The sequence below is a fragment of the Candidatus Acidiferrales bacterium genome (assembly GCA_035934015.1).
Taxonomy (GTDB): domain Bacteria; phylum Acidobacteriota; class Terriglobia; order Acidiferrales; family UBA7541; genus DAHUXN01.
In genome coordinates this window covers 230,687-288,357 of the sequence record DASYYH010000016.1, presented here as the reverse complement: position 1 = coordinate 288,357, position 57,671 = coordinate 230,687, and the positions used below count along the sequence as shown (strand labels likewise).

Annotated in this window: 50 protein-coding genes and 1 tRNA gene (2 of these 51 running past the window's edge); 24 read left to right on the top strand and 27 right to left on the bottom strand. The window is 57.3% G+C overall.

Annotated elements, in window-relative coordinates; genetic code table 11:
* The 6 genes from VGR81_08515 to VGR81_08490 form a co-directional block, all read left to right on the top strand.
* Nucleotides 1–293, top strand: partial view of a 3-hydroxyacyl-CoA dehydrogenase/enoyl-CoA hydratase family protein gene (locus VGR81_08515; protein ID HEV2288980.1) — the end only. The gene continues 2,131 nt to the left of window position 1, outside the view; only the last 293 of its 2,424 coding nucleotides appear in the window; the start codon falls outside the window, past its left edge; its stop codon occupies nucleotides 291–293.
* A gap of 452 nt (nucleotides 294–745) precedes the next feature.
* Nucleotides 746–1,930, top strand: coding sequence for an acetyl-CoA C-acyltransferase (locus tag VGR81_08510; protein ID HEV2288979.1), 1,185 nt, complete (start codon nucleotides 746–748; stop codon nucleotides 1,928–1,930).
* A 196-nt stretch (nucleotides 1,931–2,126) separates the two neighbouring features.
* Complete coding sequence (locus VGR81_08505; protein HEV2288978.1) at nucleotides 2,127–2,579, top strand: gamma-glutamylcyclotransferase family protein; 453 nt, start codon at nucleotides 2,127–2,129, stop codon at nucleotides 2,577–2,579.
* Between the two features lie 71 nt (nucleotides 2,580–2,650).
* The gene (locus VGR81_08500) at nucleotides 2,651–4,450 is read left to right on the top strand and encodes an acyl-CoA dehydrogenase family protein (GenBank protein HEV2288977.1); all 1,800 of its coding nucleotides are present in this window, start codon (nucleotides 2,651–2,653) and stop codon (nucleotides 4,448–4,450) included.
* The gene (locus VGR81_08495; GenBank protein ID HEV2288976.1) at nucleotides 4,447–5,067 is read left to right on the top strand and encodes a hypothetical protein; all 621 of its coding nucleotides are present in this window, start codon (nucleotides 4,447–4,449) and stop codon (nucleotides 5,065–5,067) included. Before VGR81_08500 ends, VGR81_08495 begins: the two co-directional genes overlap by 4 nt.
* Before the next feature lie 160 nt (nucleotides 5,068–5,227).
* Nucleotides 5,228–5,524: a hypothetical protein gene (locus VGR81_08490; protein HEV2288975.1), complete on the top strand. Its 297-nt coding sequence runs from the start codon at nucleotides 5,228–5,230 to the stop codon at nucleotides 5,522–5,524.
* Here VGR81_08490 and VGR81_08485 read toward each other — a convergent pair.
* Nucleotides 5,478–6,260, bottom strand: coding sequence for a glucose 1-dehydrogenase (locus tag VGR81_08485; protein ID HEV2288974.1), 783 nt, complete (start codon nucleotides 6,258–6,260; stop codon nucleotides 5,478–5,480). The genes VGR81_08490 and VGR81_08485 overlap by 47 nt on opposite strands.
* A 133-nt stretch (nucleotides 6,261–6,393) precedes the next feature.
* Here VGR81_08485 and ispH point away from each other — a divergent pair, with 133 nt between their 5' ends.
* From ispH to VGR81_08460, 5 genes are all read left to right on the top strand, one after another.
* Nucleotides 6,394–7,383, top strand: coding sequence for a 4-hydroxy-3-methylbut-2-enyl diphosphate reductase (gene ispH / locus VGR81_08480; GenBank protein ID HEV2288973.1), 990 nt, complete (start codon nucleotides 6,394–6,396; stop codon nucleotides 7,381–7,383).
* 37 nt (nucleotides 7,384–7,420) lie between these two features.
* Nucleotides 7,421–8,458, top strand: a complete 1,038-nt coding sequence (locus VGR81_08475) for an arginase family protein (GenBank protein HEV2288972.1) — start codon at nucleotides 7,421–7,423, stop codon at nucleotides 8,456–8,458.
* Between the two features lie 171 nt (nucleotides 8,459–8,629).
* The gene (hisC, locus tag VGR81_08470) at nucleotides 8,630–9,628 is read left to right on the top strand and encodes a histidinol-phosphate transaminase (protein HEV2288971.1); all 999 of its coding nucleotides are present in this window, start codon (nucleotides 8,630–8,632) and stop codon (nucleotides 9,626–9,628) included.
* A complete protein-coding gene (locus VGR81_08465) occupies nucleotides 9,625–10,320 on the top strand; it encodes an HAD hydrolase-like protein (protein HEV2288970.1) in 696 nt (231 codons plus the stop codon). Before hisC ends, VGR81_08465 begins: the two co-directional genes overlap by 4 nt.
* Nucleotides 10,321–10,473: 153 nt before the next feature.
* Entirely contained in the window at nucleotides 10,474–11,175 is a 702-nt protein-coding gene (locus VGR81_08460) for a GntR family transcriptional regulator (GenBank protein HEV2288969.1), read from the top strand.
* Between the two features lie 100 nt (nucleotides 11,176–11,275).
* Here VGR81_08460 and VGR81_08455 read toward each other — a convergent pair whose 3' ends face one another.
* Nucleotides 11,276–14,515 (bottom strand): hypothetical protein, encoded by a 3,240-nt coding sequence (locus VGR81_08455; GenBank protein ID HEV2288968.1) that lies wholly within the window; start codon nucleotides 14,513–14,515, stop codon nucleotides 11,276–11,278.
* 545 nt (nucleotides 14,516–15,060) lie between these two features.
* Nucleotides 15,061–15,759 carry a DUF1223 domain-containing protein gene (locus VGR81_08450; GenBank protein HEV2288967.1) on the bottom strand — a complete coding sequence of 233 codons (699 nt, stop codon included), beginning with the start codon at nucleotides 15,757–15,759 and terminating at the stop codon, nucleotides 15,061–15,063.
* 791 nt (nucleotides 15,760–16,550) lie between these two features.
* Here VGR81_08450 and VGR81_08445 point away from each other — a divergent pair.
* From VGR81_08445 to VGR81_08430, 4 genes are all read left to right on the top strand, one after another.
* On the top strand, nucleotides 16,551–17,423 hold the full coding sequence (locus VGR81_08445) for an AraC family transcriptional regulator (GenBank protein HEV2288966.1): 873 nt from the start codon (nucleotides 16,551–16,553) through the stop codon (nucleotides 17,421–17,423).
* 149 nt (nucleotides 17,424–17,572) lie between these two features.
* On the top strand, nucleotides 17,573–18,004 hold the full coding sequence (locus tag VGR81_08440; GenBank protein ID HEV2288965.1) for a hypothetical protein: 432 nt from the start codon (nucleotides 17,573–17,575) through the stop codon (nucleotides 18,002–18,004).
* A gap of 173 nt (nucleotides 18,005–18,177) precedes the next feature.
* Complete coding sequence (locus tag VGR81_08435; protein ID HEV2288964.1) at nucleotides 18,178–18,669, top strand: DinB family protein; 492 nt, start codon at nucleotides 18,178–18,180, stop codon at nucleotides 18,667–18,669.
* 115 nt (nucleotides 18,670–18,784) lie between these two features.
* A tRNA-Leu gene (locus tag VGR81_08430) sits at nucleotides 18,785–18,873 on the top strand.
* Between the two features lie 206 nt (nucleotides 18,874–19,079).
* Here the strand turns inward: VGR81_08430 and VGR81_08425 are convergent.
* Entirely contained in the window at nucleotides 19,080–20,024 is a 945-nt protein-coding gene (locus VGR81_08425) for a ferritin family protein (GenBank protein HEV2288963.1), read from the bottom strand.
* Nucleotides 20,025–20,396: 372 nt separating this feature from the next.
* Here VGR81_08425 and VGR81_08420 point away from each other — a divergent pair, with 372 nt between their 5' ends.
* Nucleotides 20,397–23,576 carry a hypothetical protein gene (locus VGR81_08420; protein ID HEV2288962.1) on the top strand — a complete coding sequence of 1,060 codons (3,180 nt, stop codon included), beginning with the start codon at nucleotides 20,397–20,399 and terminating at the stop codon, nucleotides 23,574–23,576.
* A gap of 114 nt (nucleotides 23,577–23,690) precedes the next feature.
* Entirely contained in the window at nucleotides 23,691–24,332 is a 642-nt protein-coding gene (locus VGR81_08415) for a CDP-alcohol phosphatidyltransferase family protein (GenBank protein HEV2288961.1), read from the top strand.
* Between the two features lie 40 nt (nucleotides 24,333–24,372).
* On the opposite strand, the gene VGR81_08410 is transcribed toward VGR81_08415, so the two are convergent.
* From VGR81_08410 to VGR81_08355, 12 genes are all read right to left on the bottom strand, one after another.
* The gene (locus tag VGR81_08410; protein ID HEV2288960.1) at nucleotides 24,373–25,128 is read right to left on the bottom strand and encodes a lysophospholipid acyltransferase family protein; all 756 of its coding nucleotides are present in this window, start codon (nucleotides 25,126–25,128) and stop codon (nucleotides 24,373–24,375) included.
* Complete coding sequence (locus tag VGR81_08405; GenBank protein HEV2288959.1) at nucleotides 25,125–26,045, bottom strand: diacylglycerol kinase family protein; 921 nt, start codon at nucleotides 26,043–26,045, stop codon at nucleotides 25,125–25,127. Before VGR81_08405 ends, VGR81_08410 begins: the two co-directional genes overlap by 4 nt.
* 10 nt (nucleotides 26,046–26,055) lie before the next feature.
* A complete protein-coding gene (locus VGR81_08400; protein HEV2288958.1) occupies nucleotides 26,056–27,765 on the bottom strand; it encodes an AMP-binding protein in 1,710 nt (569 codons plus the stop codon).
* The gene (locus VGR81_08395; protein ID HEV2288957.1) at nucleotides 27,765–28,007 is read right to left on the bottom strand and encodes an acyl carrier protein; all 243 of its coding nucleotides are present in this window, start codon (nucleotides 28,005–28,007) and stop codon (nucleotides 27,765–27,767) included. The genes VGR81_08400 and VGR81_08395 overlap by 1 nt, the downstream gene beginning before the upstream one ends.
* 99 nt (nucleotides 28,008–28,106) lie before the next feature.
* On the bottom strand, nucleotides 28,107–30,182 hold the full coding sequence (locus VGR81_08390; protein HEV2288956.1) for a S9 family peptidase: 2,076 nt from the start codon (nucleotides 30,180–30,182) through the stop codon (nucleotides 28,107–28,109).
* Between the two features lie 25 nt (nucleotides 30,183–30,207).
* Nucleotides 30,208–31,011, bottom strand: coding sequence for an enoyl-CoA hydratase/isomerase family protein (locus VGR81_08385; GenBank protein HEV2288955.1), 804 nt, complete (start codon nucleotides 31,009–31,011; stop codon nucleotides 30,208–30,210).
* Nucleotides 31,008–32,675: an AMP-binding protein gene (locus tag VGR81_08380; GenBank protein ID HEV2288954.1), complete on the bottom strand. Its 1,668-nt coding sequence runs from the start codon at nucleotides 32,673–32,675 to the stop codon at nucleotides 31,008–31,010. The genes VGR81_08385 and VGR81_08380 overlap by 4 nt, the downstream gene beginning before the upstream one ends.
* Nucleotides 32,672–34,084 (bottom strand): polysaccharide pyruvyl transferase family protein, encoded by a 1,413-nt coding sequence (locus VGR81_08375; protein HEV2288953.1) that lies wholly within the window; start codon nucleotides 34,082–34,084, stop codon nucleotides 32,672–32,674. Before VGR81_08375 ends, VGR81_08380 begins: the two co-directional genes overlap by 4 nt.
* Nucleotides 34,081–35,217: an SDR family oxidoreductase gene (locus VGR81_08370; GenBank protein ID HEV2288952.1), complete on the bottom strand. Its 1,137-nt coding sequence runs from the start codon at nucleotides 35,215–35,217 to the stop codon at nucleotides 34,081–34,083. The genes VGR81_08375 and VGR81_08370 overlap by 4 nt, the downstream gene beginning before the upstream one ends.
* A 12-nt stretch (nucleotides 35,218–35,229) precedes the next feature.
* Nucleotides 35,230–37,626, bottom strand: a complete 2,397-nt coding sequence (locus tag VGR81_08365; GenBank protein ID HEV2288951.1) for an SDR family oxidoreductase — start codon at nucleotides 37,624–37,626, stop codon at nucleotides 35,230–35,232.
* A gap of 115 nt (nucleotides 37,627–37,741) precedes the next feature.
* Nucleotides 37,742–38,722 (bottom strand): hypothetical protein, encoded by a 981-nt coding sequence (locus tag VGR81_08360; GenBank protein HEV2288950.1) that lies wholly within the window; start codon nucleotides 38,720–38,722, stop codon nucleotides 37,742–37,744.
* A gap of 18 nt (nucleotides 38,723–38,740) precedes the next feature.
* Complete coding sequence (locus VGR81_08355) at nucleotides 38,741–39,712, bottom strand: carbohydrate kinase family protein (GenBank protein ID HEV2288949.1); 972 nt, start codon at nucleotides 39,710–39,712, stop codon at nucleotides 38,741–38,743.
* Nucleotides 39,713–40,347: 635 nt separating this feature from the next.
* Here VGR81_08355 and VGR81_08350 point away from each other — a divergent pair.
* The 4 genes from VGR81_08350 (at nucleotide 40,348) to VGR81_08335 (ending at nucleotide 43,317) form a co-directional block, all read left to right on the top strand.
* Nucleotides 40,348–41,367 carry a site-specific DNA-methyltransferase gene (locus VGR81_08350; protein HEV2288948.1) on the top strand — a complete coding sequence of 340 codons (1,020 nt, stop codon included), beginning with the start codon at nucleotides 40,348–40,350 and terminating at the stop codon, nucleotides 41,365–41,367.
* On the top strand, nucleotides 41,364–42,095 hold the full coding sequence (locus VGR81_08345) for a PaeR7I family type II restriction endonuclease (GenBank protein ID HEV2288947.1): 732 nt from the start codon (nucleotides 41,364–41,366) through the stop codon (nucleotides 42,093–42,095). Before VGR81_08350 ends, VGR81_08345 begins: the two co-directional genes overlap by 4 nt.
* A 341-nt stretch (nucleotides 42,096–42,436) precedes the next feature.
* Entirely contained in the window at nucleotides 42,437–42,754 is a 318-nt protein-coding gene (locus tag VGR81_08340) for a hypothetical protein (protein ID HEV2288946.1), read from the top strand.
* A 104-nt stretch (nucleotides 42,755–42,858) separates the two neighbouring features.
* Nucleotides 42,859–43,317: a hypothetical protein gene (locus tag VGR81_08335; GenBank protein HEV2288945.1), complete on the top strand. Its 459-nt coding sequence runs from the start codon at nucleotides 42,859–42,861 to the stop codon at nucleotides 43,315–43,317.
* A gap of 40 nt (nucleotides 43,318–43,357) precedes the next feature.
* Here the strand turns inward: VGR81_08335 and VGR81_08330 are convergent, their stop codons facing one another.
* From VGR81_08330 to VGR81_08280, 11 genes are all read right to left on the bottom strand, one after another.
* The gene (locus tag VGR81_08330) at nucleotides 43,358–44,260 is read right to left on the bottom strand and encodes a hypothetical protein (GenBank protein HEV2288944.1); all 903 of its coding nucleotides are present in this window, start codon (nucleotides 44,258–44,260) and stop codon (nucleotides 43,358–43,360) included.
* 82 nt (nucleotides 44,261–44,342) lie between these two features.
* Nucleotides 44,343–44,663, bottom strand: coding sequence for a hypothetical protein (locus VGR81_08325; GenBank protein HEV2288943.1), 321 nt, complete (start codon nucleotides 44,661–44,663; stop codon nucleotides 44,343–44,345).
* Nucleotides 44,656–45,000, bottom strand: coding sequence for a hypothetical protein (locus VGR81_08320; protein HEV2288942.1), 345 nt, complete (start codon nucleotides 44,998–45,000; stop codon nucleotides 44,656–44,658). Before VGR81_08320 ends, VGR81_08325 begins: the two co-directional genes overlap by 8 nt.
* Before the next feature lie 71 nt (nucleotides 45,001–45,071).
* Nucleotides 45,072–46,223, bottom strand: coding sequence for a nucleoside hydrolase (locus tag VGR81_08315; protein HEV2288941.1), 1,152 nt, complete (start codon nucleotides 46,221–46,223; stop codon nucleotides 45,072–45,074).
* A gap of 38 nt (nucleotides 46,224–46,261) precedes the next feature.
* Nucleotides 46,262–46,717, bottom strand: coding sequence for a hypothetical protein (locus VGR81_08310; GenBank protein HEV2288940.1), 456 nt, complete (start codon nucleotides 46,715–46,717; stop codon nucleotides 46,262–46,264).
* A 140-nt stretch (nucleotides 46,718–46,857) separates the two neighbouring features.
* Nucleotides 46,858–49,893, bottom strand: coding sequence for an efflux RND transporter permease subunit (locus VGR81_08305; GenBank protein HEV2288939.1), 3,036 nt, complete (start codon nucleotides 49,891–49,893; stop codon nucleotides 46,858–46,860).
* On the bottom strand, nucleotides 49,890–51,029 hold the full coding sequence (locus tag VGR81_08300; GenBank protein HEV2288938.1) for an efflux RND transporter periplasmic adaptor subunit: 1,140 nt from the start codon (nucleotides 51,027–51,029) through the stop codon (nucleotides 49,890–49,892). Before VGR81_08300 ends, VGR81_08305 begins: the two co-directional genes overlap by 4 nt.
* A gap of 40 nt (nucleotides 51,030–51,069) precedes the next feature.
* On the bottom strand, nucleotides 51,070–52,317 hold the full coding sequence (locus VGR81_08295) for a TolC family protein (protein ID HEV2288937.1): 1,248 nt from the start codon (nucleotides 52,315–52,317) through the stop codon (nucleotides 51,070–51,072).
* 139 nt (nucleotides 52,318–52,456) lie between these two features.
* Nucleotides 52,457–53,872, bottom strand: coding sequence for a HAMP domain-containing sensor histidine kinase (locus VGR81_08290; GenBank protein ID HEV2288936.1), 1,416 nt, complete (start codon nucleotides 53,870–53,872; stop codon nucleotides 52,457–52,459).
* Nucleotides 53,869–54,543 (bottom strand): response regulator transcription factor, encoded by a 675-nt coding sequence (locus tag VGR81_08285; protein HEV2288935.1) that lies wholly within the window; start codon nucleotides 54,541–54,543, stop codon nucleotides 53,869–53,871. The genes VGR81_08290 and VGR81_08285 overlap by 4 nt, the downstream gene beginning before the upstream one ends.
* Nucleotides 54,544–54,633: 90 nt before the next feature.
* Entirely contained in the window at nucleotides 54,634–55,773 is a 1,140-nt protein-coding gene (locus VGR81_08280; GenBank protein HEV2288934.1) for a site-2 protease family protein, read from the bottom strand.
* Between the two features lie 231 nt (nucleotides 55,774–56,004).
* Between VGR81_08280 and VGR81_08275 the strand changes: the two genes are divergently transcribed.
* The 3 genes in view from VGR81_08275 to VGR81_08265 are tightly spaced (at most 35 nt apart) and all read left to right on the top strand, a layout consistent with a single transcriptional unit that may run on beyond the window.
* Nucleotides 56,005–56,703, top strand: coding sequence for a L,D-transpeptidase (locus VGR81_08275; GenBank protein ID HEV2288933.1), 699 nt, complete (start codon nucleotides 56,005–56,007; stop codon nucleotides 56,701–56,703).
* A 25-nt stretch (nucleotides 56,704–56,728) separates the two neighbouring features.
* The gene (locus VGR81_08270) at nucleotides 56,729–56,908 is read left to right on the top strand and encodes a hypothetical protein (GenBank protein HEV2288932.1); all 180 of its coding nucleotides are present in this window, start codon (nucleotides 56,729–56,731) and stop codon (nucleotides 56,906–56,908) included.
* Between the two features lie 35 nt (nucleotides 56,909–56,943).
* Nucleotides 56,944–57,671, top strand: partial view of an SPFH domain-containing protein gene (locus VGR81_08265; protein ID HEV2288931.1) — the 5' portion only. 613 nt of this gene lie beyond the right edge of the window; the window shows 728 of its 1,341 coding nt (coding positions 1–728); it begins with the start codon at nucleotides 56,944–56,946; its stop codon lies beyond the right edge, outside the window.

Here is a 57,671-nt window from a genome sequence, read left to right as displayed (position 1 = left end):
ATCATCCGCCTGCACCGGCGCAGATTCGCGTTCTTGGCGAGGAACTCATCGCCGCTGCGAAGCTGGCAATTCATCAAATGCTGCGCGGCGAATACATCTCCGAATACGATGCGCTCGTGGGACGAAAGCTGGCGCACGTTCTCGGCGGGGGTGCGCTTTCCGCTCCGCAGATGGTTTCCGAACAGTATGTCCTCGATCTGGAGCGCGAAGCGTTTGTGTCCCTCTGCGGCGAACGCAAGACCCAGGACCGCATCGCCCATACCCTGAAAACCGGCAAGCCCCTGCGCAACTAACAACGCATGTCCCGGAATGCGTTCGAGCAATTTGACTTTGAGTGACTTGCTGCCGTGTCTGGATTTCCTCGAAATTTGGCAGCGATCATCACTTTTCCCTTGAAATTATCTTAACTCTATGGTATACATGCACTTGTAGCTTAGGGTTCTCGTTTGTAGCTTGGATCGAGGCTGCAGATAACAAAATGGAAGGCGGGCCGCGGAGACGCGGCCTTTTCGCTTTTTATGCGCTTTCAAATTTCTAATCGAGTTTCTATTGGAAATTAGAACCTCATGCAACTCATTGAAAACAGACGAACGAGGTCATTTCTAATCGAGTTTTTTCGCAGTTTTTTTCGAGCGCGCGTCCGCTTCCGGACACCGCTCTTTGAGGCGCTGTTGCTTCGCGCCGCAGTTGCTTTTTTGGATGCTTCGGCGTCCAATGATGAAAAGCTGGAGATGCGAGGTGCGGCATGAGGGAAGCAGTAATTGTCAGTTCGCTGCGAACAGCAGTAGGGAAAGCGTTCAAGGGCACGCTGCGCGCGGAGCGCCCGGATGATTTGGCGGCCGCGGCGATGCGCGAAGCAATCGCGCGCGTGCCCGGGCTCGACGCCAGGGAAATCGACGATGTGATTCTCGGCTGCGCGATGCCAGAGGCCGAGCAGGGAATGAATGTGGCGCGCATTGCCGCGCTGCGCGCAGGGTTGCCTGTCGAAGCCTCGGCAATGACCATCAACAGATTCTGCTCTTCGGGATTGCAAGCGATTGCTATCGCCGCGGAACGCGTGGCGGCCGGCGGCGCGGATGTGATTCTCGCCGGTGGAACGGAATCGATGAGCTTGATTCCCATGGGCGGCAATAAAATTTCACCAAATCCCTGGCTGATGGATCATTATCCCGATGCGTACCTGGGCATGGGGCTGACTGCGGAAAATCTTGCGAAAAAATACGGTATAACGCGCGAGCAGGCCGACGAATTTTCGTATCAGAGCCACCAAAAAGCCCTTGCGGCAATTGCGGAGGGAAAATTCAAAGACGAAATCGTTCCGGTCGAAGTGGATTTCACTTCTGTGGACAATTCGAATGGGAATCGCGCGAAAACCGCGAAAGTCAAATTCGACACGGACGAAGGCCCGCGCGCGGACACGTCGATGGAAGCGCTCGCGAAACTGAAGTCGGCGTTTCATGCGCGGGGAGTTGTAACCGCAGGAAACAGTTCGCAGATGAGCGACGGGGCGGCCGCGGCGATTGTGATGTCGGCGGAGCACGCACGATCGCTGGCGGCGAAACCGCTAGCTCGCTTTGTGGCGTTCGCGACGGCAGGCTGCCCGCCGGAGGAGATGGGCGTCGGGCCCGTGTTCGCGATACCGAAAGCGCTGAAGCTTGCAGGACTTGCTCTCGACCAGATCGACGTAATCGAATTGAACGAAGCGTTCGCGGCGCAATCGCTGACGGTAATCAAGCTGGCGAAGCTTGATCCAGCGCGCGTGAACCCGAATGGCGGCGCCGTCGCGCTGGGGCATCCGCTGGGATGCACAGGAGCGAAGTTGACAGCGACAATTCTGCGCGAACTCGAGCGGCGCAAGGCGCGTTACGGTCTGGTGACCATGTGCGTCGGCGGCGGCATGGGCGCAGCAGGAATTTTCGAGCGCATGTAAACGCCTGTGCGCAGACGGCTCGAAGACTTGATGCAAGAACAAGAAATGGTGATGTGGAAGACACTAACCAGGAGAAATGGTTCCTAAGTCTATGAATCGTGCATGCCGGGCCACGAGGGGATTTACGCGCGACGCGAATTCTGGCTAAGATAGTAAAGCACTGGACGCGAACTTCAATTCAGTTCCGTAGGAAACGATGCCCGCACCAGCAGCCTGGTATTTCGCTTACGCCAGTAACATGAGCAAGAAGCAGATGAGCTCGCGCGCAGAGATTCTGGAGGAGCACGCAGCGCGGCTGGAGAATTACGAGCTTGTGTTCAATAAGAAGGCTCGCGGCGGTGTTGCGACAGCGAACGTTCGCCAGGCAGCGGGGGAATTTGTTCTTGGCGTGCTTTACCGGATCACGGAGTCGTCGTTTCGAAACCTGGACCGATTCGAGGGTGTGCCCGAGCATTACCGGCGGATTGAAGTGAACGTCACTTACGGAGAAGGCAAAAGCGCAGCCGCGCAGGTTTACATTGCGACGAAGGTGGACAAGGGGCTGCGGCCCGCGCCGCATTATTTACAGACGATTTTGGAAGGCGCGGCGGAGCACAATTTTCCAGCCGAGTACGTCGAGAAAGTCAAGGCGGCGGCGCAAAGCGGATAGATGCGAATTTTGCGTCGCGATTTTTCGCGGCCACGTTTTCGCGTTCAAGTTCTTGTGGTGAAGGAGTCGATATGGCGACAACGACGGTTTCGCAAAGTCTCACGCGCGGCGGCGGATTTTTAATCTCCACCTGTAAACCCGAAGACATTTTCACACCGGCGGATTTGACGGGCGATCAACGATTGATCGGACAGACGGCCGAAGAGTTTGTCGCCAAGGAAGTTCTCCCGCTCGTCCCTGAGCTGGAACAGCACAAAGAAGGCTTGATGGCGCAAGTGCTCAAGAAGGCGGGCGAAGTCGGTTTGCTCGGCGGCGGGATTCCGGAAGAGTACGGCGGAGCGGGGCTGGACAAAGTTTCCTCGACGTTGCTTTCGGAAAAACTCGCTGCGTATGCGTCTTTTGCGGTGACACATGGCGGGCACGCGGGCATTGGCACGGTTCCCATCGTTTATTTCGGAACGGATGAGCAGAAGAAAAAATATCTTCCGCGAATTGCGACTGGCGAAATTATTTCCTGCTACTGCTTGTCCGAACCACAGGCAGGCTCGGATGCGCTGGCGGCACGAACGCGCGCGACGCTCTCGCCGGACGGCAAGAATTGGATTCTGAACGGCCAGAAAATGTGGATCACGAACGGCGGTTTTGCGGATTTGTACGTCGTGTTTGCCAAGGTAGATGGCGAAAAGTTTTCTTGTTTTCTCGTGGAGCGCGGGTTGCCGGGATTTTCCATTGGCGCAGAAGAGAAAAAGATGGGAATCAAGGGCAGCTCGACGGTGGCGCTCTTCTTTGAAAACTGCCCCGTGCCAAAGGAAAACCTGCTGCACGAAATTGGGCGCGGGCACATCGTCGCATTCAACACGCTGAATGCTGGACGATTCAGCCTCGGTGCGTATTGCGTCGGCGGCGCGAAGAAAGTGTTGGAAGCAGCGTCGAAGTACGCGAAGGAGCGCACAGCGTTCGGCAAGCAACTCGCGCAATTCGGACTGATCGACGCAAAACTCGCGGAGATGGCGATTCGCATTTATGCGGTCGAGTCGATGATTTACCGCTCTGCAGGATTGATCGACGCAGCCATCGAAGCGGCTCCGGAAGGCACGACGAAAACCGAGCAGGGCATGAAGATGCTCGAGGAATACGCCATCGAAAGCTCCATCAGCAAAATCTATGGCAGCGAAGTGGTCGACTATTGCGTCGATGAAGCGGTGCAGATTTTTGGCGGCTATGGATTTCACGAGGACTATCCTGTGGCGCGTTCGTATCGAGACAGCCGCGTGAACCGCATCTTCGAGGGAACGAACGAAATCAACCGCATGCTCATCATTCAGATGCTGATGAAGCGCGCAACCGGCGGAGTGTTGCCGCTGATTCCTGCGGCGATGAAGCTGGCCGATGAGGTACTGGCCGGGCCGTCATTCGATGAAGGTTCCGGGGGACCTTTTGCTGCGGAGGAAAAGGCGATCACGAACGGGAAGAAGATTTTCCTGCAGGCCGCGGGCGCGGCGGTACAGCGTTTCCGCGAGCAGCTTTCGGAGCGGCAGGAAATCGTTGCGTGCCTCGCCAATGTAGTGATGGAAATCTACGCTATGGAATCCAGCTTGCGACGCGCACAGAAAGCAGCGAATCGCCAGAGCAGCGACGCGGCCGCGCTGATGGGCGACGCGACGCGCGCGTTTATATCCGATGCGGCGGATCGCATCGAACGCGAAGCGCGCACGGCCCTGGCAGCGACGCTCGAGGGTGACGCGCTGCGGACGCAAATCGCCGTGCTGCGACGCTTCGCGAAGCGCGACCCCATCGACACGATTGCCCTTCGCAGGCGTGTTGCTGCTGCGGTTCTCGCGGGCGACAAGTATCCATTCGAGGGCCGTTGAAAGGCGCGCGGCCAAAGAAGAAGCGCGCGGCGATTTCACGGACACGGCGCCGCTCGCCGGTTCGCGAGCCCGCGTCTGAGTCAGCCGCATGGATTCGCGAACTGGCTACGCCATACCTGAAGGGTTATCTGCCAATCGCGGCGAGCGAAAGCGGACTCAGGGGCTATTGGTTTCTGGCCTCGCGTTCTTCAAGCTCGCTAGCAATATCGGATTCGCGGAGCGCTTCGCACAGGCGAAGCAACAGCCAGGCCGCCGGTTTTTTCGTTGGCTATCTAGTGGATGGTGCAGATTTTTCGTTTCTGCGTCCCGAACCACCGGAATGTCTGGTCTTTGCAGGGATTCGTCCGGTTGGCGGCAGGCTTCACAAGCGGCTGGCGGCAGAGCCGGATAGTTTGCTGCGAAAGACATTTGAATATATCCGCTGGCTGACACACCGACCGCCGCGATTCGTTTTTCACGAGCACGAACTTCCTGCGATGGCGCGCCACTGGCCGATGGGCACCTGGCCAATCGAAAAGCAAAAACATTTGTCGCGCAATTTCTTCATTGAGACGCTTGCGTGGCTGGTGCGAAGCGGATTGGTGCGCAAGCTGAAAGAAGAAGCCGCGCGCAGCTGATGCTGGACTCCGCAAAATTCCTCACATTCACGGAAATGTCTTACATATTTTTTGCACGTGGCCGACTGACGCGCCCGGAAGTGTCAGTCAAAGCAGAATTTGTGAGCGGTTCCTTCGGCCTCCTATTTGCATCTAACCAAGCGGGGGTAGGTATACGGCCATGCGAATTCCTCGGGTTCCCAAGTGGGTTTGGTGGTGTGTTGTCGCTTTTCTGGCGCTTCAGACGTACTTCTTTCAAGAGCTGGTTTCAGCCGAGCTCCTGTTCGCGGTGATTTTCGGCGGTTTTTTGCTCTTCGTGCTGGCGATTTACGTAGTTACGGAAGCGGGAGATCGCGGACTGAACTGGGTGGAAGCCAGCGGCAAGCTTTTGATTCCTAAAATTCATCAGCAGTGGACGCGGCTCGAAGCGATCAGTAAAAAGACATTCCGCCATCCACATTCAGAGTCTGCCCCGTAATCGCGCTCGCTGCGTCCGACGCGAGAAAAAGCGCGGCTGCTGCGATTTCCTCGACCCTCTGGGCGCGGCCTTGAAGTATTCCCAGAGCGAGTTGCTGAGAGACTTTCTCTGAACTCGTTTGCAAGCGTTCGCTCAGCCCCTTGCCCAATTTTTGCAACATTTCCGTTTCCTCCACAGGCCCAGGACAGATCGCATTGACGCGAACCCCGTTTGCCGCTGCTTCTGCGGCGAGCGTTCGAGTGAGGCCGAGCAGACCTGTCTTGGAAGCGGCATACGGAGCATTCCAGCGAAAGGCGGCTTTACCCGCGACGCTGGACATGTTGATGATGGCTCCGGATTTTTGATGGTACATCTCCGGCAATACGAGGCGCGAAAGCAGGAAAGGCCCGCGCAGGTTTGCGGCAATGACTGCATCCCATTCCGCCGGATCGACTTCTTCGATGGCCTTGACCGAGCCGAGCACGCCGGCGTTGTTGACGAGAATGTCGATACGGCCAAAATGCTTGAGCGTCTCTGCAACGATTTTTTGAGCGCCGGACTCTTGCGAGACGTCGGCGGAAATGGCCACGGCGGAATATCCCGCGGATCTCAGTTCCCCCGCGACAGTTTCAATTTCTTTTTGGGTGCGCGCGACGACGGCGACCTTAGCGCCGGCGGCAGCAAAACGCCGGGCGATGGCACGCCCAATTCCACGGCCACCGCCAGTGATGATGGCAATCCTATCGATCAAAAGCATAAGCTCCCCCCTGGTGTATTTCGAAGTACGACAGAATATCATTAACTCTGACTGGCAGATCGTTATTGGATCAGACGCGCCGATTTGGAAACCGGGTGACGTAAAGTGGCAGGATGCGATACCATGGAGGTCTATGTCTCCAGAGCTTGCACAGATTAAAGGGAGCGGCAACGGCCATAAAGTGCTGGTTCGCGTTCGCCCGCGCGGATTCTGCGCGGGAGTGGTGCGCGCGGTGGATATTGTTGAACTCGCACTCGAAGCGTATGGTGCGCCGGTCTACGTCCACCACGAAATCGTCCATAACCGATACGTGGTGGAACAGTTGCGGCAGCGAGGCGCAATTTTTGTAGAGTCCATCGGCGAGGTGCCGAGGGAAGCTGTGCTGGTATTCAGCGCGCATGGCGTTCCGCCGCGCGTCCGTGAGGAAGCCACCGAGCGCAGCCTGCGCGTGATTGACGCGACGTGTCCGCTGGTGACAAAAGTGCATCTTGAGGCGCGAAAATTTGCGCGCGAGAGCCGCACGCTGATTTTGATCGGACATCGCGACCACCAGGAAATCGTCGGGACCTCCGGAGAGGCGCCGCAGCAGACCGTCGTTGTTGGGAGCGTGGAAGAGGTTGACGAACTTCAGGTACAGGATCCCGAAAAGCTAGCCTATTTGACGCAAACTACCCTGAGCCTTTACGACACGCAGGAAATTGTTACGCGTTTGCGCCAGCGGTTTCCGAAAATCGTCGGGCCGGCGTCGGACGATATTTGCTATGCGACACAGAACCGGCAGGAAGCAGTCGAGGCGTTGACACGCGAAGTGGATTTGATTCTCGTCGTGGGTTCGGCGAATAGCTCGAATTCGAACCGGCTGGTGGAAGTGGCGCAGCGTGCTGGAGTTGCGGCGCGGCTGATCGAGGATGGGAATGATCTACAGCCGTCGTGGTTTGAAGGTGTTTCGCGGCTGGGACTTACTGCGGGCGCTTCCGCTCCGGAGATTCTTGTCGAGCAGGTGAGCCAGCGACTGGCGAATTTCGGTTTTACGGATCAACGCGACCTTGATTTGATTCGCGAGGATGTGCGATTCACTTTGCCGCCTGAGCTTGCCGCGCGCCGGAACTCGGGGGCCGCGTAGCTCGTCCGGCAGATAAATTCAATCAGAGGAGCAACGCATGGCGGTGCGGATTACGCGCCAGCCGAAACAGATTGTTTTGTTGGGTGCACCGACCAGCGCCGCGGCGCTCACAGCTGGTCATGAGAAGGCTCCTCAAGCGCTGCGCGCAGCGGGATTGGTTGACCGGCTGCAATCGCTGGGATTCAGCGTCACGGACATGGGTGATGATCCCATCGCCCTGTACCAACCCGATGAAGAAAGTCCGCGCGCGCGAAACTTGCCCCGCGTCGTCGCTTCTCTCGAAGCCCTGAAGCCTCGCGTCGAAGCCGCAGTGAAGACCGGTGGTTTGCCGCTGATTCTGACCGGCGATTGCTCGCCGGCGCTCGCGACGGTTGCGGGCGTGCGCAGGTATTATCGAGGCGCGAGCATCGTTTACATGGATAGCGACGCGGACCTGAACGTTCCGGCCACGTCGCCTTCCGGTTGCGTTGACGGAATGGTTGTGTCGCATCTGACAGGTCGTGGCGCTGCGGAACTCGTTCGCTTTTGGGGCGAGCCGCCGCTCGTCCGCGATCCAGATGTCGCACTCTTCGGTGTGAATCGTCTCGATCCGCCCGAGGAAGAAGTGCTGGCGCGCTATCCCATCCGCATTTTTCGCGCCACCGATGTGCGAAGAATGGGCGCGGTCGCGGCAGCGGAAATGGCCATCGAGCGCATTCACGGCGGCAAAAATGAGCTTGTGGTGCATCTCGATGTCGATGTGATCTCGATCGATGATTTTCAGACGACGGATTTGCCTAGTTCAGGAGGATTACGGCTCGACGAAATCCGGCAGGCGCTGGAAATTTTTGTGAAGCAGCCACGGTTGGTGGCACTGGAAGTGGCGGCATACAATCCCGACAAGGATTCCGATGGGCGCGGCGCGAAAGTCGTGATCGATTTACTCGCGTCTGCACTTGCCGCGCGTTTGCAGGCAGAAACACAAACACAAGCAGCCGCAGCCACTGCCGCTCCCGCTGCGCCTGCTGCGGAAGGCGTAGCAGAGAGTTCCGCGGCGCAGACTTCGACGGAGCCATCCGCTTCTGCAACTGAATAGAAACTCACCGTTCCACTCTTATTTGCCTCATCGCAGGGTTTCACCCGGTTTTTATGATCGCCATGGGCATGCTGGCCGTCAGGCGGAAAGACCTCTAACTTACTGCCACCCCCAATGAGAAAACGAATCCGACCAAGACCCGCGATCGCAGAGGCAGAGGACAACCCTCCGATGCTGGAGAACCGCAAGGGCAAACTGCGGCTGGACATGAACGAAAACGTTCTCGGTTGCTCGCCGAAGGCGCACGCCGCTTTGCGTCGCTTGGATTCCGAAGATTTCTCGATGTACCCGGAGAAGGAGAACGCTGTCGAAAGGCTGGCGCCACATTTTGACGTTCGCGCGGACGAAATGCTGGTGACATGCGGCATCGATGACGCGCTTCGGTTGATTGCTGATGTGTTTCTTGAGCGCGGACGGAAAGTTCTGCTGGTTGAGCCAACGTTCCCGATGTATCGCTTTTATGCTGGACAGCGCGAGGCGCGAATCATTTCGCTGCGGTATGACGGCGGAATGAATTTCCCACTGCGTGATGTGCTTGTTGCGCTGAGATCGGCGCCGGATGTTTTCTTCCTTGCGAATCCGAATAATCCAACGGCCGGATTGCTCAGCCGGCGAGAAATCGAAGCGATTCTGGACGCCGCGCATGGGACCCTGATTGTCGTCGACGAGGCCTATTTTGAATTTTCCGGCGTGACGATGCTGCGTGAGATTCGGAAGCGGCGCAATCTGATTGTGACGCGGACGTTTTCCAAAACCAGTGGGCTCGCCGGACTGCGCGTGGGGTGCGCATTCGCACACCGCGAGATCATGAAGTTGTTGAGAAGGGCGCAGGCACCGTTTCCCATCGGCGCGCCGGCTTTAGCTGTGGCTGAGGCGGCGCTGAAAGACAAAGCGTTTGTGAAGCGCTATGTCAGCGAAATTGTGCGAGCGCGAAAAATTCTGGTGAATGGCTTCGAGCGACTGGGTGTGAGGACATTTCCGAGCGCGGCGAACTTTGTCCTTGTGGATTTCGGCGCGCGTGGGCCGAGCATCATCTCCGCGCTGCGGCGGCAAGGCATTCTGATACGCGATCAATCAGGCGCCTTCGGGCGGCCGGGCTTTGTTCGCATCACCGTGGGAACAAGCGCACAAATGCGGGGCTTCCTCAAAGCGCTGGAGCCGTTGGCGTGAAGACGGCTAAGTTTCCGTGGCACATCATCATTTTTGACGTGGATGGCGTGCTCGTTGACGTGCGCGAATCATACCAGCGCACGGTGCTCGAGACGGTGCGGCACTTTACAGGCAAGCGCGTCACGCGGCGCGAATTGCACCAGTGGAAAAATCGTCCGGGCTTCAACGACGATTGGAAACTAACTCATGCGTGGGTTCGCGAACTCGGAGCCGAGTTCAGCTACGAGGAAGTGAAGAAACAATTTGAAAAGATCTATTGGGGCCACGACGGGGATGGCAATGTGTCGCGCGAACGCTGGCTGCTCTCTCACCAGCGGATGCGCGCCCTGGCCAGCCGCGCTGAACTGGCCATCTTCACCGGGCGAACAAACTCTGAGCTCGATTACACGCTCGGTCGCTTTTCTGCGCGCACGTGCTTCAAGCGCATTGTCACGGTGGAGAGCGTCGCGAAACCGAAACCGGACCCCGAAGGCCTGACGAAAATTCTGGACGGACGCTCGCCAGAGATAGCGATCTATTTGGGCGATAACATTGACGATGCACTCGCGGCCCGGAGTGCGCGAGTGGCGTTTCTAGGAGTTCTTCCGAAAGGCAGCCAGGAGCGGCGAATTCGGGCGGCAAAGTTGCGCGACCTGGACGCGCGCGGAATCCTTGGAGACGCCGGCGAAATTGCAGAATGGTTCGCGCGATAGTGCGCTGCAGGCGCTGAGATCATTTTTCTGGCGAAATGCTCTAGGGGATAAAGAGAAGGAAAGGTACGTACAAAATGTGTTATCGTCTATCCCACAAAGCAGGTTGCCTTGCAGCCTTTATGATTCACGACAAGGGATTCCTCTTTTACGGCAATGACATCTGAAATAGAAGTTGGCTCTAACACACCTGCCGTTAACGGTATCCGCAGAGTTTCGCTGACATCGGCGGTGGCCGATAAGTTGCGCGAAAAGATCATTCGCGGCGAAATTCAGGAGGGAGAGCAACTGCGGCAGGATGCCATCGCCAAGGATTTTGACGTCAGCCGAATCCCAGTTCGCGAGGCGATGCGGCAACTGGAAGCCGAAGGACTCATCAATATCGTTCCGCATCGCGGCGCTGTGGTTTCCGCGCTTTCGCCCGATGAAATTGAAGAGCTTTTCGACATTCGCGCGCTTCTGGAGTGCGACGTTCTGAGGCTGTCCATTCCCAATCTAACTGAGTCGGAGTTCGGGAAGGCCGAAGAGATTCTGCAAGCTTACGAAAAGGCCCTCTGGATTAAAGAAGAAGTGGGGACGTGGGGCCGCTTGAACTGGCAATTCCACTCGACGCTCTATTCCCGCGCCAAACGCCCGCGATTCATTGCACTGATTCAGACCATCAACAATAATGGCGACCGCTATACGCGCTTGCAACTGTATTTGACGCAGGCGTTCGAGCGGGCAAAGCAGGAGCACCGTCAACTATTGGAACTTTGCCGACAACGCGACGTCGCGAACGCCTGCGATCTGCTCCGGGGCCACATTCACAACGCGGGGCAGATGCTCAAAGAGTTCGTAAAGCAGCGGCGGAAGTAAGCCCGCACTGCCCCTTCTCGCGAACTTCCTTCCGCCGCGCCAATTACAGTAAAGCAGCCAACAATCGCAAGTCTGGCGAGAGCCGACACTCACAATAAGTTTATGGTTCGGAGCCCTCCGCGGCGTCCATCTGCGACGGCGGCACGACGGTAGACAGGGGAGTGACGCCCTGCTGTTCGAGCGAGCGATTGAACGCCGGGAGCTGCTGATCCATGAGGTTCTTGTAGTCCCCCGTCGCTGACGCGAGGTCTTTTTCAATCATGGCGAGAAGGCTCATGTCGGTATCGGTCGGCGCAAAGTCGGCGCCGCCGGCAACGTCACCCGCGCCGGTGCCGATCTCTCCATTGAGCCAGATCAGATTGAGATAGATCTTGTAGGCGGTGACGTAATACTTGTCGTCGCTGTTGGTTTCGACTTTGCTGATCAACTTATATTCGACCGACTCCATATCCTGCTCCATGGATTTGACCGATTTCAGCAAGTCGGCTTTCTTCGGGTCGTTCTTTTGGTCCATCCGATCCTGGGCGATTTCAGAGGTGAGCGTCGCATCAATGTCGCCGAGCTGTTTTCGGAGCCACTCGATGCGATTCACCATGTCTGACGTACTGGTGATGTCGTTGCGAATGCGGAGCAGAGCCTTCACGGAAGCTTCTATATCCGCGTCAGTGCCCGGTGACTTTGGATCGCGAAGGATCGTCAGTGGCTGAGTGAAAGTCTGCTTATCGATGGTCAAGCGCACCGTATATTTCCCAGGAGCGACGAGGGGTCCTTGCTGAGCACCCTCAATGCCCCAATGTGTCACGGTCCTTGAATCCTTGTCGCGGAAGCGCGGCTCATCCCAGACATGCGGATTATCGGGAGCGGCAGTGCGCAGAGCGATCAGATGCGGCGAGTCATATCGCAGATCCCAAACTGCGCGATTAAGCCCCGCCTTGACCGGCTGCCGCATTCTGCGAATCACAGTTCCGTGCGAATCGAGGATTTCGATCCGTGCCGGCTCCTTTGCTGCGGCCTTCGAAGAAAAATCCAGATATGCGCGAGCATTGCGCACGAAGCGATACGTGTCGCGGGGCGCAAAGAATCGCGCTGCGGCGTCCGACTGCTCCTTGGCCTCTTGCTCGAGTGGAGTGATGTCATCGAGGATGTACAGACCACGGCCATACGTGGAAATCACAAGGTCGTGGAATTGCTTCTGCACAACGGCCCACGAAACGGTTGTGTGCGGAATTCCGTCATCCAGAGCCATCCAGTGACCGCCGTCGTCTGGCGAATAATGGAGATCATTTCCCGTTCCGGCAAAAAGGAGACCCTTGCAATTCGGATCTTCCGCAATGACGCGAACGTAAGAGAGTTCGTCGTGTGGAAGATTGCTGTCGATGCGAGTCCAGGTCTGGCCAAAATCGGTGGTTTTGTAGATATACGGATCGCGATTGTCCATCAGGTGGAAATCGAAGGAGACGTAGGCGGTTCCGGGATCAAAGTGGGAAGGTTCGATGCTCGTCACCGTACCCCAAGCCGGCAGGCCGGAAATATTTTTCGCGACATTGTTCCAATGCCCGCCGCCGTCCTTGGTGTACCAGACTTGACCGTCGTTCGTGCCAGCCCAGATCAGCCCTTTCTGAATCTGCGACGGCGCGATGGCGAAAACAACTTCACCATAGAACTGGCCGAGATTGTCGCCGACGATGCCGCCGGAGGAGACTATGCGGCTCGGATCATTTGTCGAGAGATCAGGGCTGATGACCGACCAACTCTGGCCGCCATTCGAAGTTTTGAAGATGACCTGACAGCCGTAATAGACTGTGTTGTTATCGAATGGATCGATTGCCAGCGGAGGAGTCCAATGGCATCGGTACTTCGTCTCGTTCGGAGCGGAATCGAGCGTGTGCAGCCAGGGGCTAACGGAGCGCGCCATCTTCGTTCGCGCGTCCCATCGCGTCACTTCATCACCGTAACACGTAGCCCAAACGATATTTGGATCGGTCGGGTCCGGAACGGTCCATCCGGATTCGCATCCGCCCATGCCGTGGTCCCAATCGGATTCCGCCTGAACGCCGAACCCGAAAATAAAGGACGTGCTCGGGCCGCGCATGTTGCCGTCGTCCTGCATGTTGCTGTAAACCTCGTAGGGAACCTGATTGTCCACAGCGACGTGATACATCTGGCCGATAGGCAGCGAGACACGCTGAAAGCCCCGGCCGTGAGTTCTGGTGATTAACATGCCACCGTCGTTGGTTAACGCGAAGCGGTCGGGATTCTTCGGATCAATCCAGATGTCGTGGTTGTCGCCGCCCCACGGGACCTCATTGAAGTTTTCTCCGCCGTCGAGAGATTCGAAGAAACTGCTGTTCGCAAGGTAGACTTCATTGTCGCTGGCGGGAGAAACAGCGATGCGAATGTAGTACCCCGCGCGGCCGGTGAGCTGCCGCGACCAGTTGACGACACGCCAATTTTCGCCGCCATCATCCGAAAGCCAAACAGAGCCTTGATCCGCGGTTTGAATCAGCGCGTAGACGCGGTCCGAATTCGTCGGCGCGACCGCGACGTCAATTTTCCCCACCGGTGACTTCGGCAAACCGTGGCCTTCGATGCGCGTCCACGTTGTGCCGCTGTCATGCGAAACGTAGACACCACTTCCCGGTCCGCCGCTGAATTCTCCGTAGGTGTGCATGGCGACTTGCCACGCGCCAGCGAAAAGAGTCCGCGGATTTTCAGGATCCATGGATAACCCTGAGCAGCCTGTATTCTCATCCACGAAAAGCACACGCTCCCAGGTCTTGCCGCCGTCAGTCGTGCGATAGACGCCGCGCGCTTGCTGAGGACCGGTCGTGCGCCCCAGCGCGCAGACATAGACGTTGTTCGGATCCGTCGGATTGACGATCACACGGCCGATGCGGCCCGTCTGCGCCAGGCCTATGTTCGTCCACGTCTTTCCAGCATCAGTCGACTTGTAGATACCGTTGCCCATCACGTCGCTGTCGCGAATGACCCATGCCTCGCCGGTCCCAGCCCACACGACGTTAGGATCGGAAGGCGCCACAGCGAGCGCGCCGATGGCAGCTGCCGGCTCTTTATCGAAAACCGGCGCCCAGCGGTTGCCGCCGTCCGTCGTCTTCCAGACGCCGCCTGATGCGGCGCCTGCGTAATAGACATTGGGATCTCCGGGCACGCCCGCGACAGAGGCGATACGGTTGCCGATGACAGGCCCGACAAAACGGAATCGGAACGCATCTTCATTGCCGCCGCGAAATCGGCGTTGTGCAAAAGTAGGCGCGGCAAAAAAAACAGCAAAAAGTATGCAGAGTAAAAAATTCAGTGACCGCTTATTGCTTTTCGGCATTTTTGCTCCTTTAATGGCGAGGACCTGCAAAAGTTTCCCCAAGAATTCCGTTCATAGCATTCTTTGCTTCCGAAAAGGTTGCAAGTTTAGCGCCACCGCGCCATAAAGACGAATCCCCGGTTCGCAAATCACCAAATTCGTCGAATGGATTCTCCCCAGGTGGAGGACCAGCAGTCGAAAACATCATGGCAGAGGACGCCCCGCCTGTATTCAGTATGGATGCCAATCCCTCAAAGATACATGCAGTGCCGAGACAAATGACATGACCGGCCCAGCGACGCCAGTCATGGTGGAAGATGTTCATCGTAAGACCCGAGTCTCACGGCGAGCAAGAGAGACACGCCGCGAGACTCTCAATTTGAAATCAGTTCGTGAAATTCGGGAGTGTATGGATACAACAGGGGAAGTCAAGGGATATTTTATGCAAAATCGACGGTGGCGTTCGAGTGTCCTTCTGTAATCAACTCTGAAGTCAAAAATTTGGCAAGCAGCAAGACAACGTTATCGGCTACTCAGCTGGCCGAGCGAAGAAAGCACGACTCTTATTAGCTTGATACCTTGGCCGAAGCAACGCCGAGGACGCGCAGGCTCTTCTTATCCTGCACGAAAACGACTACGGACAAATTTTCGAGCTTCCAATTGGATTTCAGCTTCACTTCAGCGGTGCCGCTATATGCGATGGGATCGCTGTCTGAATGTACGACACCGATCTTATGGAGGTATCGCATGACGGCAACATGATAAAGCTCTTGTCCTGCGTTCTCACCAGCGGTCACATTGGAATGAAGTCCGGTTTCGGTTATCGCGAGCCAAACGTCGGCCGTATCGCCTTGGGGGTCGCCCTGAATGGCAGCGACTTTCACGCTGAAAGCTTCAGCGTCATGTGATCCTGGCTGGCCGGACGACACTGTAATTTCCGTTTCAGGCTGGCGAGCAGCGGCTTCAATTGCCATGACCGCCGTATGGCCCATACTCCCGTTGAAATGCGCATCCCCATCGACAACCATTTCCGGAGTGTACGGGGAGCTTTCCTTGAACTTAAAGACATAATCTTGCTGTCGAGCAGTCCAGTCTGAAGATGAAAATGGATCAGTCCAGCCATCATGGTTCCAATAATCGACGTGCTCCTCGAGAGGGATGATCTCGGCGTTTGACGCCGGTTGGCGGGCTTCAAGGGCGGCAAGCAACTTTTCAGCCGGCGGGCAGGACGAGCAGCCCTCAGCCGTAAACAACTCAACAAGCACCGGCCTACGATCCGTGTTGGCATTGGCCGCCGCCGCTTGAGAATTTCCCTGCGCGACCGATTGAGAGCCAATTGTCAAGACTCCGAGGAATGCGGCGATACATGAGGCAAGAATCATTAGCCTTTTCATTTTTGGACGTCTCCGATCCCACCCCATTCTACAACTTATACCCCGCTGATTGAAGGCTGTGACTGTATAGAGATCAGCAAACTCTATAGTGAACGGAAGGAACTATGCGCGTCCTCCTATCCATCGCTCAGGAATTGAGACTGGAGGAACCCTCCAGCCTCAATTCTCAGCTATCGGTTGCGGCAGAGCCTGGGGTAGGAGTAACAGCACCGCCGACCGAAGATCGCCTTCCGCGACATTGCGGAATGCCCGCGCCGAAACATTTCTGGTTAATTTGCCCCGATTACTGAAGCCATCCTCTTAGAGTCCCTCCGATGTTTGCATCCCATCCTGCGGAGAGAGAACTCGACGATATTCGAAAATACAGGCTAGATAGCTTCATCATGATGACCTAGGAACGTTAAGTGAGTCGCTCATGATTGGGCGGGGTAGAGCAAATTCGGACAGAAAGTGAATTTGCAGGTCTTCTCGAAAACAACGAAACATTAGCAGAACATTGCGAAGTCCTTGGGCGTTCCTTGCCTTCCAACATCGACAAAAGCAACCATTTTGGCCGGGACGGCAACTGATGTCGTCAGGCATATAGGGGTGTGCTCAGGAGCCCGCGCAGGTCCTTGCGGGCCGAGCGAATTTGTAAAGTAAATTTCGGTGTAAAAGGTCAAATGAACCCGCAAACCGCCGCGGTCCTGCGCGAGCCTGCCTCGCCGATAAGAATACTGGACTCAGGACCGGCATCGAGCCAGATTCGCGTCATTCTGCAAGCCGATACGCCCGGCGTGGTGGAAGCTCCCAGCCGCACAAGATCCGTCGTAGCCATTCACGTTGGGAGGCCTGTCCGGCTGGAATGCCGGCATGGAAATGAAAAGTACAGCGGCTTGGCAATTCACGGCGATATCGACATCATCCCGAGCGGAATGCCGGCGCGCTGGGAAATGAAGGAGACAGACACTGCTCTTCTCCTCAGCATTTCGACAAAATTTCTTGAGCGGCTTGCGCAAGAATCAGGGTTGGATCCCCGGGGTTTGCAGCTCCGCGATCGATTCCATATTCGAGACAGGCAGATCGAGCATATCGGCTGGGCGCTGATGGCCGAAATGGAGCAGGGATATCCGAATGGGAGCCTCTTCCTGCAGAGCCTTGCGACTGCGCTTGGCGTGCAGCTATTGCGAAACCATAGCTCGCTAGGCGGCAAGCACGCTTCGCCGAACGGAGGCTTGCCCGCACGCAAGCTTCGGCAGGTGGTTTCCTATATCGAGGACAATCTCGGCGAGGATCTCTCGCTTGAGGCCATCGCGCGCATCGCGGACGTGAGCGTCTCGCATCTGAAGGTTTTGTTCCGCAAATCTCTGGGGATGCCCGTGCATCAATATGTAATTCGCCGCAGAGTCGAACGCGCGGCGTTAGCGTTGCGGCAGGAAAGGGCTTCGATCAGTCAGGTCGCTCTGGAAATGGGCTTCACCCATCAGAGCCATTTGGCCGCGCATATGAAGCGGATCTTGGGTGTCTCGCCGCGTGAAATCAAGGGCTGCTCATAAGGCCTGGAATGTCAGGCGGAAAATTCATCTGTTCCTGCTCTTGCGTAGCCGAATTTGAGCGACAGTGGCGAGCAGCGCCCAGGAAGATGTGATCCTTAGAGAGTTCGCAGATGTTGCACAATCCAATGCGTCTAATGAAGGAGTCATAAATGAAGATTATTTCGCATATTTGTCTATTATTTTGCCTGGTTGCGGGTCTGGCATTTGGCCAGCCGCAGGATTCCAAGACGGCATCTTCGCCATCTGCAAATCCACCCAAGGTAACGATAGAGGGGCTGGTTCGCGACATTGCATGCCCGATCCAGAATACTGCCGCGACGGCAACAAATTTCAATCTGCAATGCGCATTGGACTGCGCCAAGCGCGGGTCGCCGCTCATCATCCTGACGAAGGCTGGGAGAATGTATTTCCCAATTTCCAGTTCCATGCCTGATGTGGACCAGCATCAGAAATTGATGCCTTACATTGGGAAATATGTCCAGGTGACAGGGACCTTATACGAGCGCGAGGGCACGCGAGCGATTGCCATCACTGAAATCAAAGAATTAAAGAACGTACATCTGGTTACGGACGCGCATTAACGGCCGTTAATTATTTTGTGCCGCCGAGTCTGAATGGTTGTTTATACACTCGCAGTGAATTGCGATGGGCAATAAGCTGTGTGCAACAGCGGGCTGCGTCGGATTCATTATAATGGCTGATGCAACCTGGCCGTGGCCGGGCGCGCATTTTCATCCGCAGGGGAGGCGGCAAGATGCCCGCCGCAGAAATCGCCAAGCTGCTTCGATTGCTCGACGAGGGATATTCGAAGCCAGCCTGGCACGGGCCGAACCTTCGCGCATCGGTGCGCGGACTCAGCGCGCGCGATGCCGCCTGGCGTCCTGCTCCGGGGCGTCATAATATTTGGGAGATCGTCGTCCACGCAGCTTATTGGAAATATGCCGTGCGATGCAGGCTGCTCGGCGAAAAGCGTGACCGTTTTGCGCTATCCGGGCGCAATTGGTTTGTGCGATCCGGCTCACTCGGCGAAAAAGCGTGGCGTGCGGACCTGAAGCTACTCGACGGAGAACACAAAAAGTTGCGTGAGGTTGTTGCAAAATTTGCGTCGAACGCGCTTGGCCGTCCGGCGCCTGGACACAGAGGAATCGCGAGCGCGCAGATTGCCGGCGTCGCTTTTCACGACGTTTATCACGCTGGGCAAATTCAACTTCTCAGGCGTTTGCATAAGGCTCGCAGTCGCAGCTAACGCCGGTCGCCGTTGATCATTTCGCCCTCTTCAGTTTGACACGCGAATTCCAGGGAGAACTTTTCCCTTGCGCGATATTGCTGCGAGCTTTTGATACGATAGGCTTGCGCGCGGTGCCCGGGTGGCGGAATGGCATACGCAGGGGACTTAAAATCCTCGGACCCTTAAACGGTCGTGCGGGTTCGACTCCCGCCCCGGGCACCAAGTTCAAATTGTGAGGACGAAGCTGCATGTCGGGCGCAGGGTTGAGAGAAGTTCACGGTCGATGAGTGGTTGACTGCGAAAACCAACCGCCGCGCTTCTATGCATCGTGATCATTTGCACGGTGGCGTCCGTTGCCGGAATCAAAAAACCAGATTCGCCGGTCAGTTTCTTTAATTCCTGTTCCAAATTCGCGCTGGCATTCTTGCTTACCAACTGCCGATGAGCACGCCGGTGGCAAAGACAATCGCGCCGCCCAAAGCGACTTGCAGAGCAGCGGAGAAAATCGGCGTGTCCATGTAGCGTCGCCGGACCCATGTGATCGTCGCTAATTCGATGAGAACAACGGCGATCGCAATACCCAGAGCGAGATTGAACTGGCCAATGAGGAACGGCAGCGTGTGCCCGATCCCTCCGAGCGTAGTCATCAATCCGCAGACCAGGCCGCGAATCCACGGTAGGCCGCGCCCAGTCAAGCTACCGTCATCCGAAAGTGCCTCCGCGAATCCCATGCTGATTCCTGCTCCCAACGATGCAGCAAGTCCGACGAGAAACGCCGTCCAAGTCTTGTGACTGGCGAAGGCCGCGGCAAACACGGGCGCTAGCGTCGAAACCGAACCATCCATCAGTCCCGCTAAGCCCGGCTGGACAATCTGCAAGACGAGCAGCTTCTTGCGTGCTTCATCCTCGTGCAGAGACACAGTCGAGTCGAGATCGCCTTTCGCACGATGCTCGTGCGTGCGTTCCACCTGCGCCAGATCGTCAAGAAGCTGGCGTGTGCTCGCGTCGTGTGCCCGGGACGCCGCCTTCTCATAGAAGCGCCGCGTTTCCTCTTCCATCGCGCTAGCTTGACTCCGGATGGCCCCGAGCCGAAGCGGTTTCGCCAGCCAAATAGGCTGGCGCTTCACGAATCCCTTGACGTCGGTGCGCCGAATCAGCGGGATATGCTCGCCGAATCGCTGCCGATAGAGTTCAATCAAGCGCCGGCGATGTTCGGATTCCTCTCCGCGCATGTCATCAAATGCCGCGGCAGTTTCTGCGTACTCACCGCGCAAGCCTTCGGCGTAGTCGGCGTAAATGCGCTCATCGTCTTCTTCGAGTGAAATTGCCAACGCCAAAACTTCCTGCTCGGACAAACTGTCGAAGCTCTTCATGCTTGCTCTCCACTAAACAATCTGGGATGGAAAACTTAGCAGAACATTATAATCGCGGATTTTGAGCGTGGCGCTCGACGATTTTTGTAACGCGGCTCCCGTTGCCGCCGTCCTTCTAACCTTGCTGTGGGCAATTGCGCTGTGCTCTGCGGGGTGTGCGCTCGTCGGCTCCGATACGATCAACTGTAGTATTCATTTTTTGCCGCGAATGGGATATACATACGCCTCTTCGACGGCGGACCGTTTGCAGATCTGGCGTTTAGGATTTGCCGCTGGTTGAATTTGAGTTGCAGCGCGCGGAACCGGAGTATTCGCGCTTTGGCGAACGATTTTCCGATGTTTATCTGGCATAGGAGGAGTTGGATGCAAGCAATGTTACGAGCAAGAGCAAGCCTCTTCGTTTCCGTCGCGGTTCTGGTCATGGCTGGTTTTGCCGTTTCTGTTCCAACAGTCGCGCAGACCTTGGCCAAGGATTCGCTTGCTGGAATGTCGTGGCGCCAGGTCGGCCCGTTCCGTGGCGGCCGCACAGAAGCAGTCAGCGGAGTCATCGGCAATCCGAGCGTATTTTATTTTGGTTCGGTCGCCGGTGGCGTCTGGAAGACGACGGACGCCGGAATCTCCTGGAAGCCGCTCTTCCAGCACGAGCCTGTCTCGTCCATCGGCGCCATTGCGGTTGACCCGCAAGATCCCAACGTGATCTATGTCGGCACCGGCGAACCATGCCTGCGCGGCGATATTTCCTACGGCGACGGGATGTACAAGTCCGTTGACGGCGGACAAACGTGGACGCACATCGGACTCGACGACACGCGTCACATCGCGAAAATCCTGATCGACCCCACGAATCCGAACATTGTCTTTGTCGCCGCCATTGGCCACGCGTTCGGCCCGAATGAAGAACGCGGCGTCTTTCGCTCCACTGATGCCGGCAAAACCTGGCAAAAAGTCCTCTACAAAGACGACAAGACGGGCGCTGTAGATCTCACTTTCGCCTCCGCGAATCCGCACACGCTCTATGCCGCGATGTACCAGGAGTTGCGCACCCCGTGGGGTTTTGTCAGCGGCGGCCCGGGCAGCGGAATTTACAAGTCGACCGACGGCGGGTCGACGTGGAAGCAACTCGAAGGCCATGGCCTGCCGACGGGCGTGATGGGCCGCATCGGAATCGCCGTGGGAGCCAATGGCGAGCGCGTCTATGCGCTCATCGAAGCGGACAAGCGTGGCCTCTATCGCTCCGACGACGGCGGCGAAACGTGGCAATTCATCAACGGTAATCACGACTATACGCAGCGGGCCTGGTACTTCATGCACATTTTTGCTGATCCAAAGCAGACGGACACGGTCTACATCCTCAATACGGGAATGTATCGCTCAACCGACGGCGGCCAGACGTTCAAAAGCCTCGATGCGCCTCACGGCGATCGTCACGATTTGTGGATCGATCCCACGAACACAAGCCGAATGATCGAATGCGACGACGGCGGCGCGACGATTTCCGAAGATGGCGGCGAGTCGTGGTCTTCTGAGGATAATCAGCCGACGGCGGAGTTCTATCACGTCGCCACGGACAATCAATTCAACTACTACATTTACGGCGCGCAGCAGGACAACACCACCGTCGCCATCGCCAGCCGCACCGACGGCTTCGCCATTACGGACAAAGATTGGTACGACGTGGGCGGCGGCGAAAGCGGCTTCGTCGTTCCGGATCCGAAGAATCCGAATATCGTTTACGCTGGCTCTTACGATGGATTGATCACGCGGTTCAACAAAGCCAACGGCCAGGAGCAGGACATCACCGCTTGGCCTCTCAATCCTATGGGTCACGGCGCCATCGACACGAAGTATCGCTTCCAATGGACTGCGCCGATTGCCATGTCGCCGTTCGACTCCAACACGATTTATCACGGCGCACAGGTCATCTTCAAAAGCACGGATCAGGGCCAACACTGGACCGTCATCAGCCCGGATCTGACGCGCAATGACAAGGCCAAACAAGTTTCGTCAGGCGGCCCCCTTGAGCAGGACAATACCAGCGTCGAATACTACGACACGATTTTCGCCATCGCGGAATCGCCGGTCGAACGCGGCCTGATTTGGGCGGGCAGTGATGATGGCCTTGTTCACGTCACGCGCGACGGCGGGAAAACGTGGGCCGATGTGACGCCCAAGGATCTTCCCGACTGGAGCCGCATCGACATTATCGATCCCTCTCCGTACGCGGCCGGGACCGCCTACATGGCCGCAGATCGCAGCCGTTGGGACGATTTCCATCCGTATCTCTACAAGACTACCGATTACGGCAAGACGTGGACGAAGATCGTGAACGGCCTTCCCGAAAACATCTTCACGCACGCGATTCGCGAAGATGCCGTCCGCAAGGGTTTGCTTTTCGCCGGGACCGAAACCGGAATTTATGTCTCGTTTGACGACGGCGCAAACTGGCAATCGCTTCAGTTGGATTTGCCGACCGTGCCCGTTCACGACATGACGATTCACGGAAACGATCTCATTCTCGCCACGCACGGCCGTGCGTTTTGGGCGCTCGACGACATCACGCCGCTCCGCCAGATGAACGCGGATGTCCTCAACGAGAATGTGCATCTCTTCAAGCCCGAAACCGCATATCGTTTCCATGGCTTCGGCTTCCGGTTGCCCGGTGGAGCGGCCGCAGGCTCGAATCCGTCTTTCGGCGCCGTGATTGATTATTCGCTGAAGACCGCGCCAAAAGATCCAATCACGCTCGAAATCCTCGGCTCGGATGGCAAAGTCGTCCGCAAGTATTCGAGCAAGTCCGAGGCCGCCGGAGGCAGAAGAAGAGGCGGCTTCTTTGGGGGCGGCGGCGCGAGCCTTCCGGCAAAGGCAGGCTTGAACCGTTTCGAGTGGGATTTGCGCTACGAGGCGGCAACAAGGGTTCCCGGCATTGTGGGCTGGGGCGGTGGGGCAGCCGGACCATACGCAGTTCCGGGGAACTATCAGGTGAAACTGACCGTCGCGGGTCAGAGTTACACAGCTCCGCTCACGCTCGAAGAAGATCCTCGCGTCCACGTGTCCACTGCGGATCTGCAACAGCAGCTCAATTTCAGTCTGCAGATTCGCGAACATGTCAGCGCGGCCAACGCCGCCGTGAACCAAATTCGTGATCTTCACACGCAGCTTGCCGATCTGCAGAAACGGCTCACTGGTAATGACAAGGAGAAATCCGTCGCCGACGCAGCGAAGGAACTCGACAAGAAACTGACGGACGTCGAAGACGCGTTGATTCAGCCCAAATCGGAGAGCGGTGAAGACCCGCTGAACTATCCCATCATGCTCATCAATCAGTTGGAGGACGTTGACGGAACAGTGGAAAGCGCGGACACAGCTCCGACGCCTTCCACGCACGAGGTTTTCGATCTTCTGACCAAGCAGATTGACGCCCAAATGGCGACGTATCACCAGCTCAGAGACAAAGATCTCGCCGATCTCAACCGGCGCATTCGCAACGACAACATTCCGGCAATCTCCGTCACCGCGCCACATGGAGGCGGAGCGAATCATTCCTCGATGTAGTTCCGAGGGTGGAATAAACCGCGGGCCCGCGCAATCCTGTTGTGGTTGCGCGGCCCATTTGTTTCACTCACTTGAGGCAGCGTCACGGCTGTCGTATGATTCATTTCTGACACGATGAAAGATTCAAAGGCTCCATTTTGGCAGCCCGCTACACATTGGATCGGTTCCGGCGCGGGATGGCTTCTTCGCCACGTGGTCAGCGGTCTCGCCGCCACTGGAATCACGCCAAACGTTTTGACGGTGGTAGGTATGGCCGTCAATGTTTGGGCGGCGGTTTTGTTTGCGTACGGCAATTTTCTCAGCGCGGCGGCTGTGTTATTTCTTGCGGGCTTTCTCGACATGGCCGATGGCCAAGTCGCGCGCCGCGCCGGTCGAGTGACGGCATTTGGCGCGTTTTTGGATTCCACGCTGGACCGTTACTCCGACCTCGGCCTGTACATGGGCCTCGTCGTTCATTACACGCTGATCAATCGACCGTTCTATATGGCGCTGGCTGCGGTAGCCATGGCCAGTTCCTTCATGGTCAGTTATTCGCGCGCGCGCGCAGAGTCGCTGATTCCGCTCTGCAAAGTGGGATTTATGGAGCGCCCGGAACGTCTCGTACTCCTGATTATCGGTGGCGTATTTGACCGCATGGCGCCGGTCTTGTGGGTCATTGCCGCGCTCTCGACGCTGACGGTGATTCATCGAATCATCTATACCGGACAGGAAATTCGCGCAGGGCGAATGATCCCCGGTCACCGTGAGCCCTTTTAGTTTTCATTTTCCTTTTTCCGCAACGAATTCCGCAAGATGACTACAGCGAGTCCTTCGCAAGCCTTGCAATATGTTCTTCCACAGGTGCGGAGACGATGGCATGTACGCGGTCTCGCAATCCCTCCGCGTCCGTCTTGTTCATCCCCTTTGTCTCGATCGTATCGTGCAGGATGACCGTGATTTTCCCCGGATTCAGCATCCAATTGCCGGTGCGATGAAATTCGTAAGATCCTACGATGCTCATCGGCACAATCGGCACGCCAAAGCTGACCGCCAGCCGAAAGACACCCTTCTGGAATGCTCCAACGTGCCCCGTACGCGTCCGCGAGCCTTCTGCAAACGCAATCAGGCTGATTCCGGAATCCAACGAATTTCTCGCCTTCCGCGTCATCAATTCGAGCGACGCGCGGCTGCGGTCGTTTTCATCCGGTACGGGGACATTTCCGAACCGGCCCATCATCCATCCGTACGCGGGCACCTTGAAATGCGAGGCCAGCTCGAACCCGCGCACGAATTGCGGAATCGCAGAATAAATCACAAACGGATCGAAAATATTCACATGATTGCAGACGAAAAGACTCGTGCGCTGCGCGTCGAATCCCGGCGCTCGCTGGACTTCAAATCTCACTCCCGCCAGCCGCAAAATGTTGCGGAAGAAAATTCGCTGCGGGCGGTCGTTCTTGCGCGGATCGGCGATCATTCCCAGCGCGACGAGCAGCGTGCAAACCACGAAAAAATGCACCCCGCTGGCGGCCCATAACACCGCCGAGCGCACTTTGAGGTATGCGGATCTCATATGACAACGTCCAGTGCACCCGGCAGAATACTCAGCCGCTCGCATTTCAGGCGCAGGCTCTCTCCGTCGATTGTTACACTTACGGGCTCGTCGAGCGCGAATTCCACCTCCCGCACTGCGGCGCGCGACGCCAGCGGATGATGAATGTGCGTCCCATCGAATAGCGTGTGCAGATTGCGCAGCAAGGCGATCCGTCCAATCGGCCCCCAGCGGACGTATTCGATCAGCCCGTCGGAAGAGTCCGCGTTGGGCGTGATCATCATGTTTCCGCCCGTGAATTTCGTGTTGCTGAATGCAAGAAAGAGGCAGCGCCGGCGGTCGAATTCCGTCGCGCCATCTGTGCGCAGAGCAAACGCGCGGCGATTCAGGCGCGCAAGGCACGCCAGGATACTGAGCGCATAGCCGGTGTAACCAAAGGCCTTAAGGTGCCGGTTTGCGAATTCCGCCGCGTCCGCGGCAAATCCGAGCGTCAATAAATTGATGTAGTGAACTTCCCCCGTCGCGTGCTTTAGCCGAATCACGTCGCAAGTGCGGCGCTGTCCGCTCAAAATCGCACGCGCGACGCTTTCCACACTCTCCACGCCGCGATGATCCAGAAAATCCCGCAAAAACGAGTTGCCCGTGCCCAGCGGCAGGAACGCCAGCGCCCGCCGTTCGCCGGAATCTCCCGGAGACAAAGGGAAAATTCCGTTCACGATTTCGTAGGACGTGCCGTCCCCGCCGACGGAAAGAAAATTTCGATGTCCCAGCTTCTGCGCCTCGCGGACAAGCTCCGTGGCATGACCCGGCGCGTGCGTTTCCGCAACATCAATTTCAATGCCCGAAGCGCGCAACTTCGCGAGCGCCGCTGGCGCGAGTTTGCCGCACTTGCCTCCGCCTGCCGCCGGATTCACCAGTGCAAAAAAACGTTTCGTCACTCGCGAGCCCTCACACCGAAATCATAGCCGAGCTATCGGTCACATTTCGAATCTCGTCGGCCAGTGCCTCGCGCTTGATTTTCAGCGATGCCGTGCGCGGGAAATCGCGCGTCCAGACGAGGCTTCCGCCAACACGCTTGAAATCGGGCAATCGCCGGTTGCGTTCAATGATTTGCGTGCGCAATTCGTCCGTGAATTGTGAGGCGTCATCGAGCCGCAGCACCAAGACTAATTGCTCACCAAGCATTGTTCGTTGCGGCCACACGTAATTTGCAGCAAAAATGCAAAATTCCTTCAATGGGAGGCCTTCGAACGCGTTTTCGATATCTTCCGGGTATATATTCTTGCCGCCTTCGGTGACGATCATATTTTTCTTGCGCCCGAAAAGCTGCAAATGCCCCATCGCGTCCATTCTCCCAAGGTCGCCTGTCATCAGCCAGCCGTCCACAATCGTCGCCGCGGTCATCTCCCGATCGTCGAGGTAGTGCGACATGATCGTCTTGCCATGCGCGGCGACTTCTCCAATTCCGTCTGGGCCTGGACTCACAATGCGAACTTCCGTGCCCGGCAGCGGCTTCCCGACGGTATCGGCGCGAAAGGGTTTGAAGTCGTTCAGCGTGATCACCGTTCCCGCCTCTGTCAATCCATATCCATTCCCCACGGGGATTCCCAGGTCGTAAAAAAATTGCAGCGTCGCCGGTTCCGTGAACGCGCCTCCGACAAAAATCGCACGCAGTTCGCCTCCAAATGCCTTGTGAATATCGCCCAGCAGCAATCTGCTCAGGTGCACATGCGGCCGTCGGCGAGTGAGCGCGCGATTCACGGCGATTAGCCAGCCCAGCATGATGCGTCGCGATTTAGGGAGTTCCTCGAACTTCTGGCGCATGGCGCGCTCGAGATTTTTCAGCACCATCGGCACTACGGTGATGTACGTGATGCGATAGCGCGTGAATGCCTCGCGGATGAATTCCGGTCTTAGCGTCCGCAAGTGCACCACTGCTGCACCGCAGACGAACGGTCCGATGAACCCGATCATGAAATCGATCGCATGATTCGTCGGCAGGATGCTCAAATAGCGCACGCCAGGCCAAAAAGGAAAAAGCGAAGCGAGCGACGCGCATTGTTCGAGGTAATTCTCATGCGTCATCACGCAGCCCTTTGGCTGCCCGCCGGTCCCAGACGAATAAACGATTGATGCCCAGTCCGTGCGCTTCCGTTCCACAAAAACGGGATCGCCATTGCCGTGAAACTCTTCCCAGCGGTTTGCACCTCGCAAATCCGCTTTCGCCGGAGCTTCCGTTACTAGGACGGTCTTCAGCTTCAGATCCGTGAAGCCTTCGGCCTGCGTAATCGCGCGCCAAAGGTAATATTCCGTGACGAGCACGTCGGATTGGGAGTGCGCCAAAAGTTGCAAGTGCTCCCGCGCCGTGAGCTTGTAATCGAGCGGCACGAGCACGCCGCCGCAATAAAAAATCGCGTATGCGGAAATCAGCCACTTCGACTGATTCGTCATAATGATCGACACGCGCCCGCCCGCGGCAAATCCGGAATCCTGCATCGCGCGCGCGAGCGGCAAGGCTGCTTCTTTGAACTGCTGGTACGTTAGTCGGCAATTTTCGCGTTCGCGGTCCGCTTCGATCAGGCAAATTTCATTCGGCCAGCGTTCGAGCGCGGCGCGCAAAGCCGCGCCCAGCGAGGAATATTCATGGAGGTCGAGCATCAGAGGCGCGCTTGGATGCGCGCGGCGAGCGTGCGGAAGTCGCTGATGCCCTGCAATTCGTAGTCCGGCAATTCAATGTGGAAGTGATTCTCGATGTGTGTCAGCAAGTCGAGCGCCTGCAGACTGTTGATATTCAGCTTTTTGAAAAAATCATCGTCCGGCGCAAGCTGTTCGCGCGGCACTTTGAAATGCGCAGCCGCCAGTTGCAGGACTTCGTCCGTCACTTCTTGAAGCGATCGCATAGTCCTCTATTTTAGGTGAATTCCACTGCCGTGCGCCACGCGCCCGTTCTCTCGCAAATTTTATGCCGCAAATTTTCCGTGTCGCGCCGCGAGTCCGGGCTATTTCAAATATTGATTCACCCAGCCTACCCAGCGCGTCATTACATCCGCCGCACGCACCGGATCCCCCGGAAAATGCCCGCCGACCGGATACGCCCAAAACTGCGTCGTCACTCCATTGTCTTTCAGCGCGTGATACATCTCGTACGATTGCACGATGGGCACGCGAAAATCGCCCACGTCGCACAGAATCAGCGTCGGCGTTTTGATTTGTGCCGCATAAGTGATCGGCGATTCGTCGCGGTAAATTTTCCAGTTGTCGCCCGCCCACGGCGACCCGCCCATCGAATAATAATCCGTCCGGTTCCCGTCGGAGACCGTCGCCTCCATCGTCAAATCATTGACCGCCGCGCCGGAAACGGCCGCCTTCCAGATGTGATAGTGGCTGATCATCCACGAAGTCATATACCCGCCGTACGACCATCCCGTCACCGCGATTTTGTCCGTGTCAATAAAACCAATTTTTTCGATTTCGGCCAGCCCGGCCATCACATCGCGTCCGGGTCCCGCTCCAGCGTCGCGGTAAATGGCGCGCTGATATGCGTTCCCCAGATTATCGCTGCCTCGGTAGTTTGGTGAGAACACGAAATATCCCTCCGCTGCGATCACCTGTGCCAGCAGGCTGAACGAAAGCGTCGAGCTCGCCTGAGGGCCGCCGTGAATCAGCAGCACGAGCGGATATTTTTTGCTCTGCTCGAAATCCGGAGGATACGTGAGCACGCCGTCCTCAGGAAAGCCATCGGCCTGCCATTCGATGCTTTGTGCTTTTCCCAAATCGAGCGCTGCCGTCTCCGCGTTGTAGTTCGTCAACCGTTTCGGCGCGGTCCCTGGCGAAGTCATGTAATAGAGCTCCGTCGGTCGTCCCGGTGTATTTCCGGTAAACGCAATATCGCCTTTCGGACCAACCATAGCGTCAATCCAGAAGCTCCACGAGGGCTCGATGTCACCGAGGTCGAGCTTTCGCGCTGGCCCTCTTAGCGGTTGCAACCACAACGATGTCGTTGTGCCGTCGTGTCCGCCAACCAACAGCGATTTTCCATCTGGCATCCAAATCGCGCGCTGCACATTGCGGTCAATTCCTCGCGTCGCATCGTTGCCATCTCCGCTGTCGCTGGAGGTGACATAAATTTCATTTTCGTTGTTCGGATCCCCTTCCCGCGCATACCAATACGCGATCTTTGACCCATCCGGCGAATACACGCCGGTGCTTTCAAACTTGTCGTGCGACGTCAGCTTGCGCATTTGCCCTGCCGCCACGTCGAGAATCTGCAGTGTTGTTTCATCGCCGTCGCCTGGTTCGGGCGTCTCCTGTCGCGTAATGACAATGGATTTCCCATCCGGCGACCACGAAAGCGGCGACGATGGCGGGTTCGGCGGAAAGACAATCGGCAGGCTCCATGTGCCGGAAGTCAGCCGCTTGGCTTCGCCGCCCGCAGCCGAAATCAACCAAACATGCGAAGATTCTGCTGCCGCCGTTTCCAGGTAATCCGTATCGCCCACTTGAAACGCGTCGTGATGCGTCTCAATGGCTTTCTTATCGGCAGGGTCCGGTGTCACAAACGCAAATGCAGTCCCATCCGGCCGCCACGCAAATTGTTCGACTCCATCGGGAGCGTTCGTGATCTGTTGGGCGTCGCCGCCATCCATGCGCAGAACGAAAATTTGCGGCTGGGCGTCTTTGTCACTGCCGACCATGGCCAGAAACGCGAGGCGATCTCCATTCGGCGACCATCGCGGCGAACTCGCGCCTTTGCGTCCATAGGTCAGCGAGCGCTGCGAACCTGTCGCGATATCGATCAGCATGATTTCGCTGTCCGTACGGTCTTCCTTCATGTTCGAGTGCGCCACGACCACGGCGATCGATTTGTCGTCCGGCGAAATTTGCGGATCGGCGGGGTGCACGATTTTTGCCATGTCGGAAATTTGAATACGGCGTTTTTGCGCCTGCGCGACCGGCGCCTGTGCAGCGAAAATCATTCCCGTGGCAAATAGAATCGTCACGTATGCGGCACGCTTCGTAAATCGCTGCTCCTTCGTTTGTGGTGTTCGTTTGTTCTCAGGTCCGCTCGTGTTCATCTCGTACGCTCCAGTCCCGGAATCTCTAGGGCAGATACGGCATTGCGTCCGTGCTCTCCGCGAATTTCCGCAAGCCCTCCTCGACCGCAGGCCTGCCAAAAAGCTCGCAGAAAATCTCGATTTCCGTGCGCAACTCCTCATAGGGCACTTTTTTGATGAATCGCTTGGCCACAATCGCCGTGTCGCGATCAAATTTGCAAACCTGCGCCGCGGTCGCGCGTGCCGCACGCAGCGCTTCGTTTTCCCCCGCAACTTGGCTAACCAGTCCTATGGCCTGCGCTTTCGTGGCGTTGAAGCTGCGGCCGGTAAGCACCAGATCGCGAACGATCTCGTTGCCAAGATCGCGCTTCAGACGGGGGATCCCGCCAAATCCTGGGATCAATCCCAGGCGCAGCTCCGGGAAAGCAAATCGCGCCGTTTTGTCGGCGATAATCATGTCGCACGCCAGCGCCAATTCTAGTCCGCCGCCGAATGTGACTCCGTGAACGGCGGCAATCGTCGTCAAAGGTGCATCATCGAGCGCATTCAAGACGTGATGAATCCTTTGCAGAAAATCACGGACCGCTGTGACACGCTGAGCCGCCGGAAGCGGCTGAGAACGGCGGTAAAGTTCACGGAGGTCCGCGCCGGCGCTGAATCCCGCCGTCATCGCGCTATAGATGATCAGCGCGCCGGCGCTCTTCTTTGTCGCCTCAAGCGCAACGGAAAATTCTTCGAGCTCTTCGAGCGTCTTCAAGCCGATTTCATTGCACGGCTCGCGATGCAGTTTCAGCTCGATGATTCCGCCGCTGATTTCCCAGGATAACGTTTCGCCCCGGAATCCGCTCATGCATGCCGCTTTCGATAAAGCTCTTCGATCTGTGACTTTAGGTGCGCCGCAACTGCGTCGCGCCTGAGTTTACCATTGGCCGTCAATAATCCGCTCTCGATCGTGAAGGGCTTTCGCTCCAGGTGGAACGCGCGGATTTGACGATAGTGCGGCAATCGAGCATTCATCTTCTCAAGCGCCGCCGAGACCGCCGCCTCGTTCAGTCCGGAGTTTGGTTCCGTCGTAATGACTGCGGCCAGATAACTGCGCTCGTTGCCAACAAGCACCACCTGTTGCGCGCGCGGCAGCAGACTCGTGAGATCTTCCTCCAGAGGCTCGGGCGCGACGTTGTGCCCTGAATTCAAAATAATTAGATTCTTGATCCGTCCGGTGATTTTCCAGTTGCCGCGTTCGTTCATTTTTCCCTGGTCGCCGGTGTGGAACCAGCCGTCGCGCAACACTTTCGCCGTATCCTCCGGGCGCTTCCAGTAGCCCGAAAAAACGTTCGGTCCGCGCACGAGGATTTCCTGATTGTCGTCGATTTTCATCTCCAGCCCCGGAATTGCATGGCCCACATACCCCGGCTCGACGCGCGCCGGATCGTCCATCGTGCATATCGCCGTCGTTTCCGTCAGCCCATAGGCCTGCAATACCTGAATCCCTAGCATCATGAAAAAGTTCTGTGTTTCCACGGAAAGCGGCGCCGAGCCACAGATCAGCGCCTTCAAATTCGGCCCCATTCCTTTGCGGATCGTCGGAAAAATCAACGCCCCGGCGATCTTTAGCCAGAAGATGTCTGAGAACTTCGCTTCCTTCGTTCCGCGGCACAGGTACGCGCTCTTCGCCTTGAAAAATACATTCGCAATCCATCCACCTCGTCCGCGGATGTTTTCTTCGATCTTTGTTCGGACGCGTTCGAGCAGCGTCGGCACATTCAGAAAATAATTCGGCGCGGCGATGCGTATTTCATCTGCGAGCTTTGTGATGTCAGTCGAAAGCGACACAACGCTATTTCGCGAAAGCGAGCTCAGCAACGAAATCCACGACGCTGCAAAGTTGAAAGGCGTCCAATGAAACACCTGTTCTGGCTCGTTCCGCGGCCCCATCAACTGATTCAGCCGCTCCGTCGTGCACGCCAGCATGTGATCGACGTTGCAGTCGTTGAGCACCACGCCCTTCGCCTCGCCGGAGGTTCCCGACGTATAAATAATCGTGAGCGGAACAGGTCCACCGGCAGTTGCTTTGTCAGTGTGGATCGATTCTGCCGGTTTATGCGCAAACACTTCGTCGAAGAGAAAAATCGCCGGTGCATCGGGAAACGAACGCAACACCGCATCGCGCAATTGCGCTCCGTCGCACAGGATCGCCGTGGCTCCGCTGTCGCGAACCATAGCAGCTAATTCCGCCGGTTCCTGGCGCGCGTAAAGCGGCACGACAATAATCCCCCTGGACATCAGCGCTAAATCCGCCGCGGCCCAGCGAATGCTATTCGGCCCGAGCAGTGCGCAGCGGTCGCCGGCATGAATCCGCGGACTCGCCGCGTCCAAAAATCTACCGGCCTTCGCGGTCAGCTCCAGCAATTCCTTGCCGGATGCCTTCGTGATTTCTTGTCCATGGATTTCCTGAAGAACAATTGCGTCGTCGGCGCGCTCCAGCCTTTGAAAAATATCGGCAAGAAATTTCATGCGCCGTACTTTTCCAGCAGCCTCTGCAAGTTTGCGCTAAGCGGCGGCAAATACTCTTCCCAGTTTAGCGCCCCCTTGCGCAGCGGAAATTCCGGATATTGCTGCGCGACAAACCCCTCGAAATACATTCCCATCCTCGACATCAGCCGCAAATTCTGCGCAACCGTGCGCCCAATTCCTTCTCCCACATTTTCTCTCTCTCGCCACAAGTTTTCGAGCGCGCCGGACAATTTATCTTCCAGTTCGGCGTCGTCCACGCTAAGCGTCAAGTGTGAATGCCCGCGCTGCCGCATCAAATTGCGAATTCGTTCATCCATCGTAACGCCCAGCGAAGGCACGCCCGCGGGCATCGACGTGACAATCGCGTGGTAGCGCGAAGACACCATCAGATGGCAGGCGCGCAAAATGCTCACGATCTCGTACATGTCGTATTGGTCCGAGCAAAAAATCGGCGCACCGCCCAGTTGCGCGGCCACGCGCTCACAGGCATTGCGATCCAGCATTTCCATCCCGACGCACACAGTAAAAACTTTGTGCTCCCTCCGAAAGCGATCGACGCCGCGGGCAAACGCATGGATATAACGGCTATATGCGCTTTCGACGCTGCGTCCCGAGCGGTGAAAATAAATCGAGCGGTAGTGGCTCTCCTTATAAGCGCCCGTCAGCATTCGCGCCGCCGCCTTTGCCACGGACGCCTTCACCGGCCACCAGAAAGGATTGATAGGGCAAAGCACGAGCACCGGCGTCGTCCCGTCCCAGCCGGCCTCGCGCAAGACTTTTTGCCCGTATTCCGCAGGGCGCGGCTCGAATGTCCACGCCGTGTCTGTGCCAAGTTCCGTGGGGATTCCCAGTTTGCCAAGAAGCGCCTGCGATTCCTCGCTTCGCGTGATCACGATCGAGTCGCGGCAATAGTGTTTGCACATTTTCTCGACGAGCGGATCCATGTGGCCCGCTTCCCCGCCGTATCCCACGGAAAGCCGGTTGCGTGCCGAAGCCAGCGCCAGCGAGCCGATCATCATCGTCGTCAGCGCGTTCGCGAACTTGCTCTTGAACATCGACCCTTCGCATGCCACCACGCCGTCGTATTGCGGCGTTTCGCGGTTCAGAAATGGCGGGAAGACGTCCGGCAATCGCACCTGCCGCGTGCCCTGAAAATAGCCGCGCGTCAGATCGAAATCCTGCGTCATCACTGCCAAATCCACATTTTCATCGCCGAGAACGCGCCGCACCTGCCGCAGAATTTCCTCGACGCGCAGATCCGATCCCGTATTCCTCGCCCCGCAGTAGCACGCAAAAAGCAGCCGCAATTTTTCGCCTGGCTGCCATCTTTTTCCTCGTCCGAGCATCCACGTGAATTTCGCCCACTCGATCGACCCGGCGACCCAGGCCTCCAGCAGAAAATCCATCATCGCGGAATTTCCTGCGCGGCTTCTTGCGGCCAGCTTCGATATGGGTACGTGAAATGGTTTTCACGGCTGAATTTCAGCAGCGGATAGCAGTATTTCGAAAATGGATCCGGTGTGCATCCCATTTCGGAGACCACGCGCGTGTTGTCAAAAACCGTATTCCATCGCAAGTACGGCAAGAAAACTTTCAGCAATGTCGCCAATTTTCCCGCTTTGCCGAATTTTCCTGCCGCGAAATTAACAGTGCTTGCTGTCGGCTGCTCGAGCGATGGCACAAATACTGGCGGACGTTTCCCCTGCGCTTCGGCGAGCGCCAGCGTCAATTGCCGGTACGTTTCCGATTCCGCTCCCGATGACAAGTGATAGATCTCGTGCGCCGTCTTTTCCTTTTGGTGCAAAGTCGTAATTGCGTTAGCCACATAATCCACTGGCACAATGTCCACGCGATCGTCCGGCCGGAATGGCAGCAAGGGCAGTCCTGCGAGAAACACAAATGCCTGCACCATGTCGAACTGATTTGTCTCTGGCCGTCGGCTATCTCCCAGCACGATGCTGGGACGAAAAATCGTTCGCGGCACGTCGGGCAAAAGTTCGGCCAACATGTATTCGCAGAATTTTTTCGTCCGCGCGTAGGGATCGTAGTCTGAGCGATTCCAATCGATCGACGAATCCTCTTCCACGATTTCGTTTTGCCGCTGGCCCGCTACAGCCACCGTACTCACGTGGCTGAATCGCCGCAGGCCATGTTCATCGCGTGCGCGCATGCCGAGCTGGATGACCTGCAGCGTGCCACGCAGGTTCACATTCAGGCAGCTCTTCTCGGATTTGCGGTTCAGTGAAGCTGCGCAGTGGATGATCGACTCGGTCGACCGCACCAACTGGCGGTAGGCGTTATCTTCGAGGCCAAAGTTCGCGCCGGTCAAATCGCCAAGAAAAATCTGCAAACGCGAATCGAGAAATTCGCGGAATTGCGGAAAACTCATGTGCAGTTGCAGCGCGTGCCACAGTCGTTCCTTGGCTTCCTGCGAATTTCTTGCGCGCACCAGCAAGTTCAGCGGTTCGCTGCTGTCTCCAAGCAGGTTTGCGGCGATGTGCGCGCCAATATAGCCGGTTGATCCGGTAAGGAAGATGGCCACGGTTCGAAGGTCTCACGGCGCTGCCGCGGACACGCTTTGTCCCGTCGCTGCGTCCGCGTTTGGCTGTCCCATGGGAGGCACTTTTCCATCGTTGCGCGTCTCCACAGAGCGGCCTTCGATGAGAGGATAACACCACTTGCGCAGCGCCGGAATGTGCACATTCACCCAGTAGTCGCACCAGTCGATCGAGCGTGAATCGTATCCGAAATCGGCTTGTTCTTCGGACGGCAGCGCCGCAGAGAGCCGTTCCACATTAAGCGCTTCGAACGTGTGTTCGTTATGCAAAATGAATGGCTCGAACAAGCGAATCAATTTGATGACACGCTCGAGTTCTCGTTCGCGCCGCACCAGAGGCGCGTTGTTGATTCCCACGCTCGAAACTCCGCGATTGATCGCTTGTACGATGGCCTTCTGCGCGGGCGCGGAAAGTTTTTCGTATCGCGTTTTTGACACGGGAATCGCGTCGAAGCGTGACCGGAGCCAGTGCTTGAAGCCGTCCTGTGTACGGTAGAATTTTCTGTGCCCCAGGCTGGTGAGTTCTATCGAACGCCGCATGTTGCAAGGATTCGTGACGGAAGTTGCCAGATGATAGAGCGGTTGGTGTTTGCGTTCGATCAGCGCCGCGGCGACCAGCGTCATCCCGCGCGTTACCTGGTCAACGGGAATGATATCCAGGCACTTCCGCTCGTTCGTAGGTAATTGCCGGAAATAGGTTCCGAGCAAATACGAGAGCGAAGCCGAAGTGTTGATTCCTTCATTCCATCCGCGGAATGGCTTGTCGAGCGACGATTCGACAATGGACGGCCTCACAATGGCAACTGGCAATCCCGCGCCGCGCTTCACGAGGAGCGATTCGGCCAGGCCCTTCGTTAATGTGTATGTGTTGGGCCAGCCGAGTTCATTCGCGCGCCGCGTCCCTGCATCCATCAGCGTTTGCCGCAGCCACCGCGTGCGGTTCTTGCGAATCTGATTATCGAGCGCCGCGCCGCCCAGACCTTTGGCCGCCGTGGGCTTCTCGATGGCGCTCTTGCGCAATTCGTCCGTCACCATCGCGCTGTCGGCCTGCGCCTCCGTATCGCGAATCATCCCCTGTAGCGATTGCCATTCTTTTTCCGCGTCGAATCCTGCGACATTGGCCGGATTGTAATTTGCCACGAGAGTTTCGCTGATCCGTCCGTCGCGTTCTCCCGTGACGTAGCACGTCGAAAGGTGCAATAGTGCCGCGTGGTCCGTCGCGTGCATGAATTGGATTAAATGCGCGGTGGAATCCACATTCGCGGAAAGAGCGTCGCGCAGGTCGGGATTGAAATCGGTCAGGCCGGAACTGTTGATAACCAGATCGAGCGTCCGTGCCAGTCGTGCGCGTGCAGCGTCGTCGAGTCCCAGGCCTGGCTTGCTCAAATCGCCGTCGACCACTTCGACATGCTTCGCCAAAAGTTCTTCGAATTGCGTCCCCCATCGTCGCGCCAGCACTTCGAAGAGCGGCGACTCCTCCAAAATTTTTCGAAATCGCTGTGCGGCTGTGGTCGTTTTCCGCCGGCGGACGAGAACAAAAACTTTTCCGATCTCTGGCACATCCGTGAGCAAATTCACCAGCCACACTTTTCCGATGAACCCCGTTGCGCCTGCCAGCAAAATGTTTTTGCCGCGCAATGCCTCCCGCACAGAGAGCCGCTCAATGTTGGTCTCCGGTTTGCAATGCACGACGCGCAGGAAAGTCCTGCAGGGAGCCTGCGATGCAGGTTCCCTGGCGGCTTCCACAATTTCCGGGCGCCGTGCGAACCCAAGATTCTTGGCTAATCGCGCCCGGTCCACTTGGCCGTTGGGAGCGCTTCCCGTCAGGCGTGCCAGCGGCCCGCGCGGCCGAATCACCGGATCGATCAATCGCCCCGTGGCCATACCATCACGAAATTCCAGACGGTTGGAAATCAAGAATTTCACACCCAGGTATTTCGCCAGCGGCCGCATCACGTGGTCGAGTCCCTGGCTGACGAGAACAATTTCTTCGCCGCGCTCCTGCGCCTTTTTCAATTCTTCCACCCCGCGCGGCTTCAGAGCTGGCTTCAATATGTAAGTGAAATATTCATCGCCGAGAACGTCGAGGCGATCGCGGCTGACGCCGCGCAGGATTGTGTGCAGGAGCCGCGTGGCCATGGCGCGATTCGTCAGATAGAGAATCGGCCGCGCGACGGCCAGAATGAGCATTCCGCCGCGGCGCGTCCATCGCTCGAGAAAACTCTGCGCGTTCCACGCAAAAAAGCCTACAGGCCGGACGGCGGTCAGATTGAGCAGGCTCCCTTCGACGCGCCAAAAAACGGGATTGCGCGGCCGTTCCTGGCGGGCGCGGGGATCCTGCTCATCGTCGGAGCGATGATCCGATTTCGGCTGGAATGTGGTTCGGGACTCCATTTCGCAGATAGGCGCTACTTCAGGGAAAAATCAAAATAGCATTGTCGGCGGCGGGAAGCAAGGCGCCCGAGCTGCAAATGCCTGTTTTCGCTGGCGATTTTCAGCATCTTGAGTTTCACCCGGCTGTGTTTGCCCGCGCAATACTGGCGATGGCAAAAACATAGAACAAAAACATCAATACTAAGCATGTTTTTGCTTTTTTGTTTGCGCCGCGAAATTCATGCCACGCGAAAACGCCCCACAGCGCGGCAACCATCGGCGCCGATTGGCCGATGGCATAGGAAATGGCGACGCCCGTAAAATTCGCGGCCACCAGGTTGAAAACCGTGCCGACGCCCCAAACGATTCCTCCCGCAAGACCCAGCAAATGTCCTCCCGCAGAAGCTCGAAAGAAACCGCCGATGCTCACCGGTTCTCCGACGAGCGGTTTTCGCATGAAATAGATATTAAAAATGAAGCAGGAGAGGAGCGCGCCGAGCGTCAAGAACACAGCAGCCGTATACGGGCCGAGCACGTTTCCGGCCGTAAGCGCGTGCGTGACGAATGGCGCCCAGAGGCCCATCAAGATTCCGGAAACGACGCAGACCACGATGCTTTTTCGCGATGCGCTCCGGCCTCCCCCGAGCGCGGCGTATGCTTTGCCGTCGAGGATTACGGCGACCAGTGCAAAGACCACGCCGAGAGCGAGCAAGCCGGCGCTGCCGCGAGGCTGAATCGCGTAACTCATCACCGTGCCGACGACGAGGGCGATGCCGATTGAGACGGGGAACGCAATCGCCAGTCCGGCCATATCGATTCCAGCGACGAGCAACAGATTCGCAAGATTGAAGACCATGCCGCCGGCCATTGCGTAGAACATGTTCGAGCGGTCGGCTGTTTGCAGGTTCGCGAGAAAACTGGAGCCGCCGCCTTGGGCGCTGCCCATGGTCAGAGCGAGAATCAGGGAAGTCAGGAAAATGCCAATGGCGTAGTCCCAGTAGAAAAGTTCGAAGCGGTAATTTTTCACGCCTTTGTACGTGTTGGCCCAGGAGCCCCAGCAAACCGCGCTGGTCATCATCATCAAAAGTGCGACGGAAAAATTATGCGGCGTGAACATTCTTCTTAGCGCACCGGTTTAGAGCCCCACGGCTGCGGCGGGCCGCTGCGAACGAATCAACGAGACGACTTCGTCGTGGCGGGACATGGCGCGCGCGCCGATTCTCATGCAACAAAGCGCTGCACATGCGTTTGCGAATGAGCCGACGCGATTGAGGTCCCAGCCCTGAAGCAGGCCATAGGAGAGGCCGCCCATGAAAGCGTCGCCGGCGCCGGTCGTGTCTTGCACTTTCACGGAAAATGCCGGCACATGCACCATCTTGTCTTTCGTGGCAATGAGGCAGCCATTCGAACCCATGGTCACGGCAACGAGCCTGGGGCCATGGGCGAGCAAGCTCTGCGCGATGCGCTCGTAATCTTCTTCGCCGGTCAATTCGCGTGCAGCGGCTTTGCATGGCTTGAGCACGTCCACTAATTTCAGCGCTGCGGTCAGCTGCTCTTGCGTGCCGAGGTTCATGGCGCAGAAAAAACTCGGAGCGACATCGAGATCGAAGAGCACCCGCACGCCAGCGTCGTGGGCAATTTGCATGGCTTCGCGGACGGGAGCGATAGGCAGTTGAGAAGCTTCGGTATGAAAATGCTTCGCCGCTTTGATGTGCGGCGCGAAGCGTGCGCGCACCTGATGCACGCTGATTTTTCCGGTGACGTTGGGAAACATATAAATGCAGCGCTCGCCTGCGGCGTCGACGGGAATCCAGGTGAGGGAGGAGCGCTCGCCCTTCACGATTTCAATTCCGGATAAATCCATACCGTCATCGGCGAAGGCTTTGCGGATGATCTGGCCGTTGTCATCGTCGCCGAGGAGGCCGAGCCATCCGGCGCTGGCGCCGAGGCGCGCGACCTGCGTGAGATTATTGGCAGTGACGCCGCCAGCGTGAATTTCCAGGCGGTCGGCGTTGGTTTTTTCGTCGGGGCCGAGCAGGCGGGGGACGATAGCGAAATAATCCACGGTGCAACTGCCGATGCCGACGACCTGGGCCGATTCAGTCATGACTGCTCCTTGCCAATTTCGGCGCTCGCCTGCCGGCTGGACGCCGCGTGGCGGCCAATGATCGGGGCAAGACCCGGGCCGGGGGTGCTTATAGTTCCGGTGGGGACAGGAGTCAAGCGGGAAGCACCCAGCGTCCGGAAGCGCAGGAAGGACTCCTCAAGAACGAGGGAGGCGCAGCGAGCGTACCGTGGGAAAAATGCATAAGTCTGGCGATTAGAAACGGGTCCGAGCCTTTGTTTTGTGTAAGTTACGGCGAATTCTAATTCTTCATAGGTCTGGCGATTAGAAATTCGAGGGAGTGGGGTATTAAGAGCCGGGAAGCGGCTCGGGAGGGCTAGGCGGAGAGGAAACTCCACCGGAGAAGCCTCGAAGGGGCGAAGATCGCGGAGTTAGGTACTATAACCATACAATACGCTTATAGCATGGGTTAACGAAAATGTCAACAGTCTAGACGCAGATTTCCCTTCCTTAATGTGAGGTTCAACCGACGAGTCTTGAGCGGCTATCATTGAATGTGAATCAGACGTCAGGTAAGAACGCAAAAGAGCTGTTCTGGGCTGGAGTTGCGCGAACAACCCTTGACGGAGCGTAAGTGATTTTGTTCTTATGTCTCCATCTCAGGTTCTGAGTGTCGCATGCATGTAGCCGCCAAACCAAAGCTGATGATTGAACGCTGCGGGACGAAGCGTTCTGACCTTTCATCTTTTGTGCCACAGGAATTGAGAGACGTAGGTGATGTGCAGATAGCTATCCCGCGTTTGGCAAAAAGCCAGCATTCGGTACAGCTTATCGAGCATGCAGTTCGGACGGTACCGACGGTGCATCGCCTTTGCAAAGGCGATGCAAGAGAGATGACCGGCCTTGAACCGGAAAGCGTCCACCTCATTCTCACTTCGCCTCCTTACTGGACGCTCAAGGAATACAGGCACAGCGCCGCCCAGCTTGGGCATATCGAAGATTATGACGAGTTCCTAGACGAACTGGATAAAGTTTGGCAGCAGTGCTTCGATGCGCTGGTGCCTGGCGGACGACTGATTTGTGTTGTGGGTGATGTTTGCCTTTCGAGACGGGAAAACGGCGGAAGGCACACTGTCGTTCCACTGCACGCCTCGATTCAGGAACACTGCAGGAAATTGGGCTTTGATAACCTTGCGCCAATCATCTGGCACAAAATCTCGAATGCCGCATACGAAGTGGAAAACGGCGGCGGCTTTCTGGGGAAACCCTATGAGCCGAATGCGGTGGTCAAGAACGACATTGAATTTATCTTGATGGAGCGAAAGCCAGGTGGGTACCGTACGCCGGATCTCCCTGCAAAAATTTTGAGCCTCATTTCCGCAGAAAATCATAGCAAGTGGTTTCAGCAGATATGGACGGGAATTACTGGCGCTTCAACGAAACAGCATCCCGCGCCGTATCCTCTGGAATTGGCAGAGCGACTGATTCGGATGTTTAGCTTTGTTGGAGATACGGTGTTGGACCCGTTCTTAGGAACTGGAACGACGACTGTTGCCGCGGCGAAATGGGGGCGCGACAGCATCGGATATGAAGTTGACGAACATTATTTCGCGCTGGCGCAGAAACGAGTCGCTCATGAAACGTCTTCTCTCTTCAGCAGGGCCGAGATCAACGTGGTTTCACCATCAAAGGTATGAGTCCCACCGTTATTCTTGACAAGAGGCTCCGTCAGGCGGTTCAAAAGTTTTGGTCTACCAGAGAAACCCAAGCGCAGAAGCAAGGATCTACGGGCGGTTCGCGCGACGCCGGGGCACGTACCGCTGTCACCGGCGGCCATCAAATGGACGGGTTCGTATCATTGGTTCGCGATTATCTCTGTGAAAACGGCCTTGCACGGGCCGATGTTCATTGCAAGAAAGGTCTCGAGTTGCCTGGATGGTATAGGCCGGAGAAGAAGTGGGATTTGCTAGTGATTTCGGATGGCCAATTGCTGGCTGGCATCGAATTCAAGTCTCAAGTCGGATCTTTCGGGAATAATTACAACAACCGCACGGAAGAGGCGATTGGAAGCGCCACTGACATTTGGGCGGCTTATCGCGAAGGGGCGTTCAAACCATCTGCCCGTCCCTGGTTGGGCTATCTAATGCTTCTTGAACATGCGCCCGGTTCAGTGCGGCCAGTTCGAGCCCAGGAGCCACATTTCAAGGTTTTTCCTGAGTTCCGATCAGCCTCTTATGCGAGGCGTTATGAAATCCTCTTAACAAAGCTTATGCGGGAAAGGCTCTATGACGCAGCGTGCTTCCTGATGTCGGACGCCAAGAATGGCCTCCAGGGGCGATACGAAGAGCCTGTGGCCGAGCTTTGCTTCAAGAATTTCATGGCTTCACTGCTTGCACGCGCAATTTCCGTAGCGACGACGCGATAAAGAAGTTCCTCGTTGTCCCTCGCAGAAGGGCCCGGGACTCGCCCGCCGCAGCGGTAAACGCGACTCGGGGCATCGCCCGCCAAAGGCGGGCCGGCGCGGGCGCAGCAAGCAGCGCCCCTACGAAAAACGAAGACAAGAAGCGGGTCCCTGCCACAGCGGGCAGGCCCCGCCCCTACGAAAGCCCACAGGCTGAGAGCCGAGCCGGCCATAGCCGGCAGGCCTACGCTATGCACCGCAGCCCACCCTTCGCACAGAGCGCTCAGGATGGGGCACCCGCAGAGGCGAAAAGCAGATTCCTCGTCGGATGCTCGTCGCATCCTCGCTCGGAATGACAACGTTTAGTGCGAGCGCGCGCCGATGATTCGCTTCGCGATGCGGGGCATCGCGGCGGGCGCAGCAAGCAGCGCCCCTACGAAGGCGACAAAGCAGGTCCTTCGCAAAATGCGCTCAGGATTGACGCGAGGAACGCGTCAAGAGTAGTGGAAGAGGAGCATAAAGTCGAAGTCCATGTGAGTTTGGTTGCGGCAGTGGAAAAATGTGGGGACGGGGTTGTTGGCGGTGAAGCCGGCGTTGGCGGCGATGGGCTGGGCAGAGATGAAAAAAACAATGGGTCGTTGATTCCACTAAAAAAAGGCTGGCAGCGAACTCCTCCGGCGTAAAGGAGGCAGGCGCTGTTGCGATGATAAGAACACAGGAGGCGGTTTCCTGCACTGAAATAGAGCCGTCCAAGTAAGATAAAGACATTCTCCTCCAGGAGGCTCAAATGAAGATCCGATGGTGGACAGTCATCTGCATCAGCTCGATATTCGCACTGAGCGGGGTCTCCGCCTTCGCACAGGGCAACGGGAATGGACACGGCCATGGCCATGGACACGGCCAGGGAAAGCATCACGACGACGAAGACCAGGGCGGGTGGTATAGAGATCATGGCGGGAGCGATCACGTATACCGCTGGTATCACGAACACGAAGACCAAGGCGACTTACCTCCCGGATTGGCAAGGCGCGACCGATTGCCGCCCGGACTGGAAAGGCAACTGGTGCTTCGCGGTCATCTTCCGCCAGGTCTCGAAAAGAGAATGCATCGCTGCCCGGAAGATCTTGAGCAGGAATTGCCCCCTCCGCCTCCGGATTGCGAGCACGTGATCATCGGCGGCCATCTCGTACTGTGGAATCGGCGAACCAATATCGTCGTAGACATTTTCCACTTCGAGTTCGAATAGCGGCACTGGTGAATCGTCAAATCGTGCGCGGGATGGGAGGCTATTGCGTGTTCTTGGAGCTTCCGGGGCGAAGGTGTGACCAGTTGAAGTAGCGGCCGATGATGCACTTGAGAATGAGATGGTCAGTGCCAGCGGTGGCGCCCCAGCCCGCGCCGATATTAATTTCCCACTTGGGCGAGACGAAGAGATTCACGACGGGGAAGATTTGCTGTTGCTGATTGTGGAGGGTGACGAAATCGCCGAACTTGCCGTAGTAAGCGTAGTACTCGATGCCGAAATTGTAATATTTCGAGGGTTGGTAAGTGAGCGTGGCGGCAGGGCTGAACGTGAGGCCGCGCGGCGCGACGTCGCGGTAATAAGTTTGCTGCTCGACGGGCGTGAAATTGGAGGGCGGGGGAACAACGTGAACGTCATCGACCAGGGTGGTGTTCACGGACCAATACCAACGGCCGATGGTTTGGTCGACGATAGGCATGATTTGCCAGGACCAGGTGGGATTGGAGTATGCCGGGCGAGCGTAGCCGAATTCCGTTGAGAGGCTGACGCCGACGGGCCAGTGCCAACTGGGAGGGATGCGAACGCGCGGGCGGATGTGGTCGCCGACCCATTGAATGCCGTGGCCGTTTTGTTCCGCAGTGAAAACATAGAAGCCGATTTCGGACCAGTCGTTAATGCCTTCCGTGAATTCAACAGTTTCGTGTTCCTGATCTTCCGTGGGCAGCATGCCGAATTGAGTCGTGGTGCTTCCTTGCGCTGTGAGATTGCTGTGGAGTTCGACGAGGAGAGTTTTGGGCGCCATGGTTTCGGAGGGGTAGACCTGGATTTCGTAGTTGTCTTGGGCGCGGGCAGCGCGCGGAAAAAGAAAGACCGCAGCCAATAGAGGAAGAAGCAAAGCGGGAAGCGATTTCTTGGGAAATTTGTCGAGAGGGAGCCCTAGTTTCATTTTGTAGACGGCGAATAGTGTACCGCGCTGTGGAGCAGGATTGCCAATTGGAATTGGCCCTGTGCGAGCGGAGACAACAGATTTATGTGGACTGTTGATTAGGAGCGGGTGCTGGCGCCGATGTTTGCGTGGCTGGTTTTTCGAGGTAGAGCCAGCGCAGGAGGATGTACCAGAGAACAATCAGTATGATGAATTTAACCAGAGGATCGATTGCGTAGGCTCCAGCAAGAGCAGCCCAGGACACGTGAACGGACAGTGCTGATCGATATTGCTGCTGAGCCCAGGCCGTTTCTGGCGCGGCAACGAAACTAATGAGATACAAAATCGACTCCGCGAGTAGATATCCCAAAGCGATCGCGCCGATATAGCTCTCCACGAGAGCTCCCTTCACTCGTTTAGACATGGTTCCTCCCTGCGAGGAGTGGACGATACTTTCTTAGAGAGGTAAACGGACCAACGCCGTAGGCATACCGAGAAAGAAGATATGCGAAGCCAAAACTCACAACTGCCGAGAACAGATTATAGAGCACTGGAGCCAACCCAAACTGATCCAAGAGACCGGTTCTTGAGGAAACGTAGGGCATGCCTCGAATCGCTATTGCCGTGGCGACGAAATACGCGGCGGTGGGGAGCGCCTCCAAAATCGCACGGACTAAGCGGTCAAACGAAAAGAGGATGAGAACAGCGACTGCGACGGCAGCGATGTGCGAGGCTACGAGCGTTTCGCGAAGGGATTTCATGATTTCGCGGCCATTGTCGCAGTTTGGGCTGGCTAGGACAAATGGAATTCCGTCGAATAAGGAAAATTTAACTACCGACGCGCCCGCGGTGTGGGGCTGGAGATGAGCTGGACGAAGTCGCGGTAGAACTTCGCCGTGTTGAGGTCGACGTTTACGGTGATGGGCTGAGCCGCGACATAAGAACAGCAGGTTCCCCGTCGCCCCTCGCTGGAAGGCGCTCGGGACTCGCTCGGAATGACAAACGAACTTGGTTGGGAGCCGGGGGACCAGGCGAGGGTGTCGCCGTAGGTGGGGCCGGGGTCGGTGGAGACGTCGAGGTAGAGCTTTTCGGTGCGCGTGATGATGGATGGATCGAGCCAGGCGATGGCGGCAAGCTCGTCCCACATGTATTCGGAGTCGGCGTATTTGGCGATGTACTGCGCGGCGGGCGAATTGGATTTGGCGATTTCAGCGATCATTTCCTTGGTGAGGCGCGTTTTGATGGAGATGTCGACGGGCGTGTCTGTGATTTTCGCCCAGGGCGCGTGCAGGACGGCGTGAGAGGCTTCGGGATCCATCCAGAAATTGAATTCGCGGCGAGGATTGAGGCGGAATTCAGGATCGGAAGTCTGCGGATTGATGCTGCCGCCCATGACGACGAGTTCCTGCGCGAGCGAGGCGAATTGCGGGTCGATCGTGATGGCAAGCGCGAGGTCCGTGAGCGGGCCGCCAGCGTAAATCGTGACTTGATGCGGATAGCGATGCACCATGCGAATCATGAAATGCGCGGCGTCTTCGGCGGCGGCGTGCGTGTGCGGCGCGCCTTCGACGAGCGGAGGAATCTCGAACGGGCCGTGGGTATGGCCGGGAGGCCAATTCCATGCGCCTTGATAGATGACCTTGCCGTAGAGCGTTTCCCAATGGGCGATGAACTGCGGGGAGTTGTCGAGAGGGAAGACGGCGCCGGGGACGACGGGAATGTCTGTGCGTCCGATGATTTCGAGCATGCGGAGAGTGTGAGCGACTTCGTCGTCGCGCCAGGCGTCTCCGGTGACAACGGTGACGCCGAGGACTTGGGTTTGCGGTGACTGGATGAGGGCGAGGATGGCTTGCTGGTCGGTGGTGGCGGGACCGCGAGCGTCTTCGTCGATGATGATTTTGCGCGGGGATTGGGCGGAGGCGGCGAGAGCGACGAGAAAAAACAATCCAGCAAAAAGCGCAAAGCGAGAGTAGGCGCGAGTCATGCGCGGCATTCTACACGCAGACTAAACCGTGAGTCGTCCTAATCACGAAGATAGCCTACCCAACCTATACGCAGAGCCACATTGTGCTGGGATGGCGTAGCTGGCGCATAATAATCGCGCATCTCAACGCGGATGGCGCTCTTGTAGCTGAGGCGATAGTCGAAGCCGCCGCCGTAATTCAAGGCGTTTCCTGTTCCAAAAAGCCTGGTGTAGCCCGCGGAGACGAACGGAAGAAAATGCCAACCTCGGTCTTTCCAATAGGCAGTTCCTTTGGCCGTCCGACCTTTTCCGGAGGACCCCAAGTTCCACGAGGCCATGTAGTCTAGGGACAGCTCTCCTGAGCCAGTTTTTCCGCTGGTCCATGGCCCTACATAGCCCCCCTCGATTGAGAATCCTCCCCATGCATCAGGCGGCGCCTCATCGAGCGAAGCTCCGGCCTGTAAATCTCCTGCCACATGGCCTTGCTTCGCGAGTACTCCAGCACCAGCAAACATCGTGAACTTAGGGCTGGCGGCATCCTGTGCGCGAGCTGAGGCGCCAAAGATAAGAAAAAGGCCCAAGAGGACTGTAAAGCGCCTGTCTTTCATGGCGCTATTGTACACAGAGTGTCCAAGGAGCGCACGTGGCGGCAGAACTATCCGGCGGATTTGCGCTGGAGGAAGGAATAAAGGACGGGCATGAGAAGCAAAGTGATGAACGTCGAGAGCAAAAGGCCGCCGATGACGGCGAGGGCGAGGGGCTTCTGCAATTCCGCGCCGGAACCGAGGCCGAGAGCAAGCGGCAGAAGGCCGAAGAGAGTGGCGAGCGTAGTCATGAGAATCGGGCGGACGCGGATTTTGCCGGCTTCGACGAGAGCTTCGAAGAGCGGTATTTTTTCTTCTTCCCAGAGTTTGTGGACGTATTCGAAGAGGATGATGCCGTTTTTCACGACAAGGCCGACCATGAGAATGATACCCATGAACGAAGAAACGTTGAGCGCGGTGCCCGTGGCGAGGAGCATGCCGAAGACGCCGAGGAGCGATAGCGGCGCAGCGGACAAAATAATCAGCGCGGAGGCGAACTGGCGGAATTGCACGACGAGAACGATGAAAATCGCGCCGAGAGCGAGAAATAGAACGAACAAGAGATCGTGAAAGGCGGATTGCTGGCTTTCATACTGGCCGCCGATTTCGTAGGTGTAGCCGACGGGCAATTTGATCTGGTCCATTACTTTCTTGACGTCGCTCACGACGCTGCCGAGATCGCGATTTTCAAGCTCGCCGGTCATGGAGATCAGCAGACGCTGATTTTCGCGCTCGAGTGCGCTTTCGCCCTGAACCTGATGCACGTTGGCGATGGCGGAGAGCGGGACGATCTGCTTCGAAGGCGTCAGGACAGGGAACTGCAGGATGTCGTTGTAGTTCATGCGGAAGGAATCAGGGAAGCGGACGCGAATCGGAATGGTGCGATCGGATTCGCGAAGATTGGTGTCCGTGACGCCGAGCAGACCGGCGCTGACTTGCTGCGAAACGTCGGCGGGAGCCATGCCGAGGCGGCCAGTCGCGCCCTGATCGATATCGAAAACGATTTCCGGATTGCCTTTTTCGATGGATTTGAAATCGGCGAGACCCGGGACTTTTTGCAGTTGCGGGCCGATTTGGTCGGCGAGAGATTCGAGCTCGCTCATGTTATCGCCGAAGACCTTGACTTCGATGGGCTGGGGAGTGCCTTCGAGATCGCCGAGCATGTCCTGGAGGATTTGCGAGAATTCGACGTCGATGCCGGGAATGTTTTTCGCGATTTGATCGCGCAGGTCGTTGATGACGTCGTCGATGGGGCGGCGATCGGAGGCGGGCTTCAGCTTCACGGTCATGTCGCCGCTATTCTGCTGGGTGACGAAGAGGCCGTTCTCAGCACCCGTGCGGCGTGAAAATGATGCCGTGTCGGGCATGGCGGCGATGCGCTGCTCGATTTTTTCGAGCATGCGGTTGGTTTCGTCGAGAGAAGTGCCAGGCGGAGTGATGTAATCGAGGATGTAGCCGCCTTCATCCATCTCCGGCAGGAAGCCAGTATCGAGCTGGGTATAGAAAAATACGGCTAGGCCAACGCAGGCGAGCGCGGCAAGGGCAACGACTTTGCGGCGGCGCAGGGACCAGCGGACGGCTTTTTCATAGCCGCGATTCACGGGTCCAATGAGCGTTTCGGATTTGTCCTTGTGAGTGTGAGACGTGAGGAAGCGCAAGGAGAACAGCGGAATGATCGTCAGCGCGAAAACGAGCGAAAGAAGAACGGAAATGCCGAGCGTGAGGCAGAGAGCGGTGAAGAATTCGCCGGTGACGCCGGTGAGCAAGCTTAGCGGCAGGAAAACGACGAGGGTGGTGGCTGTGGAGCCGATAACCGCGCCGAGCAATTCCTTCACGCCATTTTCGGCGGCAATCGCGGGAGGTTCGCCGAGGCCGAGATGGCGGTAAATATTTTCAATGATGACGACAGCGTCGTCGATGATTAAGCCGATGGCGATAGCGATGCCGCCGAGAGACATGAGGTTGAGCGTGCCGCCGAATTCCTTGAGGAAGAAAAATGTACCGATGACCGAAAGAGGCAAAGATGTGGCGGCGACGAGAGTGGTGCGCCAGTCGCGCAGGAAGAACCACAAGATGGCGATGGCGAGAAGCGCTCCGATGATGATGGCGTCGCGAACGCTTTTGATGGATTCGGAGACGAACTGAGCGAGGTCGTAGTCGATGGAGAGATGCAGGGTCTTGGGGATCGCGGAGCCGAGGTTGCTGATCATGCTCCTGATCTGACCGGCGATTTGGAGAATGTTGCCGTCGAGCTGACGGGAGATCTCGATGGTGGCGGCGGGCTTGCCATTGCCGGTGACGAGCATGGTGGGATCGGCGACGCCGTCGCGGACGATAGCAATGTCGCTCAAACGCACGGGAACCTGATCTTGCGTGGCAATGGTCGCGTTGCGAATGTCGTCGAGGGTGTGGAATTGGTCGTCGGTGAGGATCTGATATTGGAGATAGTCTTTGGGGAGACGGCCGACAGCGGCAACGTCATTCGTCTCGGCGAGTTCCGTGGCGACATCATTCAGAGAGAGGCGATGCGCGAGCAATTTCCCAGGGTCGACAATGACGGAGACTTCACGCAGGTCAGTGGCCTGAACTTCAACCTGGCCGACACCCTGAACGCGCGTGAAGAGCGGGCGCAAGTCGTAATTGGCGTAGTCGTAAAGGTCGGCGTCGGGGACGTTTCCATTCAGGACGAGGCTGAGGACGGGATAAACCGTCGGGGATTCCCATTCGACTTCGATTTCGGTGTCGGGAGGGAGGGCCCCTTTTGCTTCGCTGACGCGGCCCTGGACGAGCTGCAGGGCGTACTTCATGTCCATGCCGGAATTGAAAAGCACGCCGATTTCACTAGCACCGCGAATGGTCTTCGAGCGAACACGGCTGACGCCCTGCACGCCGCTCATGGCTTCTTCGATAGGCTTGGTGACGGAGAGCAGCATGGCCTGCGGAGACAAATCGCCCGAATGGACGAGAATCATGATGCGAGGGAAATCGAGATTCGGATAGATGTTGCTCGGAAGCGTGTAAAAGGAATACACGCCAGCGATGGTGAGAAAAGCGGTGAGGAGATAAACCGCGTAGCGATTGTTGCGGCAGACTCGGACGATGTTCATTGTTTCACTTTGATTTTCGCAGTATCGCCGAGGCCATAGCCGCCGGTCTGGATGATAGTGTCGCCAGCCTTCACGCCGTCGAGAATTTCCGCGCGGCCATTCGACTCGATGCCGATCTTGACATCAGCCGCTTTGGCTGTGTCGCCGGTGACTTCATAGACTTGCGTCTGGCCGGATTCATCGTGGTAGACGGCTTCGACCGGTACGGTAAGTGCGTTCGGGTGTGTTTCCAGAGCGACCTGCGCGGTCAGGTACATTCCCAAGCGCAAAACGCCGCCGGGATTCGCGATACGGATGCGAATCGAGCCCACATTGGTCGAGGGATCGACCGACGGGGAAATGGCGGTGACGCGGCCGGTGAAGGTCTTGCCGGGAAGCGCGTCACTTGAGATAGGAATGGTCTCGCCGACGTGAACTTTGCTGAGATAAGCGGCTGGCAAGTTCGCCGTGAGATCCACTTCGTTGATATTCGCGACTTCGGCGATGAGTTGCGCGCCAGTGCCGTCGACCTGCTCGCCAACGCTCGCGTAACGCTTCGCGACGACGCCATCGAGCGGGGAAATAACCTGCGTCCGCTCCATTTGAAGTTTTGCAGATTCCTCGCCGGCTTCCGCTTGCGTTTGGGCCGCTTCAGCGACGCTGGCCTGAGTGCGGGCGTCCTCAAGGTCTTTACGGGCTACGATGCCGCGCTGGAAGAGCGTTTCATTGCGCGCGAGACTCTGCTGCGCGTTTTGAAGACTTGCCTTTGCTTGTGCGAGGGCCGCTTGGGCCTGCTGCAACTGTTCGGCGTAGGTGCGGCTGTCGATTTCGGCGAGGACTTCGCCTTTGTGGACGCGATCGCCTTCGGCGACGTTGAGCGCGGAAATGCGGCCGGCGACGAGGGCGCTCAGTTTTACATCCTGATTCGGCAAGGCAATGACGTTGCCATTGAGCGCAGCGACTTGCTTGATATCGCCGCGAACCACTTTTGTCAGAGTTACCTCGGCTGTGAGCTGAGGCTGGGATTCTTGATCGTCGCTTGCGCCATGCGAACATCCGGTGATGAGGAACGCGGGCACGGCGAAGGATATGAGCAGCGCGGCGGCGCACCAGAAGCAGTTCTTTCGCGTCGTTTTCCTCAAATTTCTCGATGTCATTTTTCTTCGCACTGTCTTTCTGGCCGCGCCCGCAGCCGATTCAGTCGAGAGGCGCTCCAACCGTCTCTTCCAGTTGCGCAAAAGCTTGCTGAACCGCGAACAGGCTTTGCAAATACTCTTCGCGGACTTGCTGGACGTTTTTCTGCGCTTCAAGAACAGAAAGAATGTTGGCCTTGCCGGCGCGGTAACTTTCCTCCGCCATGCTTTCAAGGCGCTCGCTGGCTGGCAGGAGCGACGCATTATAAAGTTGCGCCTGGGTTTCGCGCGAATCGAGTTCAAGGTAGGCCGATTCCACACGGCCCTCGACGGCGCGTCGCGTCGCGAGGGATTGGTCCTGAAGGGCAATCAAACTCGCGGAAGATTCAGCGATTTCGCCTTGATTGCGGGAGAAAATCGGGATCTCCATGCTTGCCTGGCTGCGCGGGCCATAACGAAAATTATGAGGCGCGTTGTAATCGACGCCGAGCGAGAGTGTGAGATTCGGGACGCGATCGGCTTTATAAAGAGCGAGCTGGCTCTGCTCGACTTTCTCTTCCTGAGTGATTCTCTGCAGCTCAGCATTGGCGGCACGGGCGCGAGTGAACAGCGTATCGAGGGCAGGTTTGGCGGGCAAATCGGAAAGCAAATTCACCAAATCCCAATCGGTCGAGGGAGGTTCGCTGAGCAGGGCGTTCAATTCATTGAGCGCGACCCTTGCTTCCTTTTGCGCGACTTCATAGTCGGCTTGCGCCTGGGAGACTTCGAGTTCAGCCTGAAAAACTTCGAGCTGCGGAACGTCGCCGGTCTCATAGCGTTGCTGGGCGATGTCGTGGAGGCGCTGGGCAAGCTTCAGCGTGTCATTTTTCTCCTCCGTCACACCGCGCGCGAGCGCAAGAGCGAAGAATGCGTCGCGGACGTTTTGGCGGAGTTGTTTTTCGAGCGCGGAGATGTCGTCGTCGGTAAGACCCTCTTCCGCGTGCGCGAGATCGATGCGTTTTTGGCGTTTGGAGTTGAGTTCGATGGGCATATCGAACCACCAGCCTTCGTGCGGGTCATCGCGCAAGGCATTGAAATTGCCGGTGGGATTTGGCCGTTCCTGGGCGATACGCACACCGGCGGCGGAGACGGTGCGCTGCGCGCGAGCAGCGATCAAATCGAGATTCTGACGTTCCGCCATGTCGAGAGCTTGAGCGAGAGTCAATTTTTGCACTGACAAAGCGGCGGAGGGCGGCGCGTCCTGCGCACTCGAAGGAGGAACGATCGCACAGGAGGCCAGAAGCGCCATAGCGGCGAACGCCATGCGGTTCATCGTAACTCGGCCTCCTTTCGCCATGGTTGCGATCCAGGTGAAAGGTATCCGCATAGACGCTCGTTGGCAAGCATCGTGTTCACATCTCAGTGTAGCCGGGCGGTCAACGCCAGAACCTTTAATGAAGATTAATTTTTATTTAGTTTTTTGACTGGCCATTCTCGGTCTGGCGGGGAAAAGAGATGGTGAATGTCGAGCCGGAGCCCGGTTCACTGGCGCATTCGATGGTTCCACCTTGAGCGCGGACGATTGCTTGCGCGATGGCCAGGCCGAGGCCGCCGCTTTGCGCTTCTGCAGAGTCAGGCTGGAGACCGCGATAGAAGCGCTCGAAAATATGCGGAAGATGATCGGCCGCGATTCCCACGCCCTGATCCTGAAACTGGACTTGCACCGTTCCATTCTCGGCAGCCAATTGCACATGAATGCGGCTCTCCGCTCTGGAATATTTCAAGGCGTTGTCGAGAAAAACGAGGAACAGTTGACGGAGAAAAGCCTCGTCGCCGGTGTAAGGAACTTCCGCGGACAACTGGCGTTCGATGGCAATTCCCTTAGCGCGCGCACGCGGCGCAACAAGCGCACAGGCTTCTTCGAGGACTTCGTTGAGGTAAACGGGATCGTGGGCGAGACGCAACTGACCGGCATCCGCCATGGCCAGCGTGAAAAGACCCTCGACAATGCGGCTGAGTTTTTTCAATTCGCTGTCAATGATTTCGAGAGCGCGGTGGTATTCCTCGGGCTTGCGCGGCTCTTTCAAGAGCAACTCGGTTTCACCTTGCAGAATCGAGAGCGGCGTGCGCAGCTCGTGAGAAGCGTCGGAGACGAATTGGCGCAATTGGAGGAGGGCGCCCTCCATGCAGACAAAAAGCTTGTTGAACGCGTCCGCCAGCCGGCCAAGCTCATCATCACGATTCGCGGAGGCGATGGGCAGTTCATTGGGCGTGGCTCGCTCGGGCATTTTCCCTGGAGGACCAACTCTGACGCGATCTGCCATGCGCGAGGTTTCCTGCGTGAGTGCGGCAATGGGTTTGAGGCTGCGGCCGACGTACCAGGCTGAGACTCCGCCGAGAATCAGCAGGGTGCACGGAAAGAGAATGAAGAGCAGAGCGCGGAAGCGTGTCAAAATCTCATAAATATCATGCATGGGTATGGCGAGAATCAGGATGCTGTCGCCAGTGGGACGATGTATGGGCGCGATGCCCAGACGCAGACGACCGAGGACAGGGTCGCGAGCGGTTTGTAACTGCTTCGTGCTGCCGGTCCATGCGATGGCGTGGCCATTGAGATTTTTTGAAAGTGCGCGGACACGGCCAGAGAGATCGACAGTCTCGAAATATTCGCCCGGGATATCCATGGCGACAATGTCCGCGTCGTTTGGGTCCGTTGCTATGTCCGCCGCCACAGGCGCTTCGGCCTCGATGAGGCGATGATCGAATTCCGTGTGTATGACGGTTTGCAATGCGAGATAGAAGACTACATAGGAACCGGCGAGGAGTACGCCGACGGTGACGCAAAAGAGCAGCATCATACGCACGCGCAACGATAGGGTGCGCTTCATTCGGCCGCTCCCAGGCGGTAACCGACACCGCGCAGCGTGTGGACGAGCTTCGAGGCGTGGCCCTGATCGATTTTTTGGCGGAGGCGATTGATGTAGACATCGACGAGGTTGGTTTCGCTGTCGAAGTGAGAGTCCCAGACATGTTCGATGATTTCGCTGCGCGTGACGGCGTCGGGCGCGCGCATGAGCAGGAGCTCAAGGAGAGCGAATTCTTTCGAAGTCAAAGGCACTTTCTTGGCGGCGCGCGTGACACTGCGGCGATGGCGGTCGAGCTCCAAATCACCGCAGCGCAATTTCGCTTCGCCCCGGCGAAACCCGCGGCGAACAAGGGCGCGGACGCGGGCTTGCAGTTCAGCGAGGGCGAATGGCTTCGTCAGATAATCATCGGCGCCAGCATCGAGGCCCTCGACGCGCTGCTCGACGAGGCTGCGCGCGGTCAACATAAGAATCGGAGATTGGATTTCCGCGTGGCGGAGCTTGCGGCACAGCTCGATGCCGCTGATTCCAGGAAGACGGACATCCAGAAGAATCGCATCATACGAATTTTCGAGAGCCGAGCGCAGGCCATCTTCACCGGTGGAAGCAACGTCAACCGCATAAGCAGTCTCGCGCAGCGCGCGAGCCACGAAGCTCGCCACCTTGCGTTCGTCTTCGACGAGGAGAATGCGCATAGCGGCCAGTCTTTTGGGTGCTATGTGGATTATACGGCGAGAAGCGCCACAAAGTATCGCGGCAGTGGGCGTGAGATGCAAGGCGCCCCGCTACCTATGCGACTGCTGCAGGGGGTTGCCAGCCGTATAGCGGCTGGCCTGCATCCTGGTCTGAATCACGCGCAGTATCGAGTCGCGCGCGATGATTCCGATGATGTGGCCGTCATCGAGGACGGGCATTTGATTGACGTCTTCACTCTGCATGCGCTCGAGCACCCCAGTGACCGGTTCACTCGGCGCCACCCAATGAATTTTCGACTGGGGCACCATGGCCGCTTGAACAGAAGTGTTCGCCCACTCGTCGCGGGGGAAGCGCTGAACTTGATGCAAGGTGACCAAACCAACGGCCATACCATTTCCGGTGACGACGTGGCAGCGGCGGCCGGTGCGGAGAACTTCGCGGACGTAATCTTCGAGTGAAATGTCGCGCGAAACAGTCGGGACGTCGGCCGACATAATATCGCCGGCGCGCAGGCCGATCAGGGAATTGCGAATAGCCACTTGCGCATAAGTCGCTTGCGCGCCGGATAGTAAGAACCAGCCGATAAACGCGAGCCACAGGCCGCCGAACCAGCCGCCGAGCAATTTCGACGCTTCGCTATTCTGCTGAAGAACGGCCCAGAGGCCGAAGACGATAAGCAAATAGGCAAAAAATTGACCAGTGGCCGAAGCGACTTTGGTCGCTTTTTCGAAGTTCTTTGTTGCGCCCCAGACTATCGCGCGAAAGACACGGCCGCCATCCATCGGGAAGCCGGGAATCAAGTTAAAAACTCCAAGCGCAAAATTGATCCAACAGAGCCACATCGCTCCGGTTTGAAATCCGCCGGGCGGCATCAGGCGCATCAGTCCATAAAATGCAGCCGAGAGGACGAAACTCGCAATCGGCCCAGCGACGGCGATGTTGAATTCCTGCCTGGCATTATCAGGATCGCGCTGGATCTGCGCCAGTCCGCCGAAGACAAAAAGTGTGATGGAGACAACAGGGATCTTGTAGTGCTTGGCGACGACGCTGTGGCTCAGTTCGTGGAATACGACGGAACCGAAAAACAAAAGGCTCACGCAGATGCCGAGGAGCCAGTATTGCGCCTGAGACATACCTCCGTGCGCCTGCTGAAACATCTCGGCCAAAGAAAAAGTGATTAGCGCAAAAATAATGAACCACGTGGCGTGAAGGTATAGTGGGATCCCCAATACCTTCCCCAAGCGGATGCCCGAATGCTGCTGCTCCATGTCCTAACCAATCCTTCCACCCGATTATAGCTTGAGACGTGGCGTGTGCGTCGCGGTTTCACGCTCGTGTCTGGCGCGACACGCGAGACGCCTGTCTGGGTTCCGCTATCTCCTGTGTTTTCAACATGCTCACAAATGGCCGTGACCGTGCGATTCTCACGTCTGAAGGCAAATAAAAACCAGGAGGAAGTGATGCGGCGGACGCAAGGACAAACGGTAAAACGAAGTAACTCTCGGAGCCAGGCTTTTATTCAAACGAAATATCAAGTCACGGCGCTGGCTGTACTCGCCCTCGCGCTGGCGGGAAAGAGTGCGGCGCAAGAGCGCCCCCTTCGACGTACGGCCGATACGGAAGCTGTGCCTGTGTCAGCTGTGGCTTCGGAACGACGAATCATCGTCAGCATTCCGGATCGGCGACTTGCGCTGGTTGAAAATGGCTGCGTGATGCTCATGTTTCGCGTGGCCGTGGGAGCGCCTGCAAGCCCCAGCCCCGTGGGTGAATTTCGCGTCGTGAACCTCGTGACGGACCCGGTCTACTACCACCCGGGACAAGTGATTCCCGCAGGGCCGGAAAATCCGGTCGGGCCGCGCTGGATTGGACTGAGCGCCAAAGGATACGGCATTCACGGCACGAATGAGCCGCGGATGATCGGACGGCGCGCTTCGCACGGATGCATCCGCTTAAGTAATGCCGACGTCAAGATTTTGTTTGCGCACCTTCGCGTTGGCGACGTGGTCGAGCTGCATGCGACGCGCGACGCCGAGACGGCCCAGCTTTTTGGTGATGGCGATGGGAGCGCGCATGTCCTGGTCGCTTCCGCAGCTGAACCGAAGGCCGGAGCTATCGATCCAGTGCATGCGACGGCCACGGCGAGCGCGACCGCGCAATGAACGAGACGAAAGCGAGGGTACGAACATGAGCACGCAGCTCGCAGAGAAGATTTTCAGCGCGGCAGTCCTTTTGACGGCAGTAGTTACTTCCACCGCGATTGCGGCGGGGCTGGAGTGGCTGTGCCTGCGGACGATGATGATCTTGATGCCAGCCAAGCTTGCCGCGCGCGATGAGATTCGTATCCCGGTTCGGGCCAAGTCCTGAATGGTGGGAAGGGAACGAGAAGGGGAGGGGGGAAAATGCTTTTTCTGAGAGGTTTGCTATTTACGGCTGGAATCGCGCTGCTGATTGCCGCTGCTTTCATCGTGGCGTACGATTTAATTTATCTTTACGAGCTTGACCGTGTCGCTCGGCGTTTGTTTATAAAAGCTGCGCCCGACGCATCCCCTTTGCCGCCGCGATCACGGAAACCAATCCGCTGGAATGATGCCGGCAGGATTGCAGGAGCTTCCACCGTCGCACTTCTGATTTCTTTAAGCATTGTGGTGATTCCTGATGGCATGGCGGGCGTCCGTGTGAGCCAGATTTCCGGCATTCACCCGGGGACGCTCTATGCAGGCGTGCATCTCGTCGTGCCGCTCATGCAGCGCGTATCGACCTATGACATTCGCGACCAGGTATATGCGACGGCGGCGCAGGAAAACACGAAGGAGCATCTGGCCGTGCTGAGCGTCGAGGCACAGGAGGGTCTGCCGATGGGTATTGCCGTAACAGTGCGCTATCGGCTGGACCCGCGAAGGCTCGATTTTGTGGAGGAGAATATCCCACAGCCGATCGACCAGAAAATTGTTGCGCCGGTCGTCGAGGCGACGTTCCGAGAAGTCGCGCCGGAATACGTAGTGCGAGATATCTTTTCCGAAAAGCGCTTCGAGTTTCACCAACGCGTCACGGACTTGATCACTTCGCGGCTGGCCAGCGACGCCATCGTGGTGAAAGAAGTTCTGGTGCGGCGAATCGTGCTGCCGCC

Bases quoted from the DNA above. Each gene is read 5' to 3' on its own strand.
- VGR81_08485 (HEV2288974.1), bottom strand. From the start codon at position 6,260: ATGCTTTTGATCGATAGGATTGCCATCATCACTGGCGGTGGCCGTGGA.
- VGR81_08285 (HEV2288935.1), bottom strand. From the start codon at position 54,543: ATGCGCATTCTCCTCGTCGAAGACGAACGCAAGGTGGCGAGCTTCGTG.
- VGR81_08395 (HEV2288957.1), bottom strand. From the start codon at position 28,007: ATGCGATCGCTTCAAGAAGTGACGGACGAAGTCCTGCAACTGGCGGCT.
- VGR81_08385 (HEV2288955.1), bottom strand. From the start codon at position 31,011: ATGAGCGGATTCCGGGGCGAAACGTTATCCTGGGAAATCAGCGGCGGA.
- VGR81_08435 (HEV2288964.1), top strand. From the start codon at position 18,178: ATGCCCGCCGCAGAAATCGCCAAGCTGCTTCGATTGCTCGACGAGGGA.
- VGR81_08270 (HEV2288932.1), top strand. From the start codon at position 56,729: ATGAGCACGCAGCTCGCAGAGAAGATTTTCAGCGCGGCAGTCCTTTTG.
- VGR81_08275 (HEV2288933.1), top strand. From the start codon at position 56,005: ATGCGGCGGACGCAAGGACAAACGGTAAAACGAAGTAACTCTCGGAGC.
- VGR81_08355 (HEV2288949.1), bottom strand. From the start codon at position 39,712: ATGACTGAATCGGCCCAGGTCGTCGGCATCGGCAGTTGCACCGTGGAT.
- VGR81_08425 (HEV2288963.1), bottom strand. From the start codon at position 20,024: ATGAAGAGCTTCGACAGTTTGTCCGAGCAGGAAGTTTTGGCGTTGGCA.
- VGR81_08300 (HEV2288938.1), bottom strand. From the start codon at position 51,029: ATGACATCGAGAAATTTGAGGAAAACGACGCGAAAGAACTGCTTCTGG.
- VGR81_08315 (HEV2288941.1), bottom strand. From the start codon at position 46,223: ATGACTCGCGCCTACTCTCGCTTTGCGCTTTTTGCTGGATTGTTTTTT.
- VGR81_08320 (HEV2288942.1), bottom strand. From the start codon at position 45,000: ATGAAATCCCTTCGCGAAACGCTCGTAGCCTCGCACATCGCTGCCGTC.
- VGR81_08325 (HEV2288943.1), bottom strand. From the start codon at position 44,663: ATGTCTAAACGAGTGAAGGGAGCTCTCGTGGAGAGCTATATCGGCGCG.
- VGR81_08505 (HEV2288978.1), top strand. From the start codon at position 2,127: ATGCCCGCACCAGCAGCCTGGTATTTCGCTTACGCCAGTAACATGAGC.
- VGR81_08420 (HEV2288962.1), top strand. From the start codon at position 20,397: ATGTTACGAGCAAGAGCAAGCCTCTTCGTTTCCGTCGCGGTTCTGGTC.
- VGR81_08330 (HEV2288944.1), bottom strand. From the start codon at position 44,260: ATGAAACTAGGGCTCCCTCTCGACAAATTTCCCAAGAAATCGCTTCCC.
- VGR81_08310 (HEV2288940.1), bottom strand. From the start codon at position 46,717: ATGTTTGCTGGTGCTGGAGTACTCGCGAAGCAAGGCCATGTGGCAGGA.
- VGR81_08440 (HEV2288965.1), top strand. From the start codon at position 17,573: ATGAAGATTATTTCGCATATTTGTCTATTATTTTGCCTGGTTGCGGGT.
- VGR81_08295 (HEV2288937.1), bottom strand. From the start codon at position 52,317: ATGAACCGCATGGCGTTCGCCGCTATGGCGCTTCTGGCCTCCTGTGCG.
- VGR81_08400 (HEV2288958.1), bottom strand. From the start codon at position 27,765: ATGCTCGACCTCCATGAATATTCCTCGCTGGGCGCGGCTTTGCGCGCC.
- VGR81_08475 (HEV2288972.1), top strand. From the start codon at position 7,421: ATGGCGGTGCGGATTACGCGCCAGCCGAAACAGATTGTTTTGTTGGGT.
- VGR81_08445 (HEV2288966.1), top strand. From the start codon at position 16,551: ATGAACCCGCAAACCGCCGCGGTCCTGCGCGAGCCTGCCTCGCCGATA.
- ispH (HEV2288973.1), top strand. From the start codon at position 6,394: ATGTCTCCAGAGCTTGCACAGATTAAAGGGAGCGGCAACGGCCATAAA.
- VGR81_08335 (HEV2288945.1), top strand. From the start codon at position 42,859: ATGAAGATCCGATGGTGGACAGTCATCTGCATCAGCTCGATATTCGCA.
- VGR81_08500 (HEV2288977.1), top strand. From the start codon at position 2,651: ATGGCGACAACGACGGTTTCGCAAAGTCTCACGCGCGGCGGCGGATTT.
- VGR81_08410 (HEV2288960.1), bottom strand. From the start codon at position 25,128: ATGAGATCCGCATACCTCAAAGTGCGCTCGGCGGTGTTATGGGCCGCC.
- VGR81_08460 (HEV2288969.1), top strand. From the start codon at position 10,474: ATGACATCTGAAATAGAAGTTGGCTCTAACACACCTGCCGTTAACGGT.
- VGR81_08360 (HEV2288950.1), bottom strand. From the start codon at position 38,722: ATGTTCACGCCGCATAATTTTTCCGTCGCACTTTTGATGATGATGACC.
- VGR81_08510 (HEV2288979.1), top strand. From the start codon at position 746: ATGAGGGAAGCAGTAATTGTCAGTTCGCTGCGAACAGCAGTAGGGAAA.
- VGR81_08375 (HEV2288953.1), bottom strand. From the start codon at position 34,084: ATGATGGATTTTCTGCTGGAGGCCTGGGTCGCCGGGTCGATCGAGTGG.
- VGR81_08350 (HEV2288948.1), top strand. From the start codon at position 40,348: ATGCATGTAGCCGCCAAACCAAAGCTGATGATTGAACGCTGCGGGACG.
- VGR81_08290 (HEV2288936.1), bottom strand. From the start codon at position 53,872: ATGAAGCGCACCCTATCGTTGCGCGTGCGTATGATGCTGCTCTTTTGC.
- VGR81_08390 (HEV2288956.1), bottom strand. From the start codon at position 30,182: ATGAACACGAGCGGACCTGAGAACAAACGAACACCACAAACGAAGGAG.
- VGR81_08380 (HEV2288954.1), bottom strand. From the start codon at position 32,675: ATGAAATTTCTTGCCGATATTTTTCAAAGGCTGGAGCGCGCCGACGAC.
- VGR81_08455 (HEV2288968.1), bottom strand. From the start codon at position 14,515: ATGCCGAAAAGCAATAAGCGGTCACTGAATTTTTTACTCTGCATACTT.
- VGR81_08415 (HEV2288961.1), top strand. From the start codon at position 23,691: ATGAAAGATTCAAAGGCTCCATTTTGGCAGCCCGCTACACATTGGATC.
- VGR81_08490 (HEV2288975.1), top strand. From the start codon at position 5,228: ATGCGAATTCCTCGGGTTCCCAAGTGGGTTTGGTGGTGTGTTGTCGCT.
- VGR81_08305 (HEV2288939.1), bottom strand. From the start codon at position 49,893: ATGAACATCGTCCGAGTCTGCCGCAACAATCGCTACGCGGTTTATCTC.
- hisC (HEV2288971.1), top strand. From the start codon at position 8,630: ATGCTGGAGAACCGCAAGGGCAAACTGCGGCTGGACATGAACGAAAAC.
- VGR81_08365 (HEV2288951.1), bottom strand. From the start codon at position 37,626: ATGGAGTCCCGAACCACATTCCAGCCGAAATCGGATCATCGCTCCGAC.
- VGR81_08345 (HEV2288947.1), top strand. From the start codon at position 41,364: ATGAGTCCCACCGTTATTCTTGACAAGAGGCTCCGTCAGGCGGTTCAA.